Below are 57671 nucleotides of genomic sequence, written 5' to 3' on the forward strand. Positions count from 1 at the left end.
GCAAATCACCTCCTACAGGAAGTGAATCATGAACCACGCTTCACTGGAATCCCTCGCGATTCAAACTGAACGTCCGACGCTCTAGACGGCGCCTTTCCGAAATGCGAATGCGCCTCGCAGCCGGCATTGCCGCAACAGCGGTGCCGTGCAACATCGGCGGCTTGGAAGGAACCCCGGTGCTGTCTCGCCTGATCGCCGGCCTGCTGCTCGCCTGCGGATTGACCCACAGATCATGTATTCGCTTGCGCAGGCGTCGTGGGGCTACCCAGTTGCCTTTTCCGCGAGGCGGCGGTTGGACTCAAACATCTTCTGCGGCATCCGCCGAAAGCTCCTGATCATGACGTTCGCGCGGAAGAGGTTTGCCGGATTGGCCGCGAGGCTGGTGCAAGGCGATATATCCCAGACACCAGGGCGCGGACGAGCGGCTTGCGTACCGGCGTCTCGATGAAGCGCCAGACGATAAAAGAGGCAAGGAGGACCCCGGCCAACACGACGAAGAATGCGGCGTTCTTGCCGACATGAGGCGCCAGCGCGTTAAGCGAAATGTAGCCGATATACTGGTGCAAAAGATACAGCGGATAAGTCAACCCTCCGAGCATCATGATAGCCTTGGATGGAGCAATCACGGAGCGGAGCAATATCGCGCCAGCGAAGACTCCGTAGACCACCATGTTGGCGGTGAAGAGAGCAGGATACGAAATGGCTGCGCCAAAGTGCTCCTGCATCCAGTTATGAGAGAACATTGCGGTCTGGCAAGACACCAGGAACGCGACGGCAAGAAACAGGAACGCAGCCGGTGAACGGCCCCTTGCAACGATGTCTTCCGCGAGGATGCCCGCGGCAAACAAAGGCGCATAGTTTGTAATGAAGACAATGCGTATCACCGGGTTCCCAAAGAAGAACTCGTTGGTTGCCGAAATTGCGAGCCAGATGGCCGCGATGGGTATTTTCCGGCGCTGAAAGGCGCCGGCAAAGATCAGCACTGCAACCCAGCCGTAAAACAGGATCTCGAGCATGATCGACCAGTAGACGCCATCCATGGACGGCCTGCCGAAGAGGCGGGCGAACATGGAAAGATTGGCTACATAGGTTGGAACATCGGTCGGAAAACGCTGATCTTTGGCGACGACGAGAACAACAAACGTCGCGGTCATGCAGACGAGGAATCCGGGATAAAGCCGGGCGAAGCGGGCGACCGCGAATTCCTGCCAGGTTCGACCTTCGGCCGACCACGCGATGACGAAACCGCTGATCAGGAAAAACAGATTGACGCCGAGATAGCCGTAGATGGCGTAAGGTGCTGCGGCAGGATATTCCACGTCGAGATTGCCCGCGATCGCGCCGCCAAAAAGATAGTGAAAGAGCACGACCGCGAGGGCTGCAGCCAGGCGCAGCAGGTCGAGTGATGCCATGCGCGCCGGAATGGCCTTGCCTGCCGGTTCCACAGCTACCTCCCACAGCCGTTTCAGCTTTTGACACCCATCAGCGGCCTGATCCGCAATACCAGTGCTAACGCGAAGACTGCAAACCGGCGGCAGGTCAAGCCTTTACCTTCTCAAGTACGAACAGCTGCTCGCAGGACAGGAACCGCAGGACGCTAAAAGAGCGTACCAGCTTGAGCCCCGCCGCCGCGAAATCCTGTCGTGCAACGGTGAGATTGACGGGATGAGGCGCCGACATCCTTCCGGTGATCATCTTCCGCAGCCTTAGCCGTATTCTCTGGAGGCGGGTGCCAAGGCCGTAGGATACGATCAGGCGACGGCTGGCAACGCGCGCGAGCTCAATGATAATGTCGCGCCTGAGATGTGGCGGGATAAGGTGAATGAGGCGAAGGCAGACCACCGTGTCAAAGCTTTCGTCGGCGAACGGCAGCTGCGTCACGTCACATCGGATGAATCCCCGAAATCCGGATTGACCTTCATATGCTGATTTAGCCAAGGCCATCATTTCCATTGAAATGTCTGCAGCCAGCACCCGACAATTATGCTGGCCCAGCACGCCGGCCAGCTTCCCGGTTCCGCATGGGATATCGAGCACCTGAGATGGAGGCGGGCTGCACCTCTCCAGCGCCTTGGCGACGCAGCGTTGCTCCCGTCGCGCAATGACGTATGACGCAACGGTGGACAGCTTCAACCGGCCTGCATAGCCGTTCAGGTACCAGCTCGCAAAACCCGGATCTTGATATCTCTGTTTTGTCGGGAGCTCATAGGCCGCGACTGCCGCGACCTTGGCGTTGTAATTGGCAGGTATAGCCGTATTTGCCGCTGCCGTCTGATGTGGCTCGAGGTTCTCGCTCATATGCCTGCTTTCATACGATTTCTCCTGCAGATGAGATCGAAGATTTTTGTCCGACACGTTCATTGGATAGCCGACCAAGCTGCCCTATTGGCGATAGAGGGGATAAACGGCCAGTTGGCTGCGTCCATCACAGAGAAGGTTTCCAGAAGGCTGGGTGTCTCGCATCCCTCGAACGGATGAGACATGCCGAACTCATGACTGCCGCGCCCTCGCGGAAGTGTGCTGGGGAATAGGGCTACTGCACACCCCTTTCGGAGACGGAACGGTAAACGGACGGTAGGCAATCCGGAAGGATAGTGACCGAAACGCACTCCTTCCGTTCACGATTTTGGCGTCCGTCGATATCCTAACGTGACCACACCGTCATTCATACGGATGGCGCGGATTCCTGGCTCGTCGGCTAGACATCCCAGGAAGAGATGGGCGTTCGCTTCAGCAAATGGACGTGACGTCACTGCCAGTAGGCTTCCCTCAGTCTGGATTGAAAGATGATCTTGGAGCTATTTGGGCCGTCCGGTGCTGGTAAGACGACGTTAGCGTCCGAGCTGGTGCACGTTTTGCGAGCTCAGGGCTACTGTGTTGTTTTGCAGACCGGTGACCGCCGACATCCGGTTAGAAGGGCCGCCTTCAAACTGGTCTCCGGCTTGCATTCAAAGTGGATCGGACAGCGTTCTCTCGGTGCAGAAGTGCTTAAGATTCTTCCACCCAAGAATGAGCTGTGGGCGGCTCGCCTGAACTGGCATCTTGAAGCTCTTCTTCAAGCTTGGCGCGCGGCAATAGCGTCCAATGACACGATCTCAATTTTTGACCAGGGTATGGTGCAATTCGTATGTTCACTGGTTTTGTTCAGCGGCATAACGGATCGTGAAAGGGTGTCGCGCGCGCTCGAGCTTCTACCCAAACCGGATCTGCTTGTCCGATTGCAGGCGCCAAGGGAAATTCTAGAGGTCCGTCTGAAGGAACGCCGGCGTAACCTCGGTATCATTCAGAAGTTCCTCGAAGTCGATCTGCAGAGCAGTCTTGATCATATTGACCACGTTAATCTCATTGGGGAACAACTTGGATCGTTTCCCGTGCCAACAACTTGCGTCGAAAGTTTAGATTCGAACGGGCTCACAGCCGCCACAGAAATGATAGCGCGTGGAGTAGTCGACAAGTTCGGCGCGACGCGGGCGAAATTTAAAAGAGTTGAAGCTTAGAGAGATGCGGTTTTGAAGCGTCGACAAGAGATATCCAATAATATGGAAAATCGAATTATTGAAAAGGAACCGCGCGAGTTGACATGACATGCGCTTTTCTCGCTACCAGACTGCCTTGGCGTTGACGTTAGCTGCTGTCAGCGCGATATCCATAGTTATCCACGGGGCGGTGAGTGGAGAGGACGTCGCATCGACAAAGTTCGTCGCGCCGGTAGCCATGGACCTGCCGGATTACCTGCACGCCGCGAAGGATGCGGCATTTGGCACAACTTTCACCCGAATAACCAAACCCGGAATCCTCGGCGCCGGCATCGCATGCGGGAGCAAATATTGCAGCCACCGCTATTCGAGCGCCCAGGCCTGGAATTCGGATCAGAGCCTTCTTGTCATCAGCAACGGCTGCGGCGGCTTATGCTTCCTGGATGGGCGCACCTACGCCCCGCTTTTTCGCCGTGATCGATCGACCGAATGCGAATGGCATCCTCACGATCCCGACCTGATGATCTGCGTCGGTGGTCGGAAAATCTCGACCTGGGCGCCACGCACCAATCATGAGGAGGTCCTGTTTGTTTCGGCTGACAGTAGCAATCTCCAGTTCGGGCCATACAAAGGTAATCCAAGCCGTGATGGCAGCCGTATTGCCGTACGCGCGGTTCGCCGGGACGGCAAAGCGGTCGTCTTTGCCTACGATCTCAGACAGCGGCGGAAATTTCCGGAAATCGATCTCGCACAGCTTGTCGGAGCCAACGGCGCCTGCTCAATCTCGCCGCTGGGCGTCAACATCTTATGCATTCAGAACCTGAAAGACGACACTGAACAGACGTTCATCTTTTCTGTTGACGGCGTTCTGCGCCAGAAATGGACTGAGCATCATCGGCCTGGCCATGGCGACATGACCGTCGATGCCGACGGCAGCGAAATCTATGTGGGGATCAGTAAGTCCGATCCAGACATATACCAGGTGATCAAGCGAAGGCTGTCAGATGGGAAAGTCACCTCGCTCATGAGATATGGTGAAGCACAGCATGCATCGCTCAGGTCGCTGGACAGGCCCGGTTGGGTGTTCCTTACCTATTCGGGCAATCCGGACGAAGTATCGAAATATCCGGCTTGGGCGCCGTATGCGCGGGAAGTCATCGCGTTGCGCATCGACGGCAGCGGAGAGGTCCGGCGCATTGTGCAGACGAAGAACGTTCCATTCGACTACTGGAGTGAGACCCACGCCTCGCCGTCCCCGGACGGTTCACAGGTGATCTGGTCAAGCAATTGGGGAGTACCCGGCGGGCCGGTTTACGATTTCGTCGCCCGTATTGACTGGCCGGAAGGATCAGACACCGGCTCGAGAGCATTAGCCGCGAGCGGTCTTCAATAACGAAACCTTCCGGTCGCCTATGGCGATATCGCCGATCGTGCTTGCTCCATTCACGCTTTTAACGCCTCACGTTCAACTTCGCCGCCATACGGCTCCGTTCGATGTCGATTCATTCAAACGGACGACGACAGTGGCCAAGCCTGCACCTAGCGTGATTGTGCAGTTTGCAAGGCTTATGAGCCTTGCCGGAATCCTACGAATTACAGCGATGACGTCGGGTGACGGCTTGTATCGCCAAGGGCGCTCGCGCCGGAGCACACTGTTGATGTCACGGCCGAGAAAGGAACAGCAGATGGATACGGATAAGCGAGCCGAAGAGAATGCCTCTTTCAACCCTGAGTTGTTAGAATGGTTGGTATGCCCAATGACCAAGGGCTCACTTGCCTGGGATTCGGATCGCGATGAACTCGTTTCGAAGAGCGCAGGACTTGCCTATCCGGTTCGCGACGGCATTCCAATCCTGCTAGCCTCGGAGGCACGGACGATCACCTCCCGCGTGGTCAAACTTCGCGCATCCAGACGATGATGGGAGCCGCGCTAAAGTAGGCGGCTTTCCGGCGACAGCCAGCAATGACAGGAAAGTGTGCCGCGGAGCGCGAGCCGTTTGTCTGCGGACCACTCTGCGCTCGGCACCCGGGCAGTGCCGACCTCTTTGATGCAAGGCGCGGCGACCTGAACCGGCTGGGTACGGCGGCCCGCTGCCGGGACAGGGGTTTGCGTCATTTAAACAGACGAGGACAGTGGCAAGACCTGCCCCTACCGTGACCTGGGCGAGATGGGTAGCGAAACCAACACCATGAAAGCAAATTCAAGGGCCGGCCACTTCGCGCGATCGGGCTACAGCGAACGGTCAGGAGACGCAGGATGAATCCGCATCTGGTGTGTGTCGGAGGCGAGGATCATGCCCTGCGAATTCCGTTCTTGATGTCGCTGCGAGAGAAGGGATTCTGTGTTACTGCGGTGTCGAGCGGCGGTGAAGCCGCATTCCTGCGGCATGGCATTCCGCATCGCAGCTACGGTTTCGACCGATTTTCCAGCAGCAGCGGAGAATGGGCCGCCATCAGAACCATTCGAAAGCTGATGGCGGAACTCCGGCCGGACATTATCCAAAGCTTCGACACCAAGCCCAACCTGGTGACGCCACTTGCGGTGCGCGGAAGCGTTCCAGTCGTCCGCACTATCAACGGTCTGGGCTGGACGTTCTCGTCCCTGGAACCGCGCGCCCTTGCCCTGCGCCCAATCTTTTGCGGACTGCAATGGCTTTCGTCGTTATGGACGGCGGCTACGGTGTTCCAGAATCGGGACGATCAGGCATTCTTTGAACGCTACCGACTGATCGGACGCGGCAGCGGACGAGTGATCCGCAGTTCTGGAATCGACGTCGATGCGTTCGCCATGGCAAGGCATCTTGCCCCGTCGGCGATGAAAATGCGCGAAGAGCTTGGGCTCCAATCCGCCGAGATCGTAATTTTTGTCGGCCGGCTAACGCGCCAGAAAGGCATCCCGACACTCCTCAAGGCAGTCCCTCGCATCCTGTCGGAAAGGCCCAATGCCCGTTTCGTGCTTGTCGGCCCATTGGAATCCGAGGGCCCATTTGCAGTGGACAAGGCTGAGATCGATCGACATGTGCCGCATGTCATCGCCTTGGGTCCACGACGCGACGTTCCTGCCCTTCTTGGCATGGCCGATCTGTTCGCCTTTCCAACACAATACCGAGAAGGGATTCCGCGCGTCCTGCTGGAAGCAGGGCTCGCGGGATTGCCTATCGTCGCCTCGATGATGCCTGGTTGCAATGAGGTGGTCGAGGACGGATGGAACGGCCATCTCGTCCCCCCGCACGATGCGAACGGCCTTGCCTCTCGAATTATAGAGGTCCTGTCCGACCGCCGGAAAGGACGGACCATGGGCGCTCGCTCTGTCGAGCTCGTCCGGACGCAGTTCCCGCTGCCCTGGGTGGTCGAGCAATATTGCGATCTCTACGACAATGTCCTTAGTGCCAAATCCCAGGGCGGCTTCGCTCGACCGGCATCGCCGGTGTTGCTTGAAGAGCCTGCTGCAAACCGCGGATCGGGTGGAGCGCGCCGATGATCCGGGACGCGATCCTGGCCTGCGGCGTGGCCATGTCGTATGCGGCGCAGCTCTCAGTTCCGGGCTTGCCCTACGGTTATGGCGAATTGTTTCTCGCGCTTTGGATCATGCTGTCGATCGGGCGGGTGCTCGCCGGCGGTCACTTGGTAGTCAGGCCCGCCCTGATCCGTGTTGCGGGCTTCTGGCTGATCATCACGCTCGCTCTGGGTATTGGCACCATCGTTGGCTACCTGACTACGGTACTGTATCTGTCGGTGGTGATGCACGATGTGGTAGCCTACCTGCTGCTGATCTGCGTCACCTGCCTCGCCGCCGCGGAGCCCGACGCGGATCGCCGTCTGCGCAGTGCTGCCTGGTGGGTGGTCGCTATTGCGAATGCATGCTTTATTGTTCAGCTGGCACTTGGATGGGGTTGGATCCACCAATCCGGCGTCGATCCCTGGTACTGGGATCGCTTCCGAGGCTGGTCCGAGAACCCCAACCAGCTCGCGCTCTATTGCGCACTCCTTGGTCCGCTCGCCTTGCATCTTGCGACGACTACAAGCAAGCCGTGGGCGAGGTTGGCCGGGCTCAGCAGCCTTATCCTGACCATCTATGTCGGAAGGCTGACGAAGAGTGATACCTATCTTTACACGACGGTCCTGGTCGGCCTGATATTTCTTGGGCTGCGGGTTCGGACATGGCTCGCAGCCGGTGACGGCAAGGTCAGCCTGTCCCGGCAAGTTACCCTCCTGCTGATGATTGGCTTCCTTCCGTTGGCCATGTCGATGACGCCTTACATCGTCACGGAGGTGGGCAGCGTCGAACAGTTCGCCTTGAGTCTTACCAAAGACAAGGGCGGCGAAGCGACCGCCGAAACCGCTGCACTTCGAATCCATCTCTGGGGAGATGCATTGGGCAAGGGCCTAACGTCAGGATCCCTGGGCCTTGGTCCTGGCCCGCATCTGGAGCGCCCGCCCATTTCCTACAGCCAATTTCTGCCCCGGCCTTTCGAGGCTCACAACACGATTCTCGATCTGTACACTCAAGGTGGTTTGGTTGCGGTCCTGGCCCTGGCCTGGATTGTCGGCGCGGCGGCTTTATGCGCATGGCGTGCGAAGCTCGATGCCCTGTTCGTGCTGGTGGTGTCGATCGTCATCTTCGGAATGCCACATCTGATCATCCGCCATCCAATCGTGTGGTTTGCGCTTACCATTTGCCTTGTTGCCGGAACGCCGCGAACGATTTCGGCAACCTCTAGCGACCTGAGGTGATGGCATGTGTGGGATTACCGGAATTCTCCTTGCACCCGATGCCGCCAATATCAAGCCGCTCAGGGCGATTGGCCAGATGACGACGGCCCTTCGTCATCGTGGGCCTGATGGCGAAGGCTTCTGGATCAATCGCGAAGCCGGCATTGCCTTCGGCCACAGGCGTTTGGCTATAGTCGACCTATCGGAAGCAGGACGCCAGCCGATGCATTCGGCAAGTGGCCGATATGCCATTACCTTCAACGGCGAGATCTACAATTTCCGCGATCTGCGCCGCGAGCTTGAAGACGCTGGCCATCGGTTCCGTGGCGCCAGCGATACCGAAGTGATGCTGTGCGCAATCGAGAGCTGGGGTCTCGACACCGCACTCACCCGCCTCGCTGGCATGTTCGCATTTGGATTGTGGGATCTAAAGACCAGGACCCTCCATCTCGCCCGCGACCGAATGGGCAAGAAGCCGCTCTATGTTGCTGCAACGCGCGATGCGCTCGTTTTTGCCTCCGAGTTGAAGGCAATCCATCGTTTTCCAGGTTTCTGTCAGGAGCTCGATCTCGACGCGGCCGCGACAATGCTTTCGAAGGGATGGGTACCGGGTAACTGTTGCATCTGGCGAGGCGTGTTCAAGCTACCTCCGGGCTCGGTCCTGTCTGTGACAGCGGCGGATTTTGCCGAGGCGCGCAGCGCCGCATCCCTTTCGCAACGCGCCCGACACTGGTGGTCGCTGCCTGAAGTCGCCGCGAACGGTCGACAGAATCTAATCGCCGGTACCGACGAAGAACTGACCGATGGACTCGACGACCTGCTTCGACTTGCCGTCCGGGAACGCATGATAGCCGATGTGCCGCTGGGTGCCTTTCTGTCTGGTGGCCTCGACAGCTCCACGGTTGTGGCGCTGATGCAGGCCCAATCGCCAAAACCGGTGCGCACATTCACGATCGCTTTCGGAGAAGGCGGGTTTGATGAGGCTCCCCACGCGGCGGAGGTCGCGCGGCACCTGGGCACCGATCATACTGAACTCCACCTTTCAGCAGCCGCTGCGCGTGAAGTCATTCCGGAACTGCCGCGGATCTGGGATGAGCCGTTCGCCGATGAATCGCAGATACCGACTTTGCTCGTGGCGCGGCTCGCTCGCCAGCACGTTACGGTGGCCCTATCAGGCGACGGTGGCGATGAATGCTTCGCCGGTTACGCCCGTCATTTCATGGCTGCGCGGTTGAAACGACAGCATGCGCTGCCGTCGCCGCTGCGTCACGCGCTTGCTGCAGGGGTCGGATTGCTGGCCCGTGCAGCGCGTCACGATTTCGTCGGCAAGCTGCCGCTTTCGGCGAGTGGACGGCACGCGCTGCGGAGCGACCGGCTGCATCGCCTCGCTCGGCTGCTCGCTGCGCCAGATGAGGACGAATTGCATCGACGGCTGACCGGAGCATCGACCGGGAGCCTCGCACTCCACACGCCGCCCACATCAATTCAAGGGTCCCCCCGGCTTGATGGCCTGCTGTCCCGTCTCTTGTACGACGACATGGCCGGTTACCTGCCCGACGATATATTGGTGAAGTTGGACCGCGCCAGCATGGCCAATAGCCTCGAAGGCCGGTGCCCGCTTCTCGACCATCGGGTTGTCGAATTCGCCTGGCGGCTGCCGGCACATGCGAAGGTCCGCAATGGCAAAGGCAAGTGGCTTCTTCGTCAGCTGCTTAGCCGCTATGTTCCGCAACGGCTGATCGACCGGCCGAAGCAGGGTTTCGATGTTCCCATAGCAGTCTGGCTGAGCGGCCCGTTGCGCATCTGGGCCAGCGATCTAGTCGCCGATATACGCCTCTCCGGAGATGGGATCTTCGACTTTGCGAAGGTCGAAACCTGCTGGCGCGACCATCTTGACGGAAGACAGGATCATTCTCGCGATTTGTGGCCCGCGTTGATGTTCCAGGCCTGGCGCAACGAGGCCGGGCGGTCCGCCGGGCCGGCAACGGGCATGTCCACAGCGCTCGAACTGACAGGAGTATGAGATGGAAGGTTCCATAGTCAGCCGAATTCACCTTCCGCACGCCACTGAAATGCACGTGCCGACGCGCGAGATCAATCCGCGCATGAGGCCATTCCTGCGCGAACAGGTCGACGCGCAGACCCCCTTCCATCAACTCCTCATTACCATCGCGAGGAGAAAATGGTTCCTGCTTGCAATGGTGATTTTGGGCGGAGTGTTGGCTGGGCTTGCGGGTTTTGTGCGTCCTGTCCTGTTCGAGGCGACCGCACAGGTGATTGTCGATGCTCCTGGCAGGAACGCGGCTCCCGGAGGTGCGGATTCCGCTCAGGAGATGCTGGATGCGAGCATTGATGACCACTTAACCATGCTCTCTTCGCAGGGGCATCTGCGTCGCCTGGTGGCAGCCCTACGCGAGACAAAGATCGGCAACATTGCTGAGCAAGGTGATGTCGGAAATTCCCGCGCCGCCCCGGTAGGCGGCAACCTGCAGAACATACGCACCTTTGCAGCTGGTCTGCTAGAAAGGATTTGGCCGCAGGGCGGGCCGGAGGCGGCCGATGCAGCCGAACTCAAGGCATTGCGGAAGGGCATGAGGGTTGGACAGGAACTGAGATCAAGGGTGATCACCGTCGGCTTCACCGACGACGATCCGGCGCGAGCCGCCCTGGTGGCCAATACGTTCGTCCAAGTATACATCGACGATCTCGCACAGAAGCGCAGGGCGTCAGACAGGCTGGAACTCGCCTCGATCGTCGCCAGCCTGCCGGTCGTACAAAGCGACCTGGCGAAAGCGACCGACCGCCTGGAAAAGTATCGACTGAGCCATGGCGCGGTCGATCAAGGTGCGGCGGATAACGCTGCCAAGGAGACAGCCGAACTTAGTCAGCAGATATCCTTGTCGAAAGCGGATCTCTCAGCGACGGAATCTCGCCTTCAGCACATCGAGGCTTTGCGAGAGGAAGGAGCATCGGTGGCGGCGCTCGCCGAAGCGATCGGGTCTCCGGTATTGGCCGACATGGCGGCCCGCCAAGCCAACGACAATGCGGATGCGGGCCTTAGCACTGCGATCAACGGCGAGATCGAACAAGGCACTGCTCGCATTGCGGCGGAGGGGAACATCTACCGTGCCCAGATCGCTGCTCTGGAGGGCCGTAAGAATGTGCTCGATGCGGTGGTGGCCGACACAGCCGGCCGGCTTTCCGGCTTGCGTGCGCTCGAGCCGCAGGTCAGCATCCTGACGCAGCGATACAACCAGCTTCTCACCCAACAACAGGATCTGGTGCAGCGCATCGCAACTCCCTTGCCCGGGGTCTCGATCCTTTCAGCGGCATGGCCGCCAACGAATCCAAAAACCCTGCCGCCCATCTTTCTTATTCCGCCCGGCATGATCGTGTTTGGCCTCATTGGCGGGGTCTTCGTCTTGGTCCGCAGCCGTCTCAATCAGACCTTGCGCGGCGGGGCCGAAGCTGAAGCCGCGCTCGGGGTTCCGTGCCTGGGGCTGATACCGGAAGCGCCCACGATACACGCGAAACGACTACAGCAGCTGGTTCTCGGCCAGCAAAACTGCAGCTACAGCCGAGCCGTCACTTCTCTCCTTGTCACCGTGGCTCTCAACAAAGCGAGAGGCCGTGCGTCGCACGTCATCCTCGTCACGTCCAGCGTCCGGCATGATGGCAAGACCGAGCTCGCATGGAGCCTCGCCTTGGCAGCTACCCGACTTGGGGGACGAGTGCTTTTTCTCGATCTTGACGGCACGGGCGCCCGCCTCACGAACGAGTTTCTGAACGAATTCGGTGCGTTCAAGCCACATAAATCCTTTGGAGACTATATGAGCGACCGTTGTCCGCTGCACGACGCGGTCACGGGAATGCCTGAAATTGGAATCGACTTCATGGCACTCGCACCATCAGAGGATCTGCTGCCGCAACTGTCCATGATCGACGGGTCCCTGGTCACAGATGAGCTGCGCTCGATGTACAGCATCGTCATCATAAATGGACCGCTGGGGCTTGGAGGACCTGAGGCCAGGCTACTGACGGGCTGGGCTGACGCGGTTCTTTTCGCTGTTCGCTGGGCCAGGACGCGTCGCAGCATCGCGCGTGGTGTTCTGCAGTTGCTGACGGAGGACGAGACGGCTCAGGTCCCCGTAGGCAGCGTTCTCACGCAGGTCAATCTTAGGAAACACGCCGGCTACCGGTTTGGGGACAGCGCGGATCTCTTGCTCGAGAGAACATCATGAATGTCACATGCGGGATTCCGCGTAACGACCGCCACGGCATTCGACCTGTCGAGCGGAAGATAATATCGACGATCTCGCAGTCCGGAGCAGGGTCCGCGGCCAAAGGCGATCAAGGCGATGAAATGCGCGACGCCGGCGCAAAAGACATCGACGATTTCAGCGATCCGAAGCTCGCCCGCTTCCCTGCGGCCTCCGTTGCTCCAACGAATATGGTTTTGCCGCACAAGGAGGACACGGGCCGGGGTCTCGGCTATGCCAGCATCTTCGCTCTTTTGGTCTATATCGGGGGTGCGGGCTTGACCAGCTTGGCGCAGTTATTGATTGCGCGCATCGTTGGCTCCACCAGCTATGGCATCTACTCCTATGTTCTGGCCTGGACCTCGGTGCTTGCCTATCTTGCAACGCTTGGTTTCCATGTATCCTTGTTGCGTTTCGTCTCCGCCTACAGTGCCAAAGGGCGGCTTGACCTGGTACACGGCGTAATCAGGTTTGCTCTGCAGAGGTCGCTGGCGGCGGCGACACTATTCGGCATCGTTGGCGCCGCCTTGATCTTTTTCTTTTCAGATCCTTCTCACAAGGAGCTTCAAATCAGCCAGCTGCTAGGCATGGCAGCAGTGCCTTTGGTCACCGCCTACGCTTTGGGCGCAACACTTGTTCGTGCTTTCGGCGGCGGTGTCTCGGCCCTCCTGCCGGAACGCATAGTGCGCGACGGCCTCTTGTTGACGTTGCTGGGAATGGCGGGCTTATCCGGATCATGGACCCCCAACGCACCCTTGGTGATGCAGGCGGTGCTGGCAAGTTCAGCCATCACGGTCGGCCTGGTGTTCGTCATGGCGACAAAATTTCAGCCGCCTGGCTTGCGGCAGGTTCAGCCAGGCGACGAGTCGCGGGAATGGTGGTCCGCGGTTCCGCCAATGATGCTCATGGCTGGGCTCGATGTTTTCATCAGCCGGGCCGGAGTCATGGTGCTGGGCTGGACGCATCACATTCGCGAAGCAGGCATTTTCGCATTGGGATTGAACGTCGCCTTGCTTGTGAGCCTTTCCCTGGTTGCCGTCTCTACGATGTTTGCGCCGACAGCGGCTGCCCTTCATGCCCGAGGCGATCGGCTGGCTCTGCAGCAGCTGTTTTCACGGGCCGCCCTACTTTCCTCTGGTGGGGCTCTAACGATGGCCATCCCGATGCTTGCGATTATTGAACCTCTGTTGAGCTGGTTCGGCGGGGATTTCAGTACCGCGGCACCCGTCGCGCGGATACTCATTCTCGGATATGTCTTTGTCGCGCTGTGCGGACCCCAGATGCTCCTCTTGATGATGACCGGAAACGAATGGGCGGCAGCCGCAACCATGATCGTCGGCGCTGCGGCCAGTATCATAGGCTGTGCCACAGGAATTGCGCTCTACGGCGCGCCGGGCGCCGCAGTGGGCCTCGCGCTTGCGTTGGCGATTTGGAATGTGGCGATGTCGATCTACATCAGCAAACGGCTGAAAATTATCCCTGGGCTGATCTTTGCGCTAACATCGTTCAGAACGCACGCAGTCGAAGGCCAGCGGCGACATTGGTTCCTGCGCTGATTTGAGACCGTCGCGCCCCGATACGCGACGGCATCAGCGTTCAGGAATTTCGAGTCCAGGGTTGTGTCGGATAGAGACTGGCGAGAGCGGCTTTGTGGCCGACGCGTTACGCGCCGAGTGGCAGATCATCGCCCGACAGGGCCCGCGGCCTACACGGTGGCCTCATTCACCAACGTCTGTTGCCGTATGCTGGCCGCGGCATCCGTTCCATGAAAGTCCCGGTACCATTCGACAAAGCGTCGCACTCCGTCCTCTAGCGGTGTTGCCGGGGCGAAGCCGACGGCCTGGCGAAGATCGCTGACGTCGGCACGCGTCTCCAGAACGTCGCCAGGCGGCAACGGCACATCCACGCGAACTGCCCGGCTGCCAAGAGCGGTCTCGATGATCGAAATCAGCCGGTTGATCTCCTCGGGCCGGTCGTTGCCGATATTGTAGACGCGATACGGCGCGGAACTTGTGGCAGGGTCGGCGGTGCAAGGGTCCCAATTCGGATCTGGCTGCGGCGGTGTAGCAAGTGCTCGAACCACGCCCTCAGCGATATCGTCGATATAGGTGAAATCTCGCCACACGCGGCCGGCATTGGCTACTTCAATTGGTTTGCTCTCGACGATCGCGCGCGTGAACAAGTAGACGGCCATGTCGGGCCTGCCCCAAGGGCCATAAACGGTGAAGAAGCGCAGTCCGGTCACGGGCAGGCCGAACAAATGGCTGTATGAATGCGCCATGAATTCGTTCGAACGCTTGGTGGCGGCGTAGAAGCTGACGGGATGATCGGCGCCGTGGTTTTCGGAAAACGGTATGGTTCGATTCAAGCCGTAGACGGAGCTCGAAGAGGCGTAGACGAGATGACTGACGCCATGATGCCGGCAGCCCTCAAGGACGTTGAGAAACGCCACTATATTCGATTGCACATAGGCGTGCGGGTCAACAAGTGAATGACGCACGCCGGCCTGAGCCGCGAGATGGACAAGGTGTGAGGGGCGAACGTTTGAAAACAGCAACTGAACGCGCGCGGCATCCGCCAGATCCATTCGTACCGGCGTGAATTTCGCCTCGCTACAGAGGCGTGCAAACCGCGCTTCCTTGAGCCGCAGATCGTAATAGGGCGTGAAATTGTCGACGCCCACGACTTTGACACCAAGACGCAAAAGCCGTGAGGCCACGTGAAAACCAATGAAGCCCGCGGCGCCGGTGACGACGATCGGTCCTGTCCGTGCAAGTTTCTTCACCGCGCGGTCCGAACGGGATCGAGCGATTTCCATCTTCTCCGCTGCGGCAAGGACAGAATCGCTGCATAGATCGTTGTCCACTTGTCGCCTTTCGAATCCGTTCGACAGTACCGAATAGCCGGTCCGGGATTGCGGCTTTCGATATTTACGCTGGCGCATCGAACCTAGTGGAGTGCGCAATGCGGTGCACGACCTGCCAAGTCATGACACGCCAACTTGCGTAGTTTGAATCCCGGGCGGATGCCGACGTCTGGCGATTGGATCTAAGTGGCCGGCCTTACGGCAGGACCGAAATACGCCCAAGAAGAGCCACCAGTTCCGCCTGGCGTTTTGTTTCGGTCTTGGCGAACAGCGAGGCAAGCTGGGAACGGATCGTGGTGCGGCTGAGACGCCAGCTGCGAGCGATCTCCAAAGGTGCGTCGCCCTGGGCCAAGCGCAAGGCGAGGTGCGTTTCTGCGCTCGTCAAGCCAAACATTCTTTGCAGCGTCCGAGGATTTGGCCCCGACCTGTTGTCGCGATCCAGCAGCGCCACAATGCTCGTTCCGTCGGGAGCGATAACGCCGTTCTCGTTCAGTATCACCGGTCGGTCGCCCCTGCTGCGGATCACCACCCAAGACAACGAGCCCGGCAGGAATTGGCCCGGAACATTCGCGATCAGCCGCCTTAGGGCGGCCGTAAGTCCGCTCGCCGTGTCGGCCGCTTCGCCCTGGCGCTCAAGCGTGGTTTGGGCGGCTGCGTTCCACTCGACTACTTTTCTTTCGCGATTCAGCACGAGATAGCCACAGCCAATGCGATCAAGCACGCCGGTTATGGATTCCAGACTGCGGCCTTTTGGTTCGCCGAACCTTGCGTCCAATGGATCCGATGCGCGATTGGGAAGGTGACCAGAAGAGGGCCGCGTATTCCGCGCTTCAAAATTATGCTTGGTCCTCGTAACAATGTACCGATTGCTCGAAGCATCGACCTGTCTATCGATCAGATTCATTTTCTACCCCTAACCCAAAGTTTCACACGCCCGAAATAAATATTCGGGATTCATGTAGTCTTCTATGTGTAGCTGGATTCTAGTCTTCTATGCGCTGACGGATAATACGTTCATCACCACCTTGAAAACTTAATATGATCCGACAGTTCTAAGGCAGCTCTTAGGCCCCGCTGCGTCCGATAAAATGCGCGCTATGATAGCGGTATGGCAATCCGGCAGTGGTACTAAGCTGTACGTTTTTTGCTCTAGTCTCGACGGGCTAGTCAGAAGGTTGTAGTCTATGTCCATGAGCTCGCAGTCGCGCAGGTCGAATTCGAACCCGTCGGGCAGATTGCTAACTCATATTGCCTCTGCATCGGTGTTAGCTGCCACACTGATATTTGAAATAAAATCGTCAGCCTATATTGGGCAAGGCGCCAGTTTTCTGGAATTTATTCCGGCTATTATTATTATCGCCTATCTCGAAGACCGCGTACCGGCGCTCGCTGCGACCATTCTGATGGTGGCTGTCGGGCTGTGGGCACGAGGACACGATCAGATTTCAAGTGGAGATTGGGCACGCGCAATCCTGCTTCTGGTTTCGGGTGGCGTGATTGCCATGACCTTCCATCGTCTGCGGCAGGACTTGCGTGAGTTGCTGGAAGTCGCGGAGGCCAGGCTCGCTGCCGTCGAGGCGACCGAAAGCCGCTATCGTTGGGCCTTCGAACGTGCTGCCATGGGATTCGCGAACACCAACAAGAAAGGTGAGTTGCTGCAGTCCAACAGACGCCTTTGTGAGATGACCGGGTACAAGGAGGAGGAGCTTGCCCAATTGCAGCTCGATACGCTCGCCCATCCGAACGACCGGGATACCTTGGCGCAATTGCTGGCGAGGCTGGGCAATGACATTTCTTCGTTCGTTTCGGAGGTGCGTCTGTCACGAAAGGACGGTACGGCATTCTGGGCCAGGCTAACGCTTTCTTCGTCCGTGCCCGAGGGTGGCCTCTCGGAGAGCATCTTCGTGGTGGTCGACGATATTTCGGAACGACGCGCTGTTCACGAAGCGCTTCGGGCCCAGAAGGAATGGCTGGACCTCGCTCTGTCTGCTGGACGCTTGGCCACGTGGCGCATAGACCTTAAAGGCGGGATAGTCACGGGCTCGGACACGTTCTGGGACATTCTCGGCCTGGCCCAGGCCAATAGCCGCAGTTTGGAGGAGCTGTCAGCTGTCGTTCATCCGGCGGACTGGCCAAAGCTGGCGGCATCGAGAAAGGCCGCACCATCGGTCACGAATTACGATGTTGAGATACGCGTCCGCCGACCGGACGGACATATCCGCTGGGTTGCGCTGCGCGGAAGGGAGGAAAGACATGATGATGGTGGACAGCGGCTTGGAGTGGCTGCCGACCTGAGCGAGAGACGACAAACCACGCTGCTGCGCGCCGCGGCAAAGAAGCGGGAGCGCATCATGCTCGAACAGCGTCACAGATTCGGCAACGTTTTCGCGGTGATCACGGCGCTCGTGAAAATGGTCGATGTTCCCGGAAACAATGTCGCCAAATACAAGGAAATGCTGATCGACCGGATACGCGCGCTCGAGGCAACCCATCTGCTTCTTTCACGCAACGGCAGCGTATCGGGGGCGATAAACGATCTCGTTGCGCAAGAATTGCACCCATATATTGGAACACGTGCGATATCGGTCACCGGTCCTTCCGTGGCGATGTCGGGAGGCGCCGCCGAGAGTTTTGCAATGATCGTTCACGAGCTTGCCACCAATTCCATGAAATATGGAGCGCTTGCCGATCCAAAAGGCCGGATCGACGTAAGCTGGACGTTCGCACCTGAAGAAACAGGCAGTGATATCGTGTTCGAGTGGGTGGAATCGGGGCGGCGTAGGACCTCAAGCGTAGTCCGTCATGGCTTCGGTTCCATGATAATCGGAGTGGATGGAGCGCCGCTTGTCGGTCACTCTCCCAGGCTGGAAATATCGGACCAAGGGTTGCGGTATTCGCTGCGGCTGTCACGCAAGGAAATCGGATTTTAGTGCAGTACTCCAATCGGAAAGCAGATATCTAAAGGCGGATCGCGCTGAGCGGCCTTTGAGATGCGAAGGGTTCCTTCCAAGAATGTCGTCGGCCCAAAGCTGCGCCGCGGCTTTGGGATATGCAGTAAAATACATGAGGAGTCTTGGGACGCCGTTTGCACGTCCAAAAGGACGCGCGGCGCTCTAGCTGGCATGTCTCGAAAGCCAAGTCTTCAGCATAACGGCAGCCTCGGTCCGATTGCGTACCCCCAATTCACGCAGAACCGCAGCAGCGTGGATTTTCGTGGTCGCCTCTGCGATTTCCAGATCGCGCGCAATTTCCTTGTTTGAATAGCCTTCCGCCATCAGCTTGAGGACTTCCTTTTGCCTCGAGGTCAGCCTGCCAAGGTTGACGCCAGCGGTACGCCTCTGTGGGCCTTTGTCGTCGGAATGGGTATGCGCGTGGGTTGTTTGCGTCGCTCCCGGGCGTGACAGAAGTGCAGGAACATAGATGCGGCCGGAGAGGATTTCATTGACGGCCAAAACAACCTCTTCGTCCGTCTGCGATTTTACGATGTAGCCGTGAAGCCCGATCGACAGAGCCGTGAGTATTTCCGAGCGTGAATCGTTTCCGGAAACGATCGCAAATCGCGTGTCCGGATAGGCAGACAGGATCCCGCCGAGCACTTCTTGATTGAACAGGCCCGGCATATTCAGATCCAGGATCGCAAGATCCACGAACGACTGCTCTGCCAGCAAACTGAGCACCGCGTCGAAACAAGACGCTTCAAAGATCTCCACACCTGGAATGCCTGCGGTCAGTGCCAATCGCAAGCCGCGACGATACAAGCCGTGATCGTCGGCGATGACGATTCGATACATTGAACTACCCCAACGCCAATCTGAATGGATTGAACGGTAATGGCCTGAAAGTCGTGGCCATCCACTCGTCGATTCATCCAGCCGACGCTGCGGCACCCCCAACACCGCAAACGCCAGATTTCTAATATAATCTTAAATGACGGGAAACGCTCCTCTTTTTTTGCCCCTTGTGAGCGAAACCCGCCGAACGTCGTCGAACATACGTTCTGACCTTTTGGACAGCTGACAGACCGGCCGGCCGTTCAGCAGTGCTATAGGTCTAAAGATATAGAACAGCAAAACGGCTGAATTGTTACCATTCGAATGCACGACGACATCCACCCTGACGGCCACATACCATCCAGATGCAATGTCCGGATCAGGGGACAGTGGAGAAATCTCACCGGTCTTCTACGGGAAATCTCACCGGTTCTTCTGAGGGGACAAGAACGCGTTTCCCGGGTGCTGACCAGGGCAGGATAGCCGGCCCGTGACGATAGCGTTCAGGCCGAATGAACAAGGGAGGACCAGGATGAAAGCGGTTATTCAATGTGGAGGAATGGGAACACGCCTCCGCCCCTTCACTTCGGTCTTGCCGAAGCCGCTCATGCCGATCGGCGCACGGCCGGTTCTCGAGATGCTTCTGAAATGGTTGCGACGCAACGGCATTCAGGAAGTTTATATTACAACCGGGTATCTCGGCCACTTGATCCGCACCGTGTGTGGAGATGGCTCGCAGTGGAACCTGAAAATTCGATATACGCAGGAGATGGAGCCGCTTGGCACCATCGGGCCACTGTCTTTGATCAGGGATGAACTGACGGAGCCATTCATCGTTCTCAATGGCGATGTCCTCACGGATCTAAGCCTCAGTCGATTTGTAGCAGCGCACCGTAAGCACACCGATCCAGTGACGATCGCAACAGCCTGTCGCCTGATCAAGATGGATTTCGGCGTCATCGACGAAGTCGACAATACCGTGCAGGTCTTTCGCGAGAAGCCGACGCTTTCGCATCTGGTCAGCATGGGAATTTACTGCATGAACCCGGATGTTCTGCAGTTTATCCCATCCGGCATACCCTTTGGGTTCGACGACCTGATGCTGCAGATGATGCAGAACGGCACAACCGTGCACGTGTACAAACATGAGGGTCTCTGGCTCGATATCGGGCGCGTCGACGATTTTCAGAACGCACAGACCATTTCCTGGGAAGACCAGTCGGCCTCGATCGAGGTCACTGCGACGGCTGCATGATGAAGTCACGAGCCCGGTTCCCACAGTTATCAGTCTAGGAGGTTGTGATGCTCTTGGTCAGTGCCCCGATCTTGGGTGTGCCGGAGAAGACTGCTTTGACCAAGGTCATCGACAGCGGCTGGCTGACCATGGGGGAGCAGGTACGAGCCTTCGAACAAGCTTTTGCCGACGTTCATGATGCGGAGGATTGCGTCGCGGTCAGTTCTTGCACCGCAGCGCTTCATCTCATTTTGCACGCACTTGGCATCGGACCGGGCGACGAGGTGCTGGTGCCATCCTTGACGTTCGTGGCGACCGCAAATGCGGTCCTCTATGTCGGTGCGACGCCGGTTTTCGTCGACATCGAATCAGCCGACGTGCCGCTGATGTCGATCGTGGAAGCCGAAGCGAAATGCACGGCCCGCACCAAGGCAATCATTCTCGTTCATTTCGCCGGCTACCTCGCCGATCGGGAACAATGGCAGAGGCTCGCCCGTGCCCGGGGGCTGCACATCGTCGAGGACGCGGCGCATGCGCCGGGCTTGAAGGAGGTGGGGACATTTGGTGCCGCAGCCGCCTTCAGCTTCTACGGCAACAAGAACATGACCACGGCGGAAGGCGGGGCTGTGATCGCCAGGGATGCCGGTCTGCTCGAGACAATCCGCCAGGCGCGTGGACATGGGATGACCACCGGGACACGTCAAAGGCTGAACAGCCGCACCCCTCAGTATGATGTCACCATGCTCGGATTCAACTATCGCATGGATGAATTGCGGGCTGCGATCGGACTGGTCCAGCTGCAAAATCTGCAGGAGTGGAATGAGATCAGGCGTATCCTGGTCATGCTGTATCGACGTCTCATAGCGAAGCATTGCCCGGCCGTGACCATCCCGTTCCACGAGCCGCGGACGTCGGCCTACCACATCATGCCTATCCTTTTGCCACGTTACGCCGACAGGCAAGACGTCATCGACGCACTGCGCGGGCAAGGGATACAAACCACTATCCACTACCCGCCGGTGCACCAGATGACGCTCTATCGTGAGCTCATTCCCGGTACTCACTTACCGCGCACTGAAGATTTCGCGCAGCGCGAACTGACTGTACCGCTGCATCCGCAGATCACCGCGCCATTGGTCGAATCGGTAGTCGTCGCTCTTGCCGCGGCGGTCAATAATTGCGCTCAGACAGGAACAGCCGCATGAATGCCCTGGACCTAGCCATTCACCGGTCTAACGTCTCGAGCGCCGCCCATGGGTCTGCGAGACGAGCAATCGATCTCGTCATTGCTGCAGCCGCGGCGATCGTCTTCGCCCCGCTGATGCTGCTGATTGCCGTGGCGCTGCTGCTGGAAGGCGGGCGGCCCATCTTCTTCACACAGACCCGCGTCGGGGCCGGTGCTCGCCCATTCCGCATGTACAAGTTCCGCAAGTTCAGCGTGCAATGCGACCCCGGTGGCTTGGCTCTGACCATGGCCGATGACAGCCGCATGACGCCAATAGGACGGTTCCTCGCCGTCACCAAGTTCGACGAACTGCCACAGCTTTGGAACGTCTTCAGAGGCGAGATGGCAATCATCGGGCCACGCCCGGAGAGCCTTGCCTTCGCCGATTGTTTTCGCGGGGGCTTCGAAGACGTTTTACAATACAAGCCAGGCTTGCTGGGTCCAGCCCAGGTTCTCTTCCGGCATGAAGCCCGTTTCTATCCGCGATCGGTGGACCCGCTACTGTTCTATCGCCAGGTTCTGTTTCCTGCCAAAGCCAGGCTCGACCTTTCCTATTATCCGCAGCGCACGATCGGCTCCGATGTTGTGTGGATGGTGCGCGGCTTGCTGGCGGTGCTTGGCGTGGTTTCGCCGCCGCCGATTGGACCTTGAGAGCAGGGGGGACATCCGCGCTCTCGTGGATTTGCAAAGTCAGTGCCTCACGTCATAGGGGGAACGCTTGGGTCATGGCATACAAGGGCAGGAAAGTTCTGGTTACGGGTGCCGACGGGTTCATCGGTTCTCATCTCACCGAAGCACTCGTCCGCAGCGGCGCCGACGTCACCGCGCTGGCACTCTACAATTCCTTCGACAGCCACGGCTGGCTGGACGATTTGCCTGACACCATACGACGCCAGTTGAATCTCGTCCGCGGCGATGTTCGCGACAGCGCGTTCCTTAACCGGATCGTGCGTGGCCAGGCGGTCGTGTTTCATCTCGCCGCACTGATAGCTATCCCGTATTCGTATGCCGCTGCCCAGTCCTATGTGGAGACCAACATCCTGGGCACGGTCAACGTTCTCGAAGCGGCGCGCCAATGGGAGACGGAGCGTGTAGTGCACACTTCGACAAGCGAGGTTTACGGCACCGCGCTGACAATGCCTATCAGCGAATCCCACCCGTTGCAGGGACAGTCACCATATTCGGCATCCAAGATCGGGGCGGACATGATGGCGGAGTCCTACGCCAGATCGTTCGACATCCCCGTGGTCATCATGCGGCCCTTCAATACGTACGGCCCGCGCCAGAGTGAGCGGGCCATCGTACCGACCATTATACGCCAGGCTCTCGACAAAAAATGCCCGGCGATCATGGTGGGAGACACAAGCCCGATCCGCGATCTTACTTTCGTGGAAGACACCGCGGCGGCGTTTTTGACCGCAGGTTCCGCCGAGCTCGAATTTGGCCATGCCTACAATGCCGGAAGCCAGCGCGCTGTGACGATCTCGGACATATTGGATCTGGTGATCGAGTTGAGTGGCTGCAAGAAACCAATCCACCGGGACGAGCGCCGCCTGCGGCCGCAGAATTCCGAGGTGCGTGCCTTGCTGGCCGATTCTTCGCTCCTCGAAAGCAAGACTGGATGGCGTGCCCAGACCAGCCTGCGCGAAGGATTGGAGCGGACCATCGGATGGTGGCAAGGGCGCCTCAGCGAAGGCCGGGTGCGACACGAAATGGGTTACATGACATGAGCTTTCGCCCGGGAGGATTGGCTCCGCTGTTGATTGCGGCCGCGGTATCGCCGGATTCGAGCCAGAAGGAGATTGTCGCCCATGGTCCTCGTTGATCGAATCCTTATTGTCGTGCTCGGCATGCTGGCTGCCATGGATATGGCTGCTGCAGCGGAACCGCGGGTCGCCTATCGACTTTCTGCCGGCGACACCGTCGAGATTGGAATTGCCTCCATCCCGGAGCGAACGCAACGTGCGGTGGTCCAGATGGACGGCACGATCGCGCTTCCCGAAGTCGGTATGGTTTCGGTGGGCGGCTTAACTCCGGCTGAACTGCAAACGCGCATGCAGACGATCTTGCCGACCAAGATATTCCACCAGCGTCTGCCTGATGGGCGGGAGCAAATGATCGTCATCAAGCCGACAGACGTGACCGCCGTGGTTGCGGAGTACAGGCCGATCTATGTGACCGGCGACGTGCTCACTCCCGGACAGCAGGCCTACCGCCCGCTGATGACCGTGCGGCAGGCGATTGCCGTGTCAGGCGGTTTCAGCCTTTTGCGGTCCCGGGCAAACCAGGTTGGCCCAGATCCGGTGGATCTGCGGCGCGATTACGAGTCGCTTTGGGGGGAATATACGAGAGATTATTTTCATAGCGCCCGCATCCGCGCCGAACTTCAGGACAAACCGACTTTCGACATGCGGCCACCACAAGGATCTCCCTTGCCGGCAAGTTTTGCGTCGGCGATCGCGCAGGCTGAAGCGGAAGGGCTGAAGCTCTCGTTGGACAACTTCCAGCAAGAGCAGGGCTTTCTGGATAAAAGCGGCAAGGATGCCGCCGCACAAACCGAGACCTTGCTCAAACGCGAGCAGGCCGAAGCGGATGGGGTGAAGGCGGACGAAGACGATCTGGCGCGCGTAAGGAAAGCGTTTGAGTCCGGAAATCTCACCAACAACCGGCTCGCCGACGTTCGGCGCGCTTTGGTTCTCTCTTCCAGCCGGGCACTCGAAACGTCGGTTGAGCTTATGAGAGCACGACGTCAGCAGGACGATTTTGCCAGACAGCACGAACGCAATGACAACCAAAGGCGGATGGGTCTGCTGATCGAGTTGAAGGATACCAACGTGCGCCTTGCCGACGTCAGCGCAAGGCTTCGCGCCGCCAGCCAAAAGTTGCAGCCCACGGGAGCTGCCGCACTGCCGTTGCCGGTTGCCGGCGAGAAGGTCCAGGCCGAGGTCACGATCATTCGCAAGGTCGGCGAAGAATGGCGAAAACAGCTTGCCCAAGAAGACACCGAGGTCATGCCGGGAGACACGATCGAGGTCAGATTCAGCAGCGCTCTCGAAAATGCGGCGACCCGATAGATCGGGCCGCGTTTCGCAACCGCTTTACTGCCTGAAGGCCCTGGAAAACTGGTCGGTAAGGGGCTTCATCAAGTAGGACCAGACACTGCGCTCGTCGGTTCTTATGTGGACTTCGGCGGGCATCCCCGGTTTGAGTATTTTCTCTCCTGTCAGGCACGTCGCTTCATTCTCGACGTCGATGCGCGCCGAAAAAAAGGAAAGCTGGCGTTGCTGATCCTTGATCAGATCCGCTGAGACGCGCTTGACCGAGCCTTCGCAAGCAGGTGTGGTGCCGGCGTCGAACGCTGGAAAGCGGATCGACACCTGCTGTCCGGGATGAATCTCATCGATACGCGACGGAGGAATGGAAGCGTCGACGACAAGGTTGTCGGAATCGGGCACAATCATCATGAGCACCTCTCCTGCGCCAATCACGCCTCCTACGGTATGGACCGAGGATTCTTGCACTGTGCCCGATTGCGGGGCACGAATGTCTGTCCTGCTGAGTTCGTCTTCGGCCACCACCTGGCGCTCGCTGAGCTCGGTCTGCTTGGCTTCCGTTTCGCGAAGTTCGTTGGTCACGTCGCTCCGCATTTGTTCGTCGAGCTGAAGCACCTGCAGGTCCGTTTCACTGATGTGAGCTTGTACCTCTGCTATCGCTGCGACAAGGCGTCCCGATTCGCCGCGAGCCCGGGTCTTGTCCAGGCTGACATTGCTCAACCTCTCCTTGGACACCAACTTCTTTGCGTAGAGAGATTCGACATCCGCAAGGTTCTTGGTCAGCAGATCCAGAGACTCGTCCGTTGCAGACTGCTGCGATTTGAGGCCATCGATCTGACGTTCCAGCTGCTTCGCGCGGCTTTGTAATTGTGCCTTCTGGCCAGCCAGCGCCGCAGCACGGCTTTCAAACAAGGCACGCTCGCCACTGACAAGTGCCACCACTTGCGGGTCGCCCATTTGAGCGCGAAGGTCGGGCGGGATCTGCATTTCCGGCAGACCCTGGCGCTCGGCCTCCAGTCGGGCCAGACGAATGGTGGCGCGATTGAGGTCCTCGGTGACTATCTGCAGGTTTGCTCGGGTCAATGTGTTGTCCAGCCTGACCAACACATCGCCGGCCTTCACATGATCGCCGTCCTGCGCGAAGATTCCGCCGATGGTGCCGCCGGTTTGATGCTGGACTTTTTTAATGTTGCTTTCGACCACCACGGTTGCGGGCGCAATCACCGCGCCGGCAATCTTGGTCAATCCCAACCAGAGCCCTCCGCCAAAGATCAACAGCAAGCTGGTTGCCAGGCCCAAGAGCAGATTGGCCCGGATGCCATCCGGCTCTGGCTTCGTCTCCAACGAACGGCTTTCGCCACCGGCCGCGACGTATGACGACACGGCAACAGCAGAGCGATACCTCGCATATGCCCGGCTGCACCTTTGTGCGGCGGAACGACAATGTGCTGCTAGGCTCCGGACCAGAGTATCCCAGGGTAGATTGGCTCGAATCCCATCCGGCTCCGGCTTCTCCCCGGTCGGCTGGCCTTCGCCGCCAACCGCAGCATATGACGACATGGTCACGTTAGACACTAAGCAATACCTCACGCATGCCCGCTTGCACCGTGCTGCAGCGGAACGACAATGTTTGTCTTGTCCGGGCGCGGGAAGGGCCGGATCACATTTGCCAGAACGTCTTCGCGCGAGCCGAACGAATGGAGCATCCCGTTCGACAGGACGAGTACCTGATCGATGTTGACGAGAGCGGAGGGGCGATGCGCAACGACGATCACGATACCGCCGCGCTGACGCACTGCCAGGATTGCGCCGGCCAAAGCAGCATCACCGTCTGCATCCAGATTGGAATTTGGTTCGTCAAGAACCACGAGGAATGGATCGCCGTAAAGTGCCCTGGCAAGCCCGACGAGCTGCCTCTGCCCAGCCGAAAGGGCCGCGCCGCCTTCTCCGATGCGTGTTTGAAAACCCTGCGGAAGACGCATGATCATCTTGTCCACGCCCGCAGCCTTGGCAGCTGCCAGCACGCCTTTTGCGTCGCGCTTGCCGCCGAACCTCGAAATGTTGTCGGCGATCGTCCCGTCGAACAGCTCAACGTCCTGCGGAAGGTAGCCAATATGAATGCCGAGCAGTTCTGAATTCCACTGATCGAGCGAGGCGCCGTCCAGTCTTACCGTGCCACGAAGCGGCTTCCATGCCCCGACCAAAGCGCGCACGAGCGTGGTCTTGCCGGAGCCGCTCGGGCCGACGACCGCCAACCCTGCGCCTCTCGCCAAGTGGAAGCTTACATTGAAGATGGTGGGCTTCTGCAGGCTTGGTGGCGCGACGGTTAATTCCTCGACCGCAAGCTCAGCCTTCGGGCCGGGCAGTTCCATTGGCTCTTGCTGGCTATCAAAAGCATCCAGGGCTGCCGACAGCTCGGTATAGCTTTTGCGGGTTGCCAGAAACCCTCTCCAGTTTGCGATCGCCACATCGACCGGCGCCAGCGAGCGGCCCAGCAATATGGACGATGCAATGATCACGCCAGGCGAGGCCTCGCCGCCGATCACAAGGTAGGCACCAAGCCCTAGCACACATGATTGCAGGGCCATTCGGAGCGTCTTCGACAGTGAGCTTGCTGCGCCGACGACGTCGGAGAGCCGTTCCTGGTTCTTCAGATAAAGATGACTGACCTCGTTCCAGCGCCGGCTAAGCGGGGCGGAAAGGCCCATCGCCTGAACAACCTCTGCGTTGCGGCGGCCGGAGTCGGCCAGAAGCCGCTGCGCTACGAGTGTCTCAGATGCACGAGCCGCAGGTTTGCGGCCGATGATCTCGGCAACCACCGTCAAAAACACAACGGCACATGCGCCGAGCGTTGCCAGCACGCCAAGCGCGGGGTGCAGCAGATAGATGACCACCATATAAAATGGTATCCAGGGAGCGTCGAATAAGACTGTCGGCCCGAGCCCGGAAAGAAAGCCACGTAGCTGGTCCAGATCACGAAGCGGGTGTACCCGGTTCGCATCCGGCCCGGCGACGAGGGGCAGGGAAAGCGAGGCTGCGAACGCTTTTTGCTGCAGATTTCTATGCAGGCGGCTGCCGATGCGGACCAACAGGCGAAGCCTCACAAAATCGAGGAGCCCATAGGCCGCGTAAAGTCCCAGCATCCCGACTGTAAATCCGACAAGAGTCGGCACGCTCTGCGAAGGCAGCACGCGGTCATAGACCTGGAGCATGTAGACGGAGCCGGTCAAGGCGAGGATATTTATCAATGCCGAGAAAACGCCTACGCCGACGAGGCCGTGCACACAGCCGAACATTGCGGAGCGGAGATCGAGCGAGCGCCCTTTGGTCGACTTCATGATGTGCGCTCGTTGACGCGAAATTGCCGCGCAATCTCGTCGATTCTTTCGATGAGGGACAAACTTTAACCTTCCGGGAAGCAGCAGCCCCGCCCCGCTGCTGGAAACATTACGAATTGCTTACATACGTGCCTTCTTTGATTAAAATGTAGCAAAATCGTGACGCCAGGCTGAGAATTCGGCAACCGGCTCGCTAGGCTGGGGATAACCGGGTCGAGTAAGGAGATATTCCTAATCATGACACGGCGCAGAAGCTTATGGTCATCTTTGTAGCATCAAGGCTTCAAAGCGTCTGGGGAGGGATCGGTTTTGATTTTGTCGATCGAGAGTTAAACGGTTTTGAGATACACTTCATCGGTACGCAATTGTCGGCCACCAACGCCGGCTAAATCGGGGAGGCGAGTGTCGTGAGCGAAGAGATCAATGTTGCCGATGCCTACGGCAGGGGGCGCAGCACCTTCATGGGATTGCAGTTGCTGGTCTCGCCCGGTGCGCTTGTTCCTCGGCCGGAAACGGAACTGCTCGGCAAGGCCGCTCTCGATGTCCTGAGCCAACTGAACCTGCCGGTGCCTCGCGTTGTCGACATGTGCTGTGGGGCGGGCAATCTGGCGTGCGCCATCGCGCACCACGCTCCCACCGCGCGCGTGTGGGCAAGCGATCTTACCGACGGATGCGTGGAGGTCGCGCGCCGCAACGTCACCCATCTTGAAATCGAGGACCGGGTAACGGTGCTTCAGGGCGACTTGTTCAGCGCCTTCTCAGGGTTGGAGCTCGACGGCACGATCGACGTGATCGTTTGCAACCCGCCCTACATTTCGGAAAAACGGCTCGAGGGCGACCGTTCGCATCTGGTCGAGCTCGAGCCGCGTGAAGCATTCGCAGCCGGCCCCTACGGCCTGAGCATCCACATGCGGGTGCTCAAGGAGGCGCCGCGCTATTTGCGGCGCGGAGGCATCCTGCTTTTCGAGGTGGGGCTTGGCCAGGACCGGCAGGTCATGAGTTTGCTCGAGCGTTCCAAGGCCTATGAGAGTATCCGGGCAGTCACCAACCAGGCCGGTGAGGGCAGGGTGGTTGTGGGACATACGAGGGCGCAGGCGTAAGCATCGCAGCCGCGGCAGGTAGACGCGCTGTCGCGGCTAGAAACGGCCGGGAAGTTGAAAACAGAGTTGCGCGAGATTTCGGGAATCAGTTTCTCTTGCGTCAGTTTCTCTTGCGCATGACGTATTGCGCAATTCCCTCGATGGAATCGAGATTCTCCGGCAGCAGCTCGCTGTCTTCGACCGTGATGCCGAAGGTCTCCTCGATGAAGCCGATAACCTCGAGCACACCCGTCGAGTCCACGATGCCCTGGTCGAGGAGCGAGGTGTCGCTCTCCAGGCTCTCGGGATCGGCTATATAGAAATTCGAAGCCAGGAAAGCGCGAATTTGTTCGCTGCAGGTATCGGTTCTATCCTTGGTAGATAACATTGATTTCGCCTCCGGTACAAAAGATGAATGCTGATCAACTTCGCCCTGGTACCGACTCATGACAGGGCCGTTTTTTTGAGCTTGCCCGTGTCGGTCATCGGCAGACTGGGTACGATGACGATGGACTTCGGAACCATGAAGTTTTCCAGCCGTCTCTGGCACTCTTTCTGCAACTGTTTTTCACCGATCATGCTTCCCTGCTCCATCACGACAAATGCCTTCACTGCTTGCCCGAGCAGCTCGTCCGGAACGCCGATGACCGCGGCTTCCCGCACGCCCGCAATGTTCATCAACACGTTTTCCACTTCCTTCGGCGCTATCTTCTCTCCGCGCGATTTTATGATCTCGTCGCCGCGACCGACGAAGTAGAGGTAGCCCTCGGCGTCCATCCGGCAGTAGTCGCCGGTGTATAGGACCTGCTCACCCGGCAGCGGGCCGGGCTTGAGCTTCCTGGCTGTCGCCTCCGGCTTGCCCCAATAGCCCTTCATCACCGTCGCTCCGCGGATGACGAGCTGACCAACGACGCCGGGGCCGACCCGCCTGTCATGCTCGTCGACAATCCACATTTCCGTATTGGGGATGGCGATCCCGACGCTCGACGGCTTTCGCTCCAGATCCTCCGGCGGCAGGTAGGTGCAGCGCTTGCATTCGGTAAGGCCGTACATCGAATAGATGCGGGCGCCAGAAAACAGCTCCTGCAGCAGGAGAATGTGCTTGAGCGGCAGGGCGGCCGCAGTGTTCGTGACGTAGCGAATACTCGAAAAATCCTGATCCCTGAGAGACCTGAGCTCCCCGAGTGCGGCGAAGATGGTCGGTACGCCGGGAAAACCCGTCACCCTTTCTTGCTTGATCAGCCCAAGGATCTGCGCCGGGAAGGCGAACGAGCGCTCAAGCACCAGCCGGGCGCCCGCGCCGAATGCCATGATCATCTGGTAAAGACCGTAGTCGAAGGCGAGCGGCAGGACATTGAGGATCACCTCGTCTTCGGCAAGCGCCAGGTATGAGGAAATCGAGGCGCACGCGGCGATCATGTTTCGATGCGTCAGCATCACGCCCTTGGGCTCGCCCGTCGAGCCGGACGTATAAATGATCGCAGCGAGATCGATGTCGATGCAGCGGCGCGCGGGCGGCGTGCTGCGGGCTGCCGCGACCGCGGCGTCCCAGCGCACAGCATGCGGCAATTCTTGCAGGTCGCTGGGTTCGATCGGCCCGGAGACGATCATGCGGCGCAACGATGGGCAATTCCGCGCCGGCTCCCTGAAAATCGAGTGCAGGTGTTTGTCGGTGATCAGTGCCGTCGGGCGGCAATCGTTGAGCAGATAATCAAGCTTGTCGCTTTTGGTGAGCGGATTGACGATGCACACCACGGCGTTGGCCTTGAGCACCGCCCAGAACGCAACGACGGCCTCGACAGTGTTGTCGGCGAAGACCACCACGCGATCGCCACGCGCAATTCCGGCATCGGTCAAATGGTGCGCTATGGCGTTCGAACGCATATCAAGATCGCCATAGGTGACACGTTGATTGCCGCACACCAGGGCCACCTTCTCGCCGAGCCGGCTGGCAGAGTGGGTGAGATAGTCGTGCAGGAGCGGTACGGCGCCATGCATCATGCGAGCACCTCTTCGCGGTGTTCGCGGTCGATATCGATGCTGAGTTTGAGCGTGCGAGCCCCACTCGGACGGCTCGCGATAAATTGCCGATGAAGAAGCTGCGTCGACAGCACCCCGACCAGCGCCATATTGTCGGAGTTGGACAGGTCGCCGTCGCCGGCGCTGGCCTGGCACTTGCTCAGGAGCCGGGTAACCGACTTGGGATCGAAGACGTTCGCTTCGCGCAGCGCCGCCTCCGAAAGTGCTTCGCGAATGTAGGCCGGAGCGCCATCTGCGACAAAGCAAAGCGCGTTGGGAGCCCGGTAAGGCTGCTTCTTGCGGGTGACGATTTCCGACGGCACGATCGGCTGCGCTACGCGCTTCAGCACATGCTTTTCATCGAGCACGCGCAGCTTGTAGGCGGCCGGAAGCGAATTCGCGAGTCTCACGAGTCCATGATCGAGGAACGGGAAGCGCCCCTCGACGGAATGAGCCATCAGCATTCTGTCCCCTTGTGAGGAAAGCAGGTATCCCGACATCAGCGTCTGAATCTCTATATACTGGTCCTGCGCAAGAGAGCCCCATCGCGAAAACTCCGGCGGCAGGCGGGCAAGCAGCTCGGACACGGCGTTGCGGCGCTCCGTTTGAGCGCGCATGTCTGCCGAAAACAGCCGCTTGATGGCGCTTGTGGTACGCCAGCGCGTGCCATGCGCAAAACCAGGCGCGTCACAGGCGTGGATGTCGCGCCCGAAGAACTGGCGTGCCATCGCCTGCTGCTGCACCGGCGAGCGGCTGAGATAGGGATAGAGGCGCTCCAGCAGCCGCGAGCGTCGCGTCGAGGCGGGCTGGCGTCCCCAGAAGCGGCGGACCTTGCCCTCGCGGAACAAATCGTAGCCGGCGAACATTTCGTCGGCCCCTTCGCCGGTCAGCACGACCTTGATGCCATGCTGGCGCACCAGTCTCGAGAGCAGGAACAGCGGCGCCGGCGCGGTCCTGAGGATTGGCCGCTCGGTGTGGTAGATCACCTCAGGGAAGATGCCAGCGATATCGCTGCGCGAAACAACCACCTCATGATGGTCACTGCCGGCCACGCCGGCAACCAGGCGCTGGAAATGCGTCTCATCATACTCGGCGTCGGCAAAACGCAGCGAGAAAGTCTGGAAGCGCTCGCCCGCGAAGCGTCTCCCCAGCGTGGCGACGAGCGAGCTGTCGAGCCCGCCGGACAAATAGCAGCCGACCGGCACGTCGGCGCGTACTATCCTGAGCGCCGTCGCGGCTTCCAGGGCGCTGCGCACTTCCTCCACCGCGTCATCAAGCGAGCCGGTGAATTCATCATCGCCGGGTCCGTCAACCTCTGGATAGTCAGGCTTCCAAAAAGCCCGCTCCCGGACGACGCCGCTGTCATAAATGCGGACATGCCCCGGCGTGAGTTCGCTTACTCCTCCAAACACGCCTTGTGGCGGCGCGACAGTCCAGAGTGTGAAAGTCTGATCGATGCCGGCTGGATCGAAGGCGCGGGGTATATCCGCATCGGCCGCGAAAATGGCCTTCACCTCGCTGGCGAAGTAAAGCCGTCCGCCATGCTCGCAAAAGTGCAGCGGGCAGATGCCGAACCGATCCCGAGACAAGACGAGACGACCTGCCACGGAGTCCCAGATGGCGACTGCCCACTGCCCATTCATTCGCTCGAAGGCGGCCTCGCCCCAGGCATGATAGGCATGGACGATGACCTCGGTGTCGCTGCGTGTGCGGAAGCGATAACCGAGCGCGACCAGATCTTGTCGCAGCTCGACGTAATTGAAGATTTCGCCGTTGAAGACGATCCACATTGTGTCGCCCGCGCCGGCGAGTGGCTGCTGGCCGCTTGCGAGATCGATGACGGACAGGCGGGCATGCGCCAATCCTGCACGTCTGTCCCGGTAAAGGCCGCGCTCGTCCGGGCCGCGATGCGCCAGCGCCCCCGCCATACGTATCAGCGCATCCCGGGAAGGGGACGCCGCTGCGGCGCTCAGCGACACAATTCCGGCGATGCCGCACATCGCCTAGCCCTCGCCCATTGAAGAGGACACCAACGGCCGCGCGTGAAGATAACGTGCGGCGCGCCGCTTGCTGTCGATATCCTTGAAAACCTTCTGGACCTGCATCACGGTGAGGCCGGTTGCCTCAGCGACGTCTTCGTCGGCGATCCCATGGTTCAAGCCGTAGAGGCACAAATCCATCAGATAATAAGGAAGCGCGAAGTAGAACTCCTCCTGACTCTGCGCCATCGAGAAGGTGTCTGTGGTGGGCGGTCTGCGCCGGACCTCTTCCTCCACCCCAAGATATTCGGCCAACTGGTAGACCTGGGTCTTGTAGAGGTGGACGATTGGCATCAGGTCGGCAATTCCGTCGCCCTGCTTGACGAAGAAGCCCTGGTCGTACTCCAGGCGGTTCGGCGTGCCCGCTACCGCGTAGTTGAGGCGGTCGGCATGGTAGTATTCGGTCATCTTGCGCAGGCGCTGCTTGTAGTTGGTTGCAGCGACGATCTGCAGATAGGCTGCCGACGGCAGGCGCACCGTGTCGGTCCTGCCCTCGGGGTCCTGAACCGTGAGGCGCGTGATGTTGAGACCGTTGCTCTCGAGAACCGAGGCGAGCACCAGCTTGCATTTCCAGCCGCCCCCATATTCGGGAACGACGGTCTGGATTGCTTCGGTCTGCCGTCTATAGGCGCCGATCGCTTCCAGGGCCGGCGTTATATCCTCCAGGATCGTTTCGATACCAAGGTGTGCGGCGACAATGCGGCCGAGCCTCAGTGAGTCGCCGGAGGAATGGCGCTCCGGCATGAATATCCCGAGGACCTTGCCTTTCCCAAAGGCGCGAACACACAACGCCGCAACGACGGAGCTGTCGATGCCGCCTGAGAGGCCGACAACCACCCCTCGACGTCGCAGCGTGCCGAAGACCTGCTGGCGCAAGATCTGGACGATGCGATCGACTTCCGCGCCAGCGTCGAGCACCAGGGCGTCTTTGCCGAATGTTGAGATCAGGTCGATGGCTTGTACTCCAGTTTGCGAGACTCGATTGGCGAATAGGTTTTCGCCACCGCTTTCTCGATAAGGGGACGATTGGTGGCGAGGTGAGGCTCTACAACCAGATCGATGTGGCTGCCGACGATCGGAATCACGTCGAGATGGGCGAAGACGCTATCCCAGCCGATTGCCAGAGGCATTCCGGGTCGAGCACAGCGGAACAGGGTGCCTGTGATCGGCAGCGCCGGCTTTGGCTCGGCCACCCACTGGAAGAAGGCTTGCGCGCGCAAAACCTCTTGCAGTTCCAGTTTGGTTCTAAAGCTCGTCGCGTTGAACTGTCCTTGAGCGAAGCGGTCGAGAAACTGGACCAGTTGTGCCTCGCGCTTCATTGCCACGGCGACTTTCGCGAGGGCGCGGCAAGCCATCCGGTAAGCGGACACGCGGTTGGTTCGGATTCGATTGACTGTGCGCGTAAACGTCTCCCAGCGGGCGCTTCGCTCCCCGACGAGGCTGGTGTCGAGGATGCCGAGGAACTTTACGGTTCGCCCCGCTGCCAGCAGCCGCGCCGCAACTTCGAAGGCAACAGCGCCGCCGAGCGAATGGCCGAGAAGTCGTACATGGCCCGAGGGTTGGGCGCGGCGGATCTGGTCGACGGCGGCGTCGGCCATATCGGCGAGGCTGTCTTGTCCGCGCAGTATCATAGCCAGGGCCGGATACCTGATCGGGGCAACACGGGTCACCTTGCCCATCGCTGCTGCAAAGGCAGCAAGGCTCGGGCCATAGCCGACGGACCCCGGGAACAGAAAAAGAATGGGAGGGTCGTGCTTCTGGGCGCGCGCGCTTTGATCGCCTGCCTGGGCGGACACGACCGCCTTGACCATTTGCTCCAGGCTCATCCCGACGGTGAAGGCCTCAAGGCCGAGTTCCTGCCCGATGGCGCTTTCGATTTCCATGACGCAGTGCAGCAGCTTCAGCGAATCTCCTCCGGCGTCATCCCAGCGTCCTGCCGCCACGCGCGTATTGAGAATGCTGGTCCATGCCCGCTGGACAACCTGCTGCGCGGTCAGCTTGCCTCGCGGCTCGAGCGGACGCGCGGTCGCCGCTGTCTCTCTGGCTGAAAGATCCATCTCTGCAAGTGTCGTGATGTCGACTTTGCCGCTCGGCAGACGCGGAATCTCGGCGATCGTGTGCAACCGCAAGGGACGCAGCGGCGGCGGCAGATTGGTCCTGACAAGCTGGCGAAGCTCGTCCGAAAAGGTCGCTTCGGCCGAGCGCCGAGGAACAGCAAAGGCGACAAGCTCATTCGCGGCCGTCACGATTGCCACGGCATCCGCGACAGAGGATGCACAACGCAGCACCCGTTCGAGTTCGGCTGGCTCGACGCGTCGACCGTTGATTTTTACCTGGCGCCCCTTGCGACCGACGATGTGCAGTAGGCCTTGATCATCAAGTCGAACGAGGTCACCTGTCGCGAAAATCCGAAGGCCTGGATCGTGCGGGTCTGATGTTGCCGGCACAACCGCCCCGTCCTCCCAATGGCCAAGCAAGACATACGGGCTCCTGATCAGAAGCTCTCCGCTGCGGCCCGGTTGAACGCGGCGGCCCGCTTCGTCGACAATTGCGAAGGTGATTCCAGGCAGCAGCCAGCCAACTGGAACCGAATCTCCATGCTCTGGCCAGTCTCGCGGCAGGAACCATTGCGAGCCGGTGGTCTCGGTTGACGAGTAACCGATCTGGATAAGGCACGTATCGGAGACGGCCTTGCGCAGCAGGGCGATGTCGGTCCAGGGCACCTTCTCGCCACCGATCCGGGCGACTCTGAGTGAATGGAACGCTTCCGCAGGTCCGTCTGCCATAAGCGCGCGAAGCAGTGCCGGCACCAGATAGGTGATTGTCACGTCTTCGGATCGCACCAGGCGTTGAACGGCGCGCAAGCCGACCGCTTCGACTTCGACCAGATGCAAGGTGGCGCCGGTGAGAAGAGCAGCAAGAATCTCCCGGCACCCGGCGATTGTGGCGGGTCCTGTCAATGGCAGGAAAACATCATCCGAGTTGATGTGGCACGCATCGACATATTGCTGGACCCGGCACAGCAAGCTGCGCTGGCTGTTAACGATGCCTTTGGGCCGGCCCGTACTCCCTGACGTATAAAGCACGATGGCGGGCGCATCGACCGAGACGGAATAAGAACGAGGCACTTGCCCAGTCTGCGAGGCCGCACTGGTCGACACATCGATCCAACTGACCAGGTGAGGCAAACCATCGGGTCGGACATTGCCCTCGCCCAGGACAGCTGAGAGCCGCGCCCCGGCCACGATTTCAAGGATACGCGAGCTAGGATCTCGCGCGTTGAGTGGCACCGAAGGCCGCCCAGCCGTCATGCTTGCCAGCATGGCAATGGGATACCAGGCCGAGTTGGCCTGAAGAATCCCTATCGCCTGTCCGTCTGGGACGGCCGCCGCGATCTGGTGGGACAGCGTCTCGACTGACCGGAGGAGCTGGGAATAGGTCAGACGATTGGCGCCGTCGCTGATTGCAAGCTTGTCGGGGTACTGGCGGACGACATTTCTCAGGTGATCGAAGGCCGCAATGTTGGTAAAATCGACGCCCAATCTTTGAAATGGGCGCAGTACGGGACCACCCTGATCCAGTGCGTATTGTGGGACACTTGACCAATTATCGGAGGTCGTTGTCTGACAATCCACCGCTAGATCCTGATCCGCGACTTCTGATCCCAAATATGCCGAAGACATGAGTTGCCTACGCTAAGATTAGGGTCACTTATCGCCCCCCGCCCCAATCTTTTCATCGATCATTCTGATGATGCCCTGATCTTCCCTCAAGGACGCTTGGTTAGTCGCTTCGCCTGTTTCGCAAGCCGCCGGCCGAGCCAATCATGCCGGGCTCGCTGGCTGTTGTGGTGCGCATGACACGGACACATACCAAGGCGGGCTCGAAGACCAAGGTGGGGTCGAAGATGGAATTGCCGCTATTCAGGCATATTGCCTATTCGGTGGTTCTTCCGGACGATACCGGCGATGCTTCGGTGTCGGAATAGCTGCCGGGGACGAAACAATAGGCATAGATCTGTCCCCGATTTTCGTCGGTCACGCGGATCCAATCCTTTTCCCACGTTCGGAAGGTAATACGCCCGCCCGTCATCATAGCTGCGGCTCTGAACGGACTCGGCGCGTTGACAACGCGCACCGAGATAACATCGTCGCCGTCCATACGCTCGACGAGATACGTCTGCATGAAAGCCTCCCCATGCCCCGCTAGATCACCCGCACTTTAACGCCGGCTAATGAATTCGGTTGCAACTACTTGGCGACACTTTGGGTCCGATACTTTCCGTACCCACCGGCAACTTGGTCCTCCGTATCCGTCAGGTTTTTCAGCGACGGGATGCCAGTTCAGGGGAAGGCAGGCTGATTGCGGCCATGCCGGCGACATGCCAATCTGCGCCGCAACGTTAGGCCCCCGCCTCCGCGGGCAATGGAAAAGGCGCTCGAATGGGCTCCTTTATGCTGTCCGTGATCTGGCATTCTGCCCGCGATTTGGCCTCATGGACGACCCTGCAGGCCTTTGCGGGAGATCCACATAGCGCGGCGTCGCCATCACCGAGGCATAGCAATGTGCGTCGGCAGAGAAATGGGACGGTTCGAGGTTTTCTGAACCTGCCTCACGACGACTGCGTCGTGTCGACGATCCGTTGGAACAGAAGGCCTGGTGCTGGAACGTCAATCGTATTTGGCCAGGAAGCGCCCGACGGCGCTGAGGCAGTCGTGCTTTTCCTCCACATGCGGCATGTGGCTGGAATTCGGGAAGACCAGGCCTTCAACGTACGGGATAAGATCCAGAAAGGGCTGGACGCAGGCCTCGGTCGCTTCGTCGTAGAAGCCGCGGAAAACCAGGGTCGGCGCCTCGATCCGATGCAGGCGGTCGACGATGGTCCAGTTCCGCATCGTGCCGATGACGTGGAACTCATTGGGACCGTTCATGGTGTGATAGACGGTCGGATCTTCCTCGATTGCCGCAAATGTCCGGGCGACCTCTGGCGGCATCGGAACGACGCGACAGACATGACGGTCGTAGAAAGCCTTCGTCGCCGCAACATATTCGGGGTGATCGGTGGTTCCCGCCGCTTCGTGCCGGTCGAGCGCACTTTGCACATCGGCTGGCAACTCGGCGCGCAATTGCCGGGCTCCTTCCACCCACAGCGCCATCGAGGCCAGCGAATTGGCCAGGATCAATGCCTTGAGCCCCTCAGGGCGGCGCACGGCGTGCTCGGCCGAGAGTATGCCGCCCCAGGACTGGCCGAGCAGTGCATAATGGCCGGCAATGCTGAGATGGGCGAGCAACGCATCGAGTTCGCCCAGGAAGAAATCGACGGTCCAGAAGTCGCCGCCCTTGTCCGGCAGATGGGTCGATTTGCCGTTGCCGATCTGATCGTAGTGGATGACGGCTCGCCCGGTTCCGGCAAGCTCCTTGAATGAGTCCACATAGTCGTGGGTGCAGCCCGGTCCACCATGAGCGACGACCAGGGGCAGCTTGCCCGACACGATGTCCCCGGTCACACGGTACCAGGTGCGATAGCCCTTGTAGTCGCTAAATCCTTCGGTGATCGCATGTGCCGTCACAGTCCAAGCTCCGCATCATGGCGCGGCAGGAGCCACTTTGGTGCACCCCTCCCAAGCCTTGTTTGCGGCCGACGGTACTAAGCGGCCCAGCGCATTTACAGCTAGCACTATTTATAGGTTCGCCGGTTATGGGTTCGCCCGAGGCAAGGCCGATCGCCCGCAGGTCGCGAGCCTCAATGCTCCGGTTCGAGCAGCCGGTAATGGGCGGCGAGCGCGATGGCATGGAAGCGGTTGCGCGCGCCAAGCTTTCGCGTCGCCGCGTTGAGGTGCAGCGTTGCGGTAGGCACCGCGCGGCCAATCTCACGCGCGACCTGCTTGGCCGTCAGTCCGGCAGCGGCCAGGCGCAGGCACTGACGTTCGCGCGACGTCAGATGGACATGTTGGCAGGTGCGGATTCCGGCGTCGAAACCGGCGTAGGCGGAGTCATGCAGCAGATGACCCAGATCTCCGATCTCGGCGATCAAGGGTCTGGCTTGGAGCTCGAACCCGGCCTCCGGATCGGCACGGATCGCGGTGAAGGTGGCGAGATCGCCGCCGGCAAGGCGAATGGGTACGGTGACGCCGCAGGTCATCCTGGTGTCAAGCAAATAGCTGACCACAGGATCGTGCTTGGACTGGAGCACGCGCTGCATGACGGTGCTCTGAACGCCGCTGTGCGACCAGAGAAACGGTCTCGATACGGTGAGCGCGGCCTCCTGCACCGGGTCAAGCTGATAATATCCGCCCTTGCACCAGAGATCCTGCATATCGCGCGGCACGTTGCGCAGAGCCATCAACGAGGGCGTGATCAGCTCGCCCTTGTGACTGACCGGCACGGGCGTATAGTCGTAGATGAATGCGGTGAAACCGATGGGCTCCAGCACCTCCGTTGCCACCGCCATGGCAGCGTCGATGCTCATTCCGGTTTGGAACCGGCTCTCTAGATCGCCTGGAAGGCTTTGCATCGGGCAAGCTTACCCGCTGATGATTGCTTGTCAAATAGCCATGTCGGCCGGCTGCTCAACAAATAGGCGGGGATAAGCCTGTCCGACCCTATCTATCTTAATAGCTATCCCGTCCGGCTTCGCTCGCCGTAGTCTTTTGCGATTGGGCCAAGTAGCGGACACCGTTCGCAAACCCAGACTGTTTCAGTCGCGCAATGGTCGATCGACCGGGTTCAGCGCGGCAAAAGCCGACACGCCTCCATGAGGGAACAAATATGCGACCCCAAAAAGCATTTGCAGCGTTGATACCCTGCCTGGCTCTGCTCGGCGTGACCATGATGTCGCCGGCAAGCAGTGCCTTGGCCACCGAGGGCAAGCCAGGCGGCACACTCCGACTGCTGGCCAATGCCGCGGCAGGTACCGCCGATCCGCACATCAACTACACGCTGCAGTATTTCCAGATCAATTATGTCCTCTACGATGGCCTGGTGACCTACAAGAAGGCCGGGGACAAGACCGGCTTCGAAGTCGTCGCGGACCTGGCGGAAAGCCTCCCGCAGGTCGAGAACGGCGGCAAGACCTACGTCTTCAAGCTGCGCAAGGGCATCAAATTCGCGGATGGCTCGGATGTCACCACGAAGGACGTGGTGGCTTCGTTCCAACGCATCTTCAAGATCAGCGGGCCGACGGCCGGGACCTTCTACAAAGGCATCGTCGGCGCGGATGCATGCTTGAAGGTCCCCGCTGCATGCACCCTCGAAGGTGGCCTGTCGGTCGACGATGCGGCCGGAAGCATTACCTTCAACCTGGTCCAGCCGGATGCCGAGTTCCTGCAGAAGCTGGCCGTTCCACACGCGTCGATCCTGCCGGCGAGCGCGCCGCTGAAGGACGCCGGCACCGATCCGATCCCGGGTACCGGACCGTACATGATCGCCAGCTACGACCCCAACAAGCTAATGAAGATTGTGCGCAATCCTCACTTCAAGGAATGGAGCAAGGAAGCGCAGCCGGCCGGATATCCGGACGAGATCGACTATGAATTCGGCCTTACCGACGAGGCGGCGGTGACGGCGGTCGAGAATGGCCAGGCGGACTGGATGTTCGACCCACCGCCGTCCGACCGTCTCGCCGAACTCGGCACCAAATATGCCGCGCAGGTCACGGTTCACCCGCTGACGGCAATGTGGTATGCGCCGATGAACACCAATCTGGCGCCGTTCAACGACATCCGCGTTCGCCAAGCCGTGAACTTCGCGATCGACCGCGCCGCGATCGTCAAGCTGTTCGGCGGCAGCAATCTGGCGCAGCCGGCCTGTCAGATCCTGCCGCCGGGCTTCCCGTCATTCGCAGCCTATTGCCCTTTCACCGCCAATCCAGGTGAGAAGTGGTCGGCGCCGGATATGGACAAGGCCAAGCAATTGGTCGCGGAATCGGGAACCGCAGGTCAGGAGGTGACGATCATCACCGAGGACACCACGGTCTCCAAGGCGATCGGCGTCTACCTGCAGGATGTGCTCAACCAGCTTGGCTACAAGACGTCGGTCAAGCCGATCTCGCAGAACATACAGTTCACCTACATCCAGAACACCAATAACAAGGTGCAGATTTCGATCTCGCAATGGTTCCAGGATTACCCGGCGCCATCGAATTTCCTGCAGGTCTTGTTCAGCTGTGCCTCGTTTACGCCGGGCTCCGACGCCTCGGTCAATATTTCGGGGTTCTGCGACAAGTCGATCGACGCATCGATGGACGAGGCAGAGGCAGCCACCATCGCCGATCCGGCCAAGGGCGCGACACTCTGGACCGCCATCGACAAGGCTGTGACGGACAAGGCTCCGGTCGCTGTCCTGTTCACGCCAAAGCGCGTCGATGTGATCTCTTCCAGGCTGAAGAACTTCACCTTCAGCCCGCAATTCTACTGGATTGTCAGCCAGTCCTGGGTGGAATAGCCGACCGGAGCCAATGCGACGGAGTGCCGCTGGCTCTCCGTCGCATTTCCTTTTCCGGCGGATCAGCACATCTTCCAGGCCGCGATTTTTCCCAGGCAATCCTGTTCATGGTCAATGTCATTGCGGACCAGCCTGCCATCCCGGTTCGCCGGGCCACCGATGGCCCGTGGCGCACCGCTTGGCGCAAGCTGAAAGGCGATCGTTCGGCAATATCTGCCTTCGCCGTGCTCGTCGTCATCGTGATCGCCTCGCTCGCGGCGCCGCTTTATGCGCGATACGTCTCCGGCACCGATCCATTTGTGACCAATCTCAATGGCGAGATCGTCGTCGATGGGGTGACCCAGCCGGTGCTGCAGCCCTCCACCGAAGGCCTTGGCCTCGGCATGACGCCGGTCGGGCCGACCTGGCGCATCGGCCCCTATATGCTCGGTGCCGACAACCAGGGCCGTGACGTCGCGGCGCGGCTGCTCTACGGCGGACGGGATTCGCTGTTGATCTCGGGTGCTGCAGCCGTGCTGTGCCTTGTCCTCGCGACATTCCTGGGGGTCGTTTCCGGCTTCTTCGGCGGCATCGTCGACATCGGCCTGTCGCGCATTCTCGACGTGCTCTGGGCTTTTCCGATTTTCCTGTTGGCGATTTCGTTGTCGATCGTGCTGATTGCGCAGAGTATCCAGATCGGTCCGTTCGAAATCCGCTCCGGCAGCCTGTGGCTACCGGTCTTCATCATCGGCATCGTCTATGTGCCCTATGTGGCGCGGCCGATCCGCGGCCATGTCCTGACCTTAATGCATGCCGAATTCGTCACCGCTGCGATCGGCCTTGGCGCATCGCCCTGGCGCATCCTTTTGCGCGACATCATGCCCAATGTGGTGACCCGCATCATCGTTTTCGTGCCGTTGATCCTGGCGCTCAACATGATGACGGAATCCTCGCTGTCGTTCCTGTCGATCGGCGTGCAGCCGCCGGATGCCAGCTGGGGCACGATCATCCAGGACGGCCAGGGCCTGCTCTATTCGCGGCCGGTCGTGGCACTGGCGCCGGGGCTAGCCATTGTGATCACGGTGCTGGCCCTAAACATTCTGGGCGACGGCGTGCGCGACGCGCTCGATCCGAAATCCTCGCCGAGGGGCGTCTAGTGGTTGCCGCGCTCGGCTTCCGGCTTGGCCAGATGGTGCTGGTTATGTTCGGTATCAGCGTCGTCGCTTTCCTGATCTTCTTTGCGACGCCTGGCGCTGATCCATCGGCGCGCATTGCCGGCCGCAATGCTTCGCAAGAGACGCTGATCCAGGTGCGCCACGATTTCGGTCTCGACCGGCCATTGCCGGTGCAATATGGGCTGATGATGAACCGGCTTTTCGTCAGCCGCGATCTCACCTCCTTCGTCAATCGCGGGCAGCGCGTCATCCCGACCGTGATAAGCGCCATTCCCGTGACGCTGTCGCTGGTCGGCGGCGCGGCAGTGCTGTGGGTGCTCGGCGGATTGATCGTCGGTGTGATCGCAGGCGCAACGCGCGGTACATTCATTGATCGCGCGCTGATGATCCTGAGCCTGGTAGGCGTGTCGATCCCGGTCTTCTGGCTGGGCGAGGTCGCCAACCTGCTGACGCAAAGCCGCTGGCACGACAGCTGGCTGTTTTCCTGGGTTCCTCCGCTCGGCTACATCCCCCTGACCGAGAATCCCTGGGGCTGGTTCAAGGCGCTCGTCATTCCGTGGTTCACGCTGGCAACCCTTTATGTCGGCCTCTACGGCCGGGTGCTGCGGGCAAGCCTGATCGAGATGATGCAGGAGGATTTCATCCGCACCGCCCGAGCCAAGGGGATCGGCGAGCGGCGGGTGGTGCTGCATCATGGCCTCAGGACCTCGCTGGTCGCATTTGTTACCATGTTCGGCCTCGACTTCGGTGCCCTGGTCGGTGGCGGCGCGCTGCTGACCGAAGTGGTCTTCGGACTGCAGGGCGTCGGAAAACTGACCTACGAGGCGCTGCAGACGCTCGATCTGCCGATGATCCTTGCCACGGTGATCTACGCCGCCTTCTTCGTGGTGATGGCAAACTTCGTCGTCGACGTGGTCTTCGTCTTCATCGACCCGAGGGCTCGCGATGTCGGCTGATGCTCCTCTTCTGGTGGTCAAGGACCTCACCGTCTCCTTCCGCAGCGACGAGGGCCTGGTGCGCGCGGTGGGAGGTGTTTCGTTCTCCGTCGAGCAGCGCGAGATCGTCGGTGTGGTCGGCGAATCCGGTTCGGGCAAAAGCCAGACCTTGCTCGCCATTATGGGGTTGATCGACAGCCCCAACGCTATCGTCTCCGGTTCCATCCGTTTCATGGGACAGGAGCTGATCGGGCTCAAGCGGCGTGCGCTCGATGCCATTCGCGGCCGCCAGATCGCGATGATCTTCCAGGATCCGATGTCTGCGCTCACCCCGGTGCATACGATCGGCAACCAGATCGGCGAGCAGGTCCGCGCGCATGAAAAAGTGTCGGCGAAAGCGGCACGGGCGAGGGCCGTGCAATTGCTGGATGCGGTCGGCATCGCAAATCCGGATCGGGTCATCGACAGCTACCCGCACCAGCTTTCCGGAGGTATGCGCCAGCGCGCGGTGATTGCCATGGCGCTCTCGTGCAACCCGGCGCTGCTCGTCGCGGATGAACCGACTACAGCCCTCGATGTTACCGTGCAGGCGCAGATCCTCGAACTGATCGGACGATTGCGCGACCAGTTCGGTTCCGCTGTGATCCTGGTCACGCACGATCTTGGCGTCGTCGCCGAAGTCGCGGACCGGGTACTGGTGATGTATGGCGGACGCTTTGTCGAGGAGGGCGGCAAGAGCAGCGTGTTCCGGGCGCCGCTGCATCCCTACACATGGGGCTTGTTCGGCTCGATCCCGCCGATGGAGGGACCACGTTCAGCCCGGCTCGCTGCCATTCCGGGAATTCCGCCGTCGCTCTCCAACCTGCCGAAAGGCTGCGCCTTCAGCCCCCGCTGCGCCTTTCGCCATGACGCCTGTTTGGTTCAACTGCCGATCATGCAAGGCGAGAGGCATCGCGCCGCGTGCCTGTTGCCGGAGCCTACGCGCAGACAATTCGCTGCCCAGAGGCCTGGCGGCGTGGTGGAGATGCAACGATGAATGCCATGCCACGCGAACGTCCGCTGCTTCGTGCCGGCGACCTGTCGAAGCGCTATAGCGTCGGCCGCTCGATCTTCCCGGCGCAGCGCCGGACCGTGCATGCGGTTGATACGGTGTCGCTCGACATCTGGCCCGGGGAGACCCTCGGCATCGTCGGCGAGTCCGGTTGCGGCAAATCCACGCTTGGCCGGTGTCTGGTGCGTCTGACCGAAATCAGCTCGGGGTCGCTGGAATTCGAGGGCCGCGACATCAGCGACGCCTCCCAGCGCCAGCTTCGTCCGTTGCGGCGGCAGATGCAGATGGTCTTTCAGGATCCCAGCGCTTCGCTCAATCCGCGCCGGCGGGTCGGCGATCTGCTGGCCGATCCGTTCCGCATCCATGAACGCCTCTCGGCATCGGAAATGGCGGACCGCGTGGCCGAGCTCCTGCGCCGGGTCGACTTGTCGCCCCAGCACGCATCGCGCTACCCGCACGAATTCTCCGGCGGCCAGCGCCAGCGTATCGGCATCGCCCGCGCGCTGGCGCTGCGGCCACGGCTGATCGTGGCCGACGAGCCGGTCTCGGCGCTCGACGTGTCGATCCAGGCGCAGATCGTCAATCTGCTCGCCGACCTGCGCGAGGAGTACAACCTGACTTATGTGTTCATCGCTCACGACCTTTCCGTGGTGCGTCAGATCTCGAGCCGTGTGGCGGTGATGTATCTGGGATCGATCGTGGAGAGCGGACCGACCGACGAGGTCTTTGCGGCGCCCAGACATCATTACACCGCGGCGCTGCGTTCCGCCGTGCCGATACCCAGCATCGACCGGGCGCGGCGCGGCCGGCTGGTGCTCAAGGGTGACCTGCCCAGCCCGATGAGCCCACCCTCAGGGTGCCGGTTCCACACCCGTTGCCCAGCTGCCACCCCGATCTGCCGCAGCGACCGTCCGCTTCTCCAAAGCATTGGCGAGGGCCGCCTGGTTGCTTGCCATCATCCAGCCGGCGGTTGACGAGGGAATTCTCGTTCAGCGATATCGGATCAGGACCGTTCAGCCGTAATCGTCGCTTCGGCGAGAATAGAGGCCGATCTGGACGCCGCACGATCCGACGCTATGACGATGATCTTCGGAATACCCGTTCAGGCGTTCCTCGGCCAATTGCTGGTCGGCCTCATCAACGGCTCGTTCTACGCAATGTTGAGCCTGGGCCTGGCTGTCATATTCGGCCTGATGCGCGTCATCAATTTTGCCCACGGCGCGCTCTATATGCTCGGCGCCTTCGTCGGGTACCTGCTTCTCACCCGGTTTGGCATCGGCTACTGGCCGGCTCTGATCCTGTCGCCGCTGATCGTCGGCGGCTTCAGCGTCGTGGTCGAGCGCCTGGCGCTGTCGAGGCTTTACGACATCGACCCGCTCTACGGGCTGCTTTTCACCTTTGGCCTCGCGCTCGTGCTCGAAGGGGTGTTCCGTTACTACTATGGCGTATCGGGAAGTCCTTATTCCGTGCCGCCGCTGCTCTCCGGGGGAACCAATCTCGGCTTCATGTTCCTGCCTAATTACCGCGGCTGGGTGGTGGTCGCCTCGATGATCGTCTGTTTCGGCACCTGGGCGCTGATCGAGAAGACCAGGCTGGGCTCCTATCTGCGCGCGGCGACGGAGAACCCCGGCCTGGTGCAGGCTTTCGGCGTCAACGTGCCGTTGCTGCTGACCCTTACCTACGGCCTCGGCGCCGCTCTTGCCGGGCTTGCGGGGGTTCTCGCCGCGCCGATCTATCAGGTGAGCCCGCTGATGGGATCTGACCTCATCATCGTCGTCTTCGCCGTCGTCGTGGTCGGCGGCATGGGATCGATCCTCGGGGCGATCGTCACCGGTTACATGCTTGGCCTCGCCGAAGGCCTGACCAAGGTCTTCTATCCCGAAGCCTCCAATCTGGTGGTCTTCGTCATCATGGCAATCGTGCTTCTGGTCCGGCCAGCCGGCCTGTTCGGAAGGGATGCCTGAGATGGCCGAACTGACACTTCGCGAGACGCGTGCCAAGAATTCGGCACGGCTTGAATGGGCGCTGGTCGGGCTCGGCATCCTGGCGCTGCTGGTGGCGCCTTTCTTCGTCTATCCGATCTTCCTGATGAAGATGCTGTGCTTTGCGATGTTTGCCTGCGCGTTCAACCTTCTGCTCGGCTACACCGGGCTGTTGTCCTTCGGCCATGCGACATTCTTCGGCGGGGCGGCCTATTTCACCGCATACGCGGTCAAGGTCTGGGGCTGGCCGCCGGAAGCGGGCATCCTGCTCGGTGTCCTGGGAGCTGCGCTGCTCGGCCTTGTGATGGGCTTCTTTGCCATCCGCCGGCAAGGCATCTATTTCGCCATGATCACGCTGGCGCTGTCGCAGATGTTCTTCTTCTTTTGCGTGCAGGCGCCGTTCACCGGAGGTGAGGACGGCATCCAGGGCATGCCGCGCGGCAGGCTGCTTGGAATGCTCGACCTGAACGTCTCGATGAACATCTATTATTTCGTGCTGGCGGTCTTCCTGATCGGCGTGTTCGCCATCTGGCGCATCATCAACTCGCCTTTCGGCATGATCCTGCGTTCCATCCGGGAAAACGAGAGCTGGGCCATTTCGCTGGGCTATTCCGTCGCCAACTACAAGCTGGCGGCTTTCGTCATGTCGGCAACATTGGCCGGGCTGGCCGGCGCGCTCAAGGCGATCGTTTTTCAGTTTGTCACGCTCACCGACGTCACCTGGCAGATGTCGGGCGAGGTGATCCTGATGACGCTCCTCGGCGGCATCGGCACCATGGCCGGGCCGATCATCGGCGCCAGTCTGGTCGTCGGCCTGGAAAACACGCTCGCCACCTCGAACTTTCCGGTGACCATCGCCACCGGCCTGACCTTCATGGTCTGCGTGCTGGTTTTCCGGCGCGGTATTGTCGGCGAGGTCTTTGCGCGGTTTCTCGGGCCAAAGGGTGACGCGAAAGACTGAACGGCTCAGTTCCGCCTCGCTAGGCGATGCGCAAGCCTTGCGCGTCGAGAAGCACGCAGCCCAGCGGGTCGAAGCAGACATCGACCGCTTCGCCTTCACGCAGCGGCTGGCCGTCGATCAACGTGTTGGCGCGCACCAGCGTGCCGGCGCCGATGTCGATCTCGTAGACCGCATTGCCGCCGAGATAGGAGGTCGAGACGATCCGTCCCGCCAGCCTGTTGGTAGCACCGGCGGTACCGACGGTAAGCTTCTGCGGGCGAACGACGACGGTGACCGCGCTGCCGGTCGCGAGCGCCTTCGGCGCGGCCGCCTTTACGACATGGCCGCTGGCCAGCGCGATCGTCGCCATCTTGCCGTCCATCACTGTCACGCTGCCGGGCAGCATGTTGGCCTTGCCCAGGAAATTGGCGACGAATGCGGTGGCCGGCTGGTCATAGACCTGCGCGGGAGAGCCGATCTGCTCGATCAGGCCGGCGTTCATCACGACAATGTGGTCGGACATCGACAAGGCTTCTTCCTGGTCGTGCGTCACGAAGATAGCGGTGATGCCCGTCTCCCTCTGGATTTTCTTGATCTCGACGCGCATGTCCTCGCGCATATTGGCGTCGAGCGCCGACAAGGGCTCGTCCAGCAGCAGCACTTCCGGCTCGAAGACGATGGCGCGGGCCAGTGCGATGCGTTGCTGCTGGCCGCCCGAGAGCTGCGACGGCAGCTTTGTCTCACTGCCGGGCAGCCGCACCATATCCAGCGCCTTCTTGACCCGGCGCACGATTTCCGGTTTCGGCACGTTTCGGTATTTCAGGCCGAATGCGACGTTGTCGAAGACGTTCTTGTGCGGAAAGAGCGCGTAGTTCTGGAACACCAGACCAATGTTGCGCTTATAGATCGGGATGTCGTCGACCCGCTTTCCGCCGATCGAGATCTGGCCACCGGAGATGTCGACCAGGCCCGCGATCGATCGCAGGATCGTCGTCTTGCCGCACCCGGACGGCCCCAGCAAGGTGACGAAACTACCCTTGCGGATCGCCAGTGAAAAATCGCGCACAGCGGCGAACTTGCCGTAAAAAATATCGATGTCGCGAAACTCGACCGCAGGCTTTTCTATAGGTTGCTGCCTCTCGCTCTGGGCGAGCGGGTCGCCATCAGCCCCGGCCGAAGCCGGCCGGGGCTGCTGGTCGTGGCTGTTGTCGTCATGCACCTTTCGACACCCTGTCCCATTGCTTGGTCCAGGCGTCTTCGTTCTTCGCCCAGTAGAGCGGATCGGCGAAGGTCAGCGATTTCATCGATCCGGTCGGGTCGAAGGCCGGAAGCGCCGCGATCCTGTCGGTCAGCTTCACCTTGGTCGGGTCAAGCGACGGCGGATAGTTCTGGCCCTCGGCGACGGCGATCGAGGTGGCCGGATCCAGCATGAAGTTGATCAGCTCCTCGCATTCGGCCATGGGCGATCCCTTGAGCACTAGCATGTCCTCCATCCATGCGTATGAGCCGGCAGGATCGAGATAGCCGATCGGCTGGCCCTGCTGCTGCAGGGCGGCGACACGTCCTGACCAGGCGTCAGTGACGACGATCTCGTTTCGCGACAGGAGGTCCATGAGTTCCGCGCCGGAACTCCAGAACTTCTTGGCCAGGTCGCGGGTCTCGCGAACCTTGGCCCAGACGACGTCCATGTCCTGGATGTTGTTGGGGTCCTGTTTCGTCTGCAGCGCCGCATACCAGACGCGCGTCGTCATATCGGCGTAGCCGCCGATCTTGCCGGCATATTTCTTGTCGGTAAGCAGGTTGGCGCCCTTTTCCTTGGCTTCCTGCGGCGAGATGACCTTGTTGTTGTAGGCGATGCCGGTGGTGCCGTAATCATATGGCACTGCCGACAGCTTCGGCGTGATCTTGCGGAACGGCTCGATCATGGCGGTCAGCACATTCGCCATGTTCGGAATGTTCGCCTCATTGATCTCCGAATTGAAACCGCCATTGACGTATTTGATGTAGTAGTTGACGCCGGAAGAATGGACGATCTGGAAGTCGCCTGGTTTCGACGTCTTGATCTTGGTGATGATCTCGTTCTCGTCGCCAAAGGTGCCCTGGACGACCTTGACCTTGGACTTGGCGGTGTAAGGCTGGAACGCGTACTTATCGATCGCCTCCTGCACCACGCCGCCCCATCCGTCGAAGCGCACTTCCGAAACCGCGGCCAGCGCCCGTCCCATCCAGGGCATGGAAAGCCCGGTGGCGGCGGCAGCGGCGGCCGTCAGCGTCAGGAATGATCGCCGGCTGATGTCGCCATTGGCATAGCGTTCGTTGAGCCGTTCCAGTCGTTTGGCGGTTGTCAGTTTCATTTCCATTCTCCCATTTTCATCTTCACTTGCCTGCCTTGAACCAGGTGAGGCTTTGCAGGATGAGCCCGCCAGCCAAGGGAATGCCGACCGTCAAAAGGATCATGACGGTTCCGAGCGCGTTCACCTCAGGGCTGATCGAGATCTTCAGCATCGAAAGGATTTGCGTCGGCATGGTCTCGACGCCCGCCGGCCGCCAGAACAGGCTGGCCGAGGTGTTGTCGAACGAAATGGTGAAAGCGAGCAGAACACTGGCAAGCACTGCGGGAATGAGCAGCGGCAGCGTGATTTCGCGGAATGTCGACACACGCGGCGCCCCGAGCGAAAGCGCCGCCTCCTCATAGGAACGCTTTATGCCGATCATGCGCGCCTGGACGATCAGCACCACGTAGGGGAGCGTGAGCAGAATGTGGCCGAGCACCAGCAGCGTCATGCTGCGCGGCTGGTCGACGGCTTTGATCATGACCAGCAGGCCGACGCCGAGTATCGTTTCGGGGACCAGCGCGGGAAGAATGACAAGCGTGTTGATCGCCTGCTTGCCACGGAACTCGAAGCGCACCAGCGCCAATGCCGCCATGATGCCGAGCAGCGTCGTCACCGTTGCCGTCACCAGGGCAATCCACATCGATGTCCGGAAGGCGTCGAGAACCGGCTCGTTGGTGAGCAGCTTTTCGTACCATCGCAGGCTGAAGCCGGTGAGGGGAAAGCCGCCGAACATCGAGGCGTTGAAGGAAAGCACGACCGTGGCGAGGATCGGCGCAAACATGAAGACGTAGACGCACACCGTGATCGCGCCGGTCAGCCGCCACGCCCATCTGCCTTCGCGATCGGGATGATCCGCTCTCATGCACTGAGGCCCTTCATGATCTGCGATAGGCCCATATAGCGGCTGTAGGCGGCCGCGGCCGCGCCGAGCAGAACGAACAGGACGATGGAAAGCGTGGCGCCCATCGGCCAATTGAGCTGCCCCATGATGGTGTCGTAGATCAAGTTGCCGAACAGCGCATCGCGGCTGCCGCCGAGCAGCTGCGGCGTCACATAGGAGCCGGCCGCCAGCACGAAGCAGAGCAGCAGCCCGGCGCCCAGCCCCGGCATCGATAGCGGCAGGGTCACTTCGCGAAACGCCTGCGCGCTGGTACAGCCCATCGAGCGGGCGGCGGCGATCAGCGTGCGGTCGATGCTTTCCAGGCTGACATAGACGTTCAGGATCATATAGGGCAGCAGAAAATGCAGCAGCCCCATGATGACGGCGCCCTCGGTGTAGAGCATTGGCAACGGTTCGTTGATAACCCCCAGCCTGATGAGCACGACGTTGATCAGCCCCTGTTCGCCGAGAATATGGATCCACGAGAATGTCCGGATGGTGAAGCTGATCCAGAACGGCACGATGAGCAGCAGCAACAACAGCCATTTGTGCCTGAAGGTCGTGGCCCAGATGAAATAGGCGGGGAAATAGCCAAGGATCGCGCAGATCACAGCGGTGATGGCGCCGACGCGAACGGTCTTCCAAAGAAAACCGTGATAGTAGCTGTCGGTGAGGAATTCCTTCCAGTTGTCGAAGGTCAGCACCGCCGACTCCACCCCCGCGGTGACGAAGGTGAAAAACGTGTAGACCGTCATCATCGCGATCGGCAGCAGCAGAAGCAGGGTAAGCAGTAAAAGCACAGGCGCGACGAGAACCCAGGCCAGTCGCTGATCGTATAATTTCCACCCTTTGGTCACGACCCGTCCAACCACTTTATGTGCAAGCCGCCATCACCGGGCTCGGCTCCGGACTAGATTGGGCGATCGGCGTTCAGGTGTCCACTCTGCATATGGCTCCTGCACAAATTCTGTGCAGGGCCACCGCGCGACCCTCGCCCTGCCGGATTCAACAAATTGCCCGGCGTTCCGCCTGCATGTTGATTAAATCAGATATCCCGATATACAGGGTAATTTCGGATATAGATTTTACATGGGCCGGACAATTTCATGAGTCGCAATTTTCTGGTGATTGAACCTGAGGAAGGCATTGCCGTGCTCAAGGGGCTTGCCTCCTCGGCGCGGATCTCGATGCTGAAACTGCTGCATGAGAAGGGGCCGATGAATGTCAACGAAATCGCCGCCGTGCTGTCGCTTCCGCAGTCGACCGTCTCGACCAACATCCAGGTGCTGGAGGATGCGGGGTTGATCCGCACCGAGAACCTGAAGGCGAAGAAAGGCAGTCAGAAAATCTGTTATCCGATGGCCGAAGAAGTGCTCGTCGTGTTCAAGAGCGAATATCGTGCGGTCAAGAACGACGCGATCGAAGTGTCGATGCCGATCGGGCTTTATACCGGCTTCGAGGTTACCGCGCCCTGCGGCCTTTGTTCGCCAGACGGCATCATCGGTCTGCTCGATGTTCCCAACACTTTCCTCGATCCGGACCGCATGAAAGCTGGTCTGCTATGGTTCACGCGCGGTTTTGTCGAATACCAGTTCCCCAACAATGCCAAGCTCGCCAATGCCGAGATCACCGGACTCGAAGTTGCGATAGAGCTGTCTTCGGAAGTGCCGGGTACCAGCGCCGATTGGCCCTCGGACATCACGCTGACGATCAATGGCGTCGATGTCGGCACCTGGACGTCGCCGGGGGATTTCGGCGACAAGCGCGGCGTCTTCACGCCCTCCTGGTGGAAGCTCAAGGGCTCGCAATACGGTAAGCTGAAGAACTGGCGAATTGCCAATGACGGCACCCATGTCGACGGCCTCAGGATTTCCGAAACCGGCCTCGCCGCACTCGATCTGAAGAGCCATCATTCAATCCGCGTCCGTATCGGCGTCAAGGACGACGCCAAGCGCCCCGGCGGGATCAATATTTTCGGCAAGGGCTTTGGAAATTACGATCAGGACATCCTGCTCAGGATCAAAACCGGTTGATATCATGAAACCGGGTTCTGAAGATAACGCAGCAATTTCAACTATCTGGCTTTCTGCTGTGCCAAAGCGTTCGTCTAATTGTCCTACATTTGGGTATTTTGGCTTGACGAAGGGCTACCAATTCCTCTTTGATATCGGGCAAGATGATTTAAATCATCGTTTGTGATATCGATGGGAGGAATGCATGAAGGCAGCCGTTACGGCTCATCCGCATTATGTCGTCTCGGAAATCGATCCGAGGCTCTACGGATCCTTCATCGAGCATCTGGGGCGGGCAGTTTACACCGGCATCTATGAGCCCGGCCATCCGACAGCGGATGCCAACGGCATGCGTCAAGACGTCATCGATCTCGTCAGGGAACTCAATGTTCCGATCGTCCGCTATCCCGGCGGCAATTTCGTCTCGGCCTACAATTGGGAAGACGGCATTGGCCCCAAGGAACAGCGCCCAGTGCGCCTCGACCTCGCCTGGCACACATCGGAAAGCAACGAAGTCGGCCTGCATGAATTTGCCGATTGGTGCAGCTCCGCCAACACCGAGATGATGCTTGCCGTCAATCTCGGCTCGCGCGGCCTCGATGAAGCCCGCAACCTGCTGGAGTACGCCAACCATCCCGGCGGCAGCAAATGGAGCGACAGGCGCATCGCCAACGGCCGCAAGGAGCCGTTCGACGTCAAGCTCTGGTGCCTCGGCAATGAAATGGATGGCCCTTGGCAGATCGGCCACAAGACCGCGGACGAGTATGGCCGGCTGGCGCATGAGACGGCCAAGGCCATGCGCGCCTTCTCCAAGTCACTCGAGCTGGTGGTCTGCGGCTCTTCGAATGCCAAGATGCCGACCTACCCTGAATGGGAAGCGACGGTTCTCGACCATACCTACAACGAGGTCGACTACATCTCGCTGCACATGTATTTCGACAACGAAGCCAACGACGCTCCGAACTATCTCGCCATGAGCGAAAAGCTCGACGACTACATTGTCTCGGTCGCCGGCGTCATCGAGTATATCAAGGCCAAGAAGCGCTCCAACAAGCAGGTCTACATCTCGTTCGACGAATGGAACGTCTGGTACCATTCCAAGGAGCAGGACAGGAAGATACTCGGCGGCAGCAACGGCTGGCCGTTCGCCCCGCCGTTGCTCGAAGACATCTATAATTTCGAGGATGTGCTGCAGGTCGGCCTGATCCTCAACACCTTCATCCGCCGTTCCGATGTCGTCAAGATCGCCTGCCTGGCACAACTGGTCAATGTCATCGCGCCGATCATGACCGTTCCGAATGGCCCGGCATGGCGACAGACGATTTTTTATCCCTATCTGTTTGCTTCTAACTATGGTCGCGGCAATGCGCTGGATCTCAAGGTGGAAAGCCCGACCTACAAATCCAGCGTTGCGGGCGACGTCGCCTATGTCGATGTTGCCGGCGTGCACGACAGGCAAACCGGCCACGTCACCTTCTTCGCCGTCAACCGCCATTCGAGCGAGGCAATCGAAACAGTGGTCGACCTCACCGGCTTCGGCGCGGCGGAGATCGTCGATCACCAGGTGATGGCACACGCCGATCTGAAAGCCGTCAATTCGGCCGAAAACCCTGGCAATGTCGGCCTCAGGAAGGGTGAGGGCGCCTCGCTCGCCGGCGGCAAGCTGAGCCTGTCACTGCCGGCCTATTCCTACCAGGTCATACGCCTGAGGCTCTGAGTTCAGGCGGATCATCGAGAAAGCGCAAACGCTGAGGAGGAGCGTCGACGTGACGGCCGATATCGAGATCAGGAACGTGAGCAAGCAGTTCGGTGCCATGACGGTGCTGGATCATCTGTCGCTCTCCATAAGGGCACGCGAATTCATCGTGTTCCTGGGCCCGTCCGGCTGCGGAAAATCGACGCTTCTTCGAATGATTGCCGGGCTCGAAGCTGTCGATAGCGGCGAGATTGCCATCAACAACGAGCGCATCGATCATCTGCCACCGGGCAAGCGCGGCATTGCCATGGTGTTCCAGTCCTATGCGCTTTATCCGCATATGACGGTGCGCGACAACATGGCCTTCGGGCTTGCGAATATCGGCGTACCAGGCAAGGTCATCGAGGCGCGCATCAACGAAGCCGCCCGCATCCTCGAAATGCCGCATCTGCTCGATCGCAAGCCGGGCCAGCTCTCCGGCGGCCAGCGCCAGCGCGTCGCCATCGGCCGTGCGATCGTCAAGGAGCCGAAGGCCTTTCTGTTCGACGAGCCGCTTTCCAATCTCGATGCGGCGTTGCGCACCCGCACCCGCATCGAGCTTGCCCAGCTTCACCAGCGGCTGCAATCGACGATGATCTTCGTCACTCATGACCAGGTCGAGGCAATGACGCTGGCCGACCGCATCGTCGTCATGAACAATCGCAAGATCGACCAGATCGGTACCCCGATGGAGATCTACGAACGCCCGGCGACCAAATTCGTCGCGGGTTTCGTCGGCGCGCCGGCGATGAACTTCGTCGATGCGACGCTTGACAGATCGGGCAAGAACGCCACGGCCAGATTTGCGGACGGCATATCGGTGCAGACCGAGATCGCCGCCAGCCAATTGACCGATGGCAAGTATACTTTCGGTATCCGCTCGGAAGACGTGCGCATCGTTGCGGCCGGACAGGGCAATGCCGACGGCGTCGTCGATGTGCTCGAGCGCCTCGGCGAACGCACCCTGATCTACGCGCGGCTGGGCGATGGCCAGCAGATCGTCGGCTCGGATGCCGGCAACAGCCGCGTCGCCGTCGGCGACAGAATCGGGCTTGCCTTTGACGGCCAGAAATCGCATCTGTTCAACGAGACCGGCCGCGCCTGGCATGCGAGAGAGGCCTGAGATGGCTGACCGGCTGGCGATGTCCCCGACCGCGACGCTTGCTGTCGGCGTCAGAGCCCCTACCGCCGACATCTATGCGCCGCAATGGCGAAACGTCATTTTCGTTGCGCCATTCTTGTTCTTCTTCACCACGCTGCTGCTCTTCCCGCTGCTCTGGGGGATGTGGCTGAGTTTCCACAAGGCCGACACGTTCTCGTCCGGAAATTTTGTCGGTCTCGGCAATTACGCCAGGCTGTATCACGACAAGGTCTTCCTGCAATCGATCTGGAACACCTTCTATTTCGTGCTTCTGACGGTGCCGACGCTGGCGCTGATCGGCCTTTTCCTGGCGCTTTGCCTCAACCGCCGCACGCGCACTGCCGCGGTTTTGCGGACGCTGTTCTTTTCCTCGTCGGTGCTGTCGGTCACCATCGTCACGCTGATCTGGCGCATCGTCTTCATTCCGAATGTCGGCCTGTTGTCGACGATCTACGGATGGTTCGGCGCAACGGCTCCGGCCTTCATTTCCGATCCCAGCCTGGCGATGGTCGGCATCGCCATTGCCACCATCTGGTGGTGCATCGGCCTGCCGATGATGCTCTTTCTCTCAGCACTCCAGCAGATCCCGCAGGACATTTACGAGGCGGCAGCGCTGGACAATGCCAATCGCTGGCAGACGCTACGGTCGATCACGCTGCCGTCGATCAAGCGAACCTTCATCCTGGTGATCATCATCCAGATCGTGCTGCAATTCCAGCTGTTCGGCCAGGCCTGGCTGATGACGCGCGGCGGTCCGAACAATCTGACCAAGCCGATCGTGCTCTATATCTACGATACCGCATTCCGACGCTGGGATCTCGGCCTGGGCGCCGCTGCATCGGAAATCCTGTTCATCCTCATCCTGGTCGCGGCCATGGCCCAGTACCTGGTGACACGCAGCAGGGGAGACCAGGCATGAGCGCCACAGCAGCTTCCATCAAGGGCCGGGCATTTGGCGACCATTTGTTATTGGCCCTGGTCATCCTGCTTTCGATCGTCATGATCGCGCCGGTTCTGTGGGTCATCGGCCTGTCACTCAAGGACAATACGGAGCTGATGGCCGATCCGAATTCGGTGTTTCACGCACCCTATACGCTGAAGAACTACATCAACACCGTCGGCACCTCGTCCGTGTTCATCTGGGTGCGCAACAGCATCATCGTCTCGGGCGGATTGACGCTCGGCACGTTGATCCTGTCGTCGCTCGCCGGCTACGGTTTTGCACGGCTGAATTTCCCCGGCCGAGACGTGCTGTTCGTGATCGTGCTGTTCGGCCTGGCGGTCCCGGAACAGGCCGTGCTTGTCGCCCGTCACCAGATTTTCAGCATGCTGAAGTTCCACAACACCTATCAAGGGCTCATTCTGCCGGGCCTTTCAGCTCCGTTCGGTGTCTTCCTGATGACCCAGTATTTCAAGGCCATCCCGAAGGAGCTGGACGAAGCCGCCATGCTCGATAACGCCGGCCGGCTCAGAATTTTCTGGAAGGTGCTTCTGCCGCTCACGCTTCCTGCGCAGGCGACGCTCGGCATCTTCACCTTTCTCGGCGCCTGGAACGACTACTTCTGGCCGCTGATTTCGGCGACGAAGAAGGACATGTTCACGCTGACGGTCGGCATGGCCTCGACCCAGACCAACTTCGCCCAGTCCGAAGGCATCGGCTTCCTGATGGCGCAGGCGGTGTTCGCCGGTGCCCCGATCCTGATCGTCTACCTGTTCTTCCAGAAATACATCGTCACGGCGGTCTCCGGCGCTGCGGTGAGATAACGAAGATTGCCTGACGGCCGGGGGAATGCGCAGCGATTGAAGCACGAAAGCCAATCCAGGGTGGAGCGGCGGAAACTCAGTAGGAGGAACTGATATGAAACTGAAGAAAATACTGTTTGCCGCAGTCTCTGCGGGCGCAATGATGCTCGCAAGTCCAAGCTTCGCGGCCACGGAGCTGAGCGTGCAGCGCTTTTTCGGCGCCTGCGATGCCGATTTCGGCACCAACAC

General features: G+C 60.0%; 47 protein-coding genes (1 of these 47 running past the window's edge). 28 read left to right on the forward strand and 19 right to left on the reverse strand.

Annotated features, from left to right (window positions below; translation table 11 throughout):
• Positions 1 to 335: 335 nt before the first annotated feature.
• On the reverse strand, positions 336 to 1445 hold the full coding sequence (locus NKH16_RS22635) for an acyltransferase family protein (RefSeq protein ID WP_352901868.1): 1110 nt from the start codon (positions 1443 to 1445) through the stop codon (positions 336 to 338).
• A 94-nt stretch (positions 1446 to 1539) separates the two neighbouring features.
• Complete coding sequence (locus NKH16_RS22640) at positions 1540 to 2361, reverse strand: class I SAM-dependent methyltransferase (RefSeq protein ID WP_352449687.1); 822 nt, start codon at positions 2359 to 2361, stop codon at positions 1540 to 1542.
• A gap of 425 nt (positions 2362 to 2786) precedes the next feature.
• On the opposite strand from NKH16_RS22640, the gene NKH16_RS22645 reads away from it, so the two are divergent.
• From NKH16_RS22645 to NKH16_RS22680, 8 genes are all read left to right on the forward strand, one after another.
• Positions 2787 to 3497 carry an AAA family ATPase gene (locus NKH16_RS22645; protein ID WP_352449686.1) on the forward strand — a complete coding sequence of 237 codons (711 nt, stop codon included), beginning with the start codon at positions 2787 to 2789 and terminating at the stop codon, positions 3495 to 3497.
• A gap of 88 nt (positions 3498 to 3585) precedes the next feature.
• The gene (locus tag NKH16_RS22650; RefSeq protein WP_352449685.1) at positions 3586 to 4869 is read left to right on the forward strand and encodes a hypothetical protein; all 1284 of its coding nucleotides are present in this window, start codon (positions 3586 to 3588) and stop codon (positions 4867 to 4869) included.
• A 292-nt stretch (positions 4870 to 5161) separates the two neighbouring features.
• The gene (locus NKH16_RS22655; protein WP_023675609.1) at positions 5162 to 5395 is read left to right on the forward strand and encodes a Trm112 family protein; all 234 of its coding nucleotides are present in this window, start codon (positions 5162 to 5164) and stop codon (positions 5393 to 5395) included.
• A 338-nt stretch (positions 5396 to 5733) separates the two neighbouring features.
• The gene (locus NKH16_RS22660; RefSeq protein ID WP_352746211.1) at positions 5734 to 6957 is read left to right on the forward strand and encodes a glycosyltransferase family 4 protein; all 1224 of its coding nucleotides are present in this window, start codon (positions 5734 to 5736) and stop codon (positions 6955 to 6957) included.
• Positions 6954 to 8210, forward strand: a complete 1257-nt coding sequence (locus NKH16_RS22665) for an O-antigen ligase family protein (RefSeq protein ID WP_352587405.1) — start codon at positions 6954 to 6956, stop codon at positions 8208 to 8210. The genes NKH16_RS22660 and NKH16_RS22665 overlap by 4 nt, the downstream gene beginning before the upstream one ends.
• Positions 8211 to 8214: 4 nt before the next feature.
• On the forward strand, positions 8215 to 10212 hold the full coding sequence (gene asnB, locus NKH16_RS22670) for an asparagine synthase (glutamine-hydrolyzing) (RefSeq protein WP_352449682.1): 1998 nt from the start codon (positions 8215 to 8217) through the stop codon (positions 10210 to 10212).
• A gap of 1 nt (position 10213) precedes the next feature.
• Positions 10214 to 12430, forward strand: a complete 2217-nt coding sequence (locus NKH16_RS22675; protein ID WP_352449681.1) for a GumC family protein — start codon at positions 10214 to 10216, stop codon at positions 12428 to 12430.
• On the forward strand, positions 12427 to 14004 hold the full coding sequence (locus NKH16_RS22680) for a lipopolysaccharide biosynthesis protein (protein WP_023675614.1): 1578 nt from the start codon (positions 12427 to 12429) through the stop codon (positions 14002 to 14004). Before NKH16_RS22675 ends, NKH16_RS22680 begins: the two co-directional genes overlap by 4 nt.
• Positions 14005 to 14153: 149 nt before the next feature.
• Here NKH16_RS22680 and NKH16_RS22685 read toward each other — a convergent pair whose 3' ends face one another.
• A complete protein-coding gene (locus NKH16_RS22685) occupies positions 14154 to 15266 on the reverse strand; it encodes an NAD-dependent epimerase (RefSeq protein WP_352449680.1) in 1113 nt (370 codons plus the stop codon).
• A gap of 244 nt (positions 15267 to 15510) precedes the next feature.
• A complete protein-coding gene (locus NKH16_RS22690) occupies positions 15511 to 16218 on the reverse strand; it encodes a helix-turn-helix transcriptional regulator (protein ID WP_352901871.1) in 708 nt (235 codons plus the stop codon).
• Positions 16219 to 16498: 280 nt separating this feature from the next.
• On the opposite strand from NKH16_RS22690, the gene NKH16_RS22695 reads away from it, so the two are divergent.
• Positions 16499 to 18244, forward strand: coding sequence for a PAS domain S-box protein (locus tag NKH16_RS22695; protein ID WP_352746206.1), 1746 nt, complete (start codon positions 16499 to 16501; stop codon positions 18242 to 18244).
• A gap of 183 nt (positions 18245 to 18427) precedes the next feature.
• On the opposite strand, the gene NKH16_RS22700 is transcribed toward NKH16_RS22695, so the two are convergent.
• Entirely contained in the window at positions 18428 to 19105 is a 678-nt protein-coding gene (locus tag NKH16_RS22700; RefSeq protein WP_023675618.1) for a LuxR C-terminal-related transcriptional regulator, read from the reverse strand.
• A 511-nt stretch (positions 19106 to 19616) separates the two neighbouring features.
• On the opposite strand from NKH16_RS22700, the gene NKH16_RS22705 reads away from it, so the two are divergent.
• The 5 genes from NKH16_RS22705 (at position 19617) to NKH16_RS22725 (ending at position 24617) form a co-directional block, all read left to right on the forward strand.
• Positions 19617 to 20339, forward strand: a complete 723-nt coding sequence (locus NKH16_RS22705) for a nucleotidyltransferase family protein (protein WP_023675619.1) — start codon at positions 19617 to 19619, stop codon at positions 20337 to 20339.
• Positions 20340 to 20386: 47 nt separating this feature from the next.
• Positions 20387 to 21523 carry a DegT/DnrJ/EryC1/StrS family aminotransferase gene (locus NKH16_RS22710; protein ID WP_023675620.1) on the forward strand — a complete coding sequence of 379 codons (1137 nt, stop codon included), beginning with the start codon at positions 20387 to 20389 and terminating at the stop codon, positions 21521 to 21523.
• A complete protein-coding gene (locus NKH16_RS22715; protein ID WP_023675621.1) occupies positions 21520 to 22194 on the forward strand; it encodes a sugar transferase in 675 nt (224 codons plus the stop codon). Before NKH16_RS22710 ends, NKH16_RS22715 begins: the two co-directional genes overlap by 4 nt.
• A 74-nt stretch (positions 22195 to 22268) precedes the next feature.
• Positions 22269 to 23273, forward strand: a complete 1005-nt coding sequence (locus tag NKH16_RS22720) for an SDR family NAD(P)-dependent oxidoreductase (protein WP_023675622.1) — start codon at positions 22269 to 22271, stop codon at positions 23271 to 23273.
• A gap of 81 nt (positions 23274 to 23354) precedes the next feature.
• Positions 23355 to 24617, forward strand: a complete 1263-nt coding sequence (locus tag NKH16_RS22725; protein WP_352746204.1) for a polysaccharide biosynthesis/export family protein — start codon at positions 23355 to 23357, stop codon at positions 24615 to 24617.
• Positions 24618 to 24641: 24 nt separating this feature from the next.
• On the opposite strand, the gene NKH16_RS22730 is transcribed toward NKH16_RS22725, so the two are convergent.
• Together NKH16_RS22730 and NKH16_RS22735 are read right to left on the reverse strand one after the other, a co-directional pair.
• Positions 24642 to 25940, reverse strand: coding sequence for an HlyD family type I secretion periplasmic adaptor subunit (locus NKH16_RS22730; protein WP_352746201.1), 1299 nt, complete (start codon positions 25938 to 25940; stop codon positions 24642 to 24644).
• Positions 25941 to 26182: 242 nt separating this feature from the next.
• Positions 26183 to 27934 (reverse strand): type I secretion system permease/ATPase, encoded by a 1752-nt coding sequence (locus tag NKH16_RS22735; protein WP_352449675.1) that lies wholly within the window; start codon positions 27932 to 27934, stop codon positions 26183 to 26185.
• A gap of 407 nt (positions 27935 to 28341) precedes the next feature.
• On the opposite strand from NKH16_RS22735, the gene NKH16_RS22740 reads away from it, so the two are divergent.
• Positions 28342 to 29034, forward strand: coding sequence for a N5-glutamine methyltransferase family protein (locus tag NKH16_RS22740; protein WP_352449674.1), 693 nt, complete (start codon positions 28342 to 28344; stop codon positions 29032 to 29034).
• Between the two features lie 100 nt (positions 29035 to 29134).
• Here NKH16_RS22740 and NKH16_RS22745 read toward each other — a convergent pair whose 3' ends face one another.
• The 8 genes from NKH16_RS22745 to NKH16_RS22780 form a co-directional block, all read right to left on the reverse strand.
• A complete protein-coding gene (locus tag NKH16_RS22745; RefSeq protein WP_023675628.1) occupies positions 29135 to 29401 on the reverse strand; it encodes an acyl carrier protein in 267 nt (88 codons plus the stop codon).
• 56 nt (positions 29402 to 29457) lie between these two features.
• Positions 29458 to 31014 carry a class I adenylate-forming enzyme family protein gene (locus NKH16_RS22750; protein ID WP_352743534.1) on the reverse strand — a complete coding sequence of 519 codons (1557 nt, stop codon included), beginning with the start codon at positions 31012 to 31014 and terminating at the stop codon, positions 29458 to 29460.
• Entirely contained in the window at positions 31011 to 33032 is a 2022-nt protein-coding gene (gene asnB / locus NKH16_RS22755) for an asparagine synthase (glutamine-hydrolyzing) (protein WP_352746197.1), read from the reverse strand. Before asnB (NKH16_RS22755) ends, NKH16_RS22750 begins: the two co-directional genes overlap by 4 nt.
• A gap of 3 nt (positions 33033 to 33035) precedes the next feature.
• Positions 33036 to 34019, reverse strand: a complete 984-nt coding sequence (gene nadE / locus NKH16_RS22760; RefSeq protein WP_352743785.1) for an NAD(+) synthase — start codon at positions 34017 to 34019, stop codon at positions 33036 to 33038.
• Entirely contained in the window at positions 34016 to 36754 is a 2739-nt protein-coding gene (locus NKH16_RS22765) for an AMP-binding protein (RefSeq protein ID WP_502902818.1), read from the reverse strand. The genes nadE and NKH16_RS22765 overlap by 4 nt, the downstream gene beginning before the upstream one ends.
• A gap of 253 nt (positions 36755 to 37007) precedes the next feature.
• Positions 37008 to 37256, reverse strand: coding sequence for a hypothetical protein (locus tag NKH16_RS22770; protein WP_156937305.1), 249 nt, complete (start codon positions 37254 to 37256; stop codon positions 37008 to 37010).
• A gap of 485 nt (positions 37257 to 37741) precedes the next feature.
• Entirely contained in the window at positions 37742 to 38641 is a 900-nt protein-coding gene (locus NKH16_RS22775) for a proline iminopeptidase-family hydrolase (RefSeq protein WP_352746191.1), read from the reverse strand.
• A 173-nt stretch (positions 38642 to 38814) separates the two neighbouring features.
• The gene (locus tag NKH16_RS22780) at positions 38815 to 39540 is read right to left on the reverse strand and encodes a LuxR family transcriptional regulator (protein WP_352501376.1); all 726 of its coding nucleotides are present in this window, start codon (positions 39538 to 39540) and stop codon (positions 38815 to 38817) included.
• A gap of 299 nt (positions 39541 to 39839) precedes the next feature.
• Here NKH16_RS22780 and NKH16_RS22785 point away from each other — a divergent pair, with 299 nt between their 5' ends.
• The 7 genes from NKH16_RS22785 to NKH16_RS22815 all read left to right on the forward strand — a co-directional run bounded on the left by NKH16_RS22785 (position 39840) and on the right by NKH16_RS22815 (position 47596).
• Positions 39840 to 41513, forward strand: a complete 1674-nt coding sequence (locus NKH16_RS22785) for an ABC transporter substrate-binding protein (RefSeq protein WP_352877464.1) — start codon at positions 39840 to 39842, stop codon at positions 41511 to 41513.
• Between the two features lie 107 nt (positions 41514 to 41620).
• Complete coding sequence (locus tag NKH16_RS22790; RefSeq protein ID WP_352449667.1) at positions 41621 to 42649, forward strand: ABC transporter permease; 1029 nt, start codon at positions 41621 to 41623, stop codon at positions 42647 to 42649.
• A complete protein-coding gene (locus NKH16_RS22795; RefSeq protein ID WP_023675638.1) occupies positions 42649 to 43623 on the forward strand; it encodes an ABC transporter permease in 975 nt (324 codons plus the stop codon). The genes NKH16_RS22790 and NKH16_RS22795 overlap by 1 nt, the downstream gene beginning before the upstream one ends.
• Positions 43613 to 44638: an ABC transporter ATP-binding protein gene (locus tag NKH16_RS22800; protein WP_352449666.1), complete on the forward strand. Its 1026-nt coding sequence runs from the start codon at positions 43613 to 43615 to the stop codon at positions 44636 to 44638. The genes NKH16_RS22795 and NKH16_RS22800 overlap by 11 nt, the downstream gene beginning before the upstream one ends.
• Positions 44635 to 45627, forward strand: coding sequence for an ABC transporter ATP-binding protein (locus tag NKH16_RS22805; protein ID WP_352449665.1), 993 nt, complete (start codon positions 44635 to 44637; stop codon positions 45625 to 45627). Before NKH16_RS22800 ends, NKH16_RS22805 begins: the two co-directional genes overlap by 4 nt.
• Positions 45628 to 45729: 102 nt before the next feature.
• Complete coding sequence (locus NKH16_RS22810; RefSeq protein ID WP_352746181.1) at positions 45730 to 46617, forward strand: branched-chain amino acid ABC transporter permease; 888 nt, start codon at positions 45730 to 45732, stop codon at positions 46615 to 46617.
• A 1-nt stretch (position 46618) separates the two neighbouring features.
• Positions 46619 to 47596 carry a branched-chain amino acid ABC transporter permease gene (locus tag NKH16_RS22815; RefSeq protein ID WP_352746178.1) on the forward strand — a complete coding sequence of 326 codons (978 nt, stop codon included), beginning with the start codon at positions 46619 to 46621 and terminating at the stop codon, positions 47594 to 47596.
• A 19-nt stretch (positions 47597 to 47615) separates the two neighbouring features.
• Here the strand turns inward: NKH16_RS22815 and NKH16_RS22820 are convergent, their stop codons facing one another.
• Genes NKH16_RS22820 through NKH16_RS22835 form a run of 4 tightly spaced genes read right to left on the reverse strand, consistent with a single transcriptional unit; the run spans position 47616 to position 51648 of the window.
• A complete protein-coding gene (locus NKH16_RS22820) occupies positions 47616 to 48794 on the reverse strand; it encodes an ABC transporter ATP-binding protein (RefSeq protein WP_352746176.1) in 1179 nt (392 codons plus the stop codon).
• On the reverse strand, positions 48787 to 49929 hold the full coding sequence (locus NKH16_RS22825; protein ID WP_352746173.1) for an extracellular solute-binding protein: 1143 nt from the start codon (positions 49927 to 49929) through the stop codon (positions 48787 to 48789). Before NKH16_RS22825 ends, NKH16_RS22820 begins: the two co-directional genes overlap by 8 nt.
• A gap of 22 nt (positions 49930 to 49951) precedes the next feature.
• Positions 49952 to 50773, reverse strand: coding sequence for an ABC transporter permease (locus NKH16_RS22830; protein WP_352746172.1), 822 nt, complete (start codon positions 50771 to 50773; stop codon positions 49952 to 49954).
• On the reverse strand, positions 50770 to 51648 hold the full coding sequence (locus NKH16_RS22835) for an ABC transporter permease (protein WP_023675645.1): 879 nt from the start codon (positions 51646 to 51648) through the stop codon (positions 50770 to 50772). The genes NKH16_RS22830 and NKH16_RS22835 overlap by 4 nt, the downstream gene beginning before the upstream one ends.
• 249 nt (positions 51649 to 51897) lie before the next feature.
• Between NKH16_RS22835 and NKH16_RS22840 the strand changes: the two genes are divergently transcribed.
• The 6 genes from NKH16_RS22840 to NKH16_RS22865 all read left to right on the forward strand — a co-directional run.
• Complete coding sequence (locus tag NKH16_RS22840; RefSeq protein WP_352449660.1) at positions 51898 to 52824, forward strand: ArsR/SmtB family transcription factor; 927 nt, start codon at positions 51898 to 51900, stop codon at positions 52822 to 52824.
• A gap of 184 nt (positions 52825 to 53008) precedes the next feature.
• Positions 53009 to 54520, forward strand: coding sequence for an arabinosylfuranosidase ArfA (arfA, locus tag NKH16_RS22845; protein ID WP_352746168.1), 1512 nt, complete (start codon positions 53009 to 53011; stop codon positions 54518 to 54520).
• 49 nt (positions 54521 to 54569) lie between these two features.
• Positions 54570 to 55661, forward strand: a complete 1092-nt coding sequence (locus tag NKH16_RS22850) for an ABC transporter ATP-binding protein (protein WP_352746165.1) — start codon at positions 54570 to 54572, stop codon at positions 55659 to 55661.
• A 19-nt stretch (positions 55662 to 55680) separates the two neighbouring features.
• Positions 55681 to 56598: a carbohydrate ABC transporter permease gene (locus NKH16_RS22855; RefSeq protein WP_051406145.1), complete on the forward strand. Its 918-nt coding sequence runs from the start codon at positions 55681 to 55683 to the stop codon at positions 56596 to 56598.
• The gene (locus tag NKH16_RS22860) at positions 56595 to 57443 is read left to right on the forward strand and encodes a carbohydrate ABC transporter permease (RefSeq protein ID WP_352746162.1); all 849 of its coding nucleotides are present in this window, start codon (positions 56595 to 56597) and stop codon (positions 57441 to 57443) included. Before NKH16_RS22855 ends, NKH16_RS22860 begins: the two co-directional genes overlap by 4 nt.
• Before the next feature lie 94 nt (positions 57444 to 57537).
• Positions 57538 to 57671, forward strand: partial view of an ABC transporter substrate-binding protein gene (locus NKH16_RS22865; protein WP_352746159.1) — the 5' end (the start) only. It continues 1186 nt past the right edge of the window; the window shows 134 of its 1320 coding nt (coding positions 1–134); the start codon lies at positions 57538 to 57540; the stop codon falls past the right edge of the window.

This window comes from Mesorhizobium sp. M1307, assembly GCF_040318155.1.
GTDB lineage: Bacteria > Pseudomonadota > Alphaproteobacteria > Rhizobiales > Rhizobiaceae > Mesorhizobium.

What these genes read in the sequence shown, in the direction of transcription:
- NKH16_RS22640 (WP_352449687.1), bottom strand. Translation starts at nt 2,361, where the DNA reads ATGAACGTGTCGGACAAAAATCTTCGATCTCATCTGCAGGAGAAATCG.
- NKH16_RS22645 (WP_352449686.1), top strand. Translation starts at nt 2,787, where the DNA reads ATGATCTTGGAGCTATTTGGGCCGTCCGGTGCTGGTAAGACGACGTTA.
- NKH16_RS22650 (WP_352449685.1), top strand. Translation starts at nt 3,586, where the DNA reads ATGCGCTTTTCTCGCTACCAGACTGCCTTGGCGTTGACGTTAGCTGCT.
- NKH16_RS22655 (WP_023675609.1), top strand. Translation starts at nt 5,162, where the DNA reads ATGGATACGGATAAGCGAGCCGAAGAGAATGCCTCTTTCAACCCTGAG.
- NKH16_RS22660 (WP_352746211.1), top strand. Translation starts at nt 5,734, where the DNA reads ATGAATCCGCATCTGGTGTGTGTCGGAGGCGAGGATCATGCCCTGCGA.
- NKH16_RS22665 (WP_352587405.1), top strand. Translation starts at nt 6,954, where the DNA reads ATGATCCGGGACGCGATCCTGGCCTGCGGCGTGGCCATGTCGTATGCG.
- asnB (WP_352449682.1), top strand. Translation starts at nt 8,215, where the DNA reads ATGTGTGGGATTACCGGAATTCTCCTTGCACCCGATGCCGCCAATATC.
- NKH16_RS22675 (WP_352449681.1), top strand. Translation starts at nt 10,214, where the DNA reads ATGGAAGGTTCCATAGTCAGCCGAATTCACCTTCCGCACGCCACTGAA.
- NKH16_RS22680 (WP_023675614.1), top strand. Translation starts at nt 12,427, where the DNA reads ATGAATGTCACATGCGGGATTCCGCGTAACGACCGCCACGGCATTCGA.
- NKH16_RS22685 (WP_352449680.1), bottom strand. Translation starts at nt 15,266, where the DNA reads ATGGAAATCGCTCGATCCCGTTCGGACCGCGCGGTGAAGAAACTTGCA.
- NKH16_RS22690 (WP_352901871.1), bottom strand. Translation starts at nt 16,218, where the DNA reads ATGAATCTGATCGATAGACAGGTCGATGCTTCGAGCAATCGGTACATT.
- NKH16_RS22695 (WP_352746206.1), top strand. Translation starts at nt 16,499, where the DNA reads ATGTCCATGAGCTCGCAGTCGCGCAGGTCGAATTCGAACCCGTCGGGC.
- NKH16_RS22700 (WP_023675618.1), bottom strand. Translation starts at nt 19,105, where the DNA reads ATGTATCGAATCGTCATCGCCGACGATCACGGCTTGTATCGTCGCGGC.
- NKH16_RS22705 (WP_023675619.1), top strand. Translation starts at nt 19,617, where the DNA reads ATGAAAGCGGTTATTCAATGTGGAGGAATGGGAACACGCCTCCGCCCC.
- NKH16_RS22710 (WP_023675620.1), top strand. Translation starts at nt 20,387, where the DNA reads ATGCTCTTGGTCAGTGCCCCGATCTTGGGTGTGCCGGAGAAGACTGCT.
- NKH16_RS22715 (WP_023675621.1), top strand. Translation starts at nt 21,520, where the DNA reads ATGAATGCCCTGGACCTAGCCATTCACCGGTCTAACGTCTCGAGCGCC.
- NKH16_RS22720 (WP_023675622.1), top strand. Translation starts at nt 22,269, where the DNA reads ATGGCATACAAGGGCAGGAAAGTTCTGGTTACGGGTGCCGACGGGTTC.
- NKH16_RS22725 (WP_352746204.1), top strand. Translation starts at nt 23,355, where the DNA reads ATGGTCCTCGTTGATCGAATCCTTATTGTCGTGCTCGGCATGCTGGCT.
- NKH16_RS22735 (WP_352449675.1), bottom strand. Translation starts at nt 27,934, where the DNA reads ATGAAGTCGACCAAAGGGCGCTCGCTCGATCTCCGCTCCGCAATGTTC.
- NKH16_RS22745 (WP_023675628.1), bottom strand. Translation starts at nt 29,401, where the DNA reads ATGTTATCTACCAAGGATAGAACCGATACCTGCAGCGAACAAATTCGC.
- NKH16_RS22750 (WP_352743534.1), bottom strand. Translation starts at nt 31,014, where the DNA reads ATGATGCATGGCGCCGTACCGCTCCTGCACGACTATCTCACCCACTCT.
- asnB (WP_352746197.1), bottom strand. Translation starts at nt 33,032, where the DNA reads ATGTGCGGCATCGCCGGAATTGTGTCGCTGAGCGCCGCAGCGGCGTCC.
- NKH16_RS22765 (WP_502902818.1), bottom strand. Translation starts at nt 36,754, where the DNA reads ATGTCTTCGGCATATTTGGGATCAGAAGTCGCGGATCAGGATCTAGCG.
- NKH16_RS22770 (WP_156937305.1), bottom strand. Translation starts at nt 37,256, where the DNA reads ATGCAGACGTATCTCGTCGAGCGTATGGACGGCGACGATGTTATCTCG.
- NKH16_RS22780 (WP_352501376.1), bottom strand. Translation starts at nt 39,540, where the DNA reads ATGAGCATCGACGCTGCCATGGCGGTGGCAACGGAGGTGCTGGAGCCC.
- NKH16_RS22785 (WP_352877464.1), top strand. Translation starts at nt 39,840, where the DNA reads ATGCGACCCCAAAAAGCATTTGCAGCGTTGATACCCTGCCTGGCTCTG.
- NKH16_RS22790 (WP_352449667.1), top strand. Translation starts at nt 41,621, where the DNA reads ATGGTCAATGTCATTGCGGACCAGCCTGCCATCCCGGTTCGCCGGGCC.
- NKH16_RS22800 (WP_352449666.1), top strand. Translation starts at nt 43,613, where the DNA reads ATGTCGGCTGATGCTCCTCTTCTGGTGGTCAAGGACCTCACCGTCTCC.
- NKH16_RS22805 (WP_352449665.1), top strand. Translation starts at nt 44,635, where the DNA reads ATGAATGCCATGCCACGCGAACGTCCGCTGCTTCGTGCCGGCGACCTG.
- NKH16_RS22810 (WP_352746181.1), top strand. Translation starts at nt 45,730, where the DNA reads ATGACGATGATCTTCGGAATACCCGTTCAGGCGTTCCTCGGCCAATTG.
- NKH16_RS22815 (WP_352746178.1), top strand. Translation starts at nt 46,619, where the DNA reads ATGGCCGAACTGACACTTCGCGAGACGCGTGCCAAGAATTCGGCACGG.
- NKH16_RS22825 (WP_352746173.1), bottom strand. Translation starts at nt 49,929, where the DNA reads ATGAAACTGACAACCGCCAAACGACTGGAACGGCTCAACGAACGCTAT.
- NKH16_RS22830 (WP_352746172.1), bottom strand. Translation starts at nt 50,773, where the DNA reads ATGAGAGCGGATCATCCCGATCGCGAAGGCAGATGGGCGTGGCGGCTG.
- NKH16_RS22840 (WP_352449660.1), top strand. Translation starts at nt 51,898, where the DNA reads ATGAGTCGCAATTTTCTGGTGATTGAACCTGAGGAAGGCATTGCCGTG.
- arfA (WP_352746168.1), top strand. Translation starts at nt 53,009, where the DNA reads ATGAAGGCAGCCGTTACGGCTCATCCGCATTATGTCGTCTCGGAAATC.
- NKH16_RS22855 (WP_051406145.1), top strand. Translation starts at nt 55,681, where the DNA reads ATGTCCCCGACCGCGACGCTTGCTGTCGGCGTCAGAGCCCCTACCGCC.
- NKH16_RS22860 (WP_352746162.1), top strand. Translation starts at nt 56,595, where the DNA reads ATGAGCGCCACAGCAGCTTCCATCAAGGGCCGGGCATTTGGCGACCAT.